This window comes from Pseudomonas azerbaijanoccidentalis, assembly GCF_019145495.1.
GTDB lineage: Bacteria > Pseudomonadota > Gammaproteobacteria > Pseudomonadales > Pseudomonadaceae > Aquipseudomonas > Aquipseudomonas azerbaijanoccidentalis.
Genome location: NZ_JAHSTU010000006.1, coordinates 56,009 through 113,346 on the forward strand (window position 1 = coordinate 56,009; position 57,338 = coordinate 113,346).

Genomic DNA, 57,338 nt, shown 5'->3' on the forward strand with positions numbered 1-57,338 from the left:
CTGCCACCGAAAAATACTGTAGGAGCCAGCCTGCTGGCGATGGCGGAGTGTCAGTCGACAACGATGGTGACTGATACACCGCTATCGCCAGCAGGCTGGCTGGCTGGCTCCTACAGGGTACACAGATGATTATTTGGGTGGGTAGTTGGCCAATATCCGCGTGACGGTTTCGCGAATCGCATTGCTGCGATCCGTTGGATTCGGCGTGCGGCTGAGCATCTGTTCGTCGCTGCCGCGCCACACCAGTTTGCCGTCCTTGCCGTCGAGCAGGTCGATCTGGATGGTCGCGACCTTGTAGTTGATCAGACGGGTTTCGTTGTACATCGGCGCGCCCCAGTAGCCGTTCCAGGGGTTACCCCAACCGCCGCCGTAATTGGTAGTCACCTGTTGCTGGCGCTCTTCGACAATCAGGTAGGTCTGAACACTCAAGTCACCCTTGGCGCCCGCAGCTGCCGGCCGCAAGCCTCGCTGATCCAACTGATCGGTCACCGATTGGCGGATACGTTGCTCAGTCAGATCACTCTTGATTCGAGGGTCATCGGGCCGATATTGCAGGACAGGTTCTTTCCAGCTCCAACTGCGGTAAGCGGCAAAATCGCGGCTGGCGTCGAAGTCATGATTGACCTGGTTAGCGGCGCAGGCACTGAGCAGCGCGGCCACTGCCAGTAAAGCGAAACGGCGGAACATGGTGATTCTCCGGTGGAAGACATGAACCTGCGAAATGCTTCTTATCTACAGAAGCTAACTGGGAGGATACGCCGACATGGCCTTTTCGACAGCCTCTCGTATGGCATCCACTTGTTGACTCTGCGTGCCCCGGTTGCTGGTTTCAGCGCTGGAACTCCACACCGGCTGGCCGCTTTGCGCATCGAACAGGTCGACCTGCACCACCACGACCTGTTCCTGATAGGTGCGGATGATCGGTACTGTGGCATAGGCGCCGCCGTAGCCATTGTTGTAGCGGTTGTAACCACCATAACCGCCATAATAGCCACCGTCGTAGTAATCATCGCGAACCTGACGCAAACGGGTTTCCATGCGCAGATCGGCGCTGACGTACAGGTCCGCCGCGCGATTGTCATGCAACGGGCGCAAGCCGCGTTGGTCAAGCGCACTGCTGACTGCCTCGGCGACCTGCGCCGAATCGGCCCACGCGGTGCCGGGCGGCATTTGTCCGTTGAGCCAGGCCCAACTGCGGTAGCGCCCGTAGTCACGCGGAGGCGCCGGATAGGCGCTGCGATCAAAGGTATTGGCCGCCTGCGGTGGCGCCGGCGGGATGGGTTTGGAGGACGCCACATACGGGTTGCTGCCTTGGCAGGCAGCCAGCCCCAGGCACAACAGCAGCAACCCTGAACGAGTTTTCATTTCGCGCTCCGATCAGACCGGCCGGCAGATCCAGTGCAAGTAACGCCCAAGCCCGGCAAAGCTTGGGTGGCGACGGTGGGCGAGTTCCATTTCCAGCAAGTCCACCAGTTCAGCGCGGGCCTGGAATTCCACCGGCATGTAGTCGTGAAAAACCCGCACTCCACTTTGGGTTTCGACCTGCCACAGGCCTTCAAGTTGCGCCGCCAATTCCCGTGGATCAAGGGGCTGCTGCGGCGTCAGGCTCTGCTTCTCGCCCGCCATGTCGTTCTTGCGCATCTTGCGGAAGTGGCCCTTGAGCAAATTGCGATAAATCAGCGCGTCACGGTTGTAGAACGCCAGGGACAACCAGCCATCGGCCTTGGTCAGTTGATGCAGCACCGGAAGGATCGCGTGGGGCTCGGCCAGCCACTCCAGCACGGCGTGGCACAGCACCAGGTCATAAGGTTCGGTGAGCTGACCGAGCAATTCCTGCCACGGTGCCTGAATGAACGTTGCGGTTTGCCCGGCTTCGGCAAAACGCTGTCGGGCGCCTTCGAGCATCGGCTCGGCAGGCTCGGCCAGCGTGACTTGATGCCCGCGCTCGGCCAGCCACAACGACATGTGGCCAAGCCCGGCACCAATATCCAGCACCCGCAGCGGCCGGTCCGGCAGGGTTTCGGCCAAGTCAGCCTGCAGCACCGCCAGGCGAATTGCGCCCTTGGCACCGCCGTAGATTTTTTCCGCGAAACGGGTCGCCAGTTGATCGAAATGACGGTCGCTCATCAGCTGAACCTCCGCTCGCTGTCGGCCAGTTTGCTGCGCACCACGTCATTCATGTCCAGCCCCAACTCCCCGCACAGCAATAGTAGATAGAGCACGATGTCACCGATTTCCTGGCCGGCATGGGCCAGTTTGTCCGCCGGCAGCTGCCGTGACTGGTCCTCGGTCAGCCACTGGAAAATCTCCACCAGTTCGGCCATTTCGACGCTCGCGGCCATGGCCAGGTTTTTCGGGCTGTGAAATTGCCGCCAGTCATTTCGATCACGGATGGCGTGCAGGCGTTCGGTCAGTTCAACAAGGTTCATCGGGCTCTCCTGAAGACGTATAGCTTCGGGGGGATCACAGGTGAAGGCAAGGTCTATGTAGCAGCTGCCGAAGGCTGCTACATGATTGTTTTGCGCCATACTTGCTCGGTCGGGAACTCGGCACCGCGATCAATGGCCCAAGACTCAACTCCGGCGACCACGCCTTTATTTCATCAGGACACTCATTCCATGCAGGTAGAAGGTTTTTTCGAATGGCTCGGTCAGGCCCTTGGCTCAGTCATCCGTTTCATCGTTGACGCCCTCAGTGGCCTGTTTCAGTTGGTGAGCCGGGCCAGCAGCAACTTTGTCGAAGGCTTGTCCCGCGCCCTGGGGATGGACACCTCGATTATCAGCATCGCCATCCTGATCCTGGGCCTGGTGCTGCTGTGGTCGGCGATCCGTGCGTTCATGAATGCGTCGATCATCATGGGGATCATCTGGTTGATGCTGGGGTTGTGGTTGCTCAGCTGGATCATGCACTGACACCCCCAATCCCCTGTGGGAGCGAGCCTGCTCGCGATAGCGTCCGAACAGTCGATATCCATTTCGTCTGACACACCATCGCGAGCAAGCTTGCTCCTGCAATCGAATGCGGCAGAGGGTGAATGTGTCGCTACAATGCCCGCTCCCCCAAGGAGCCTGCATGTCCAACCTGATTGCCGACTGGCGCGACCGTCCTACCCATCGTCGGGTCTGGGCGCTGGCAGCGCCGATGATTCTCTCGAACATTTCCGTACCGCTGGTGGCGCTGGTCGACAGCACCGTCATCGGTCACCTGCCCCATGCCCATCAACTCGGCGCCGTCGCGGTCGGGGCCAGCCTCTACACCTTTCTGGCCTGGGCCATGGGGTTTCTGCGCATGGGCTCCACCGGGTTTGCCGCCCAGGCAGCCGGGCGTGGGGACGGTGCGGCATTGCGGCAGATTTTGTTGCAGGGCCTGTTATTGGCAATGGGCCTGGCGGTAGTTTTAGGCGCAGTGGGCGTGCCGTTGAGTGGAGTCGCCCTGCATTTCATGCAGCCGTCGGCAGAACTGGATCAGATGACCCGCGAGTTTTTCCACACACGGTTGTTTGGCCTGCCCGCGGCGCTGGCCAGTTATGCGCTGGTCGGCTGGTTCCTCGGCACGCAAAACGCCCGCGCACCGTTGGTGATTCTGCTGAGCACCAACCTTGTGAATATCGCCCTGAACCTGTGGTTTGTCCTCGGCCTGGAATGGGGCGTGGTCGGTGCCGCCCGGGCCTCGGTGATTGCCGAATGGACCGGCGCGCTGATCGGCCTGTTGATGACCCGCCAAGCTCTGCGTGCCTACCCCGGCCATATCGCCTGGGCGGCCTTGGGCTGGTGGCGCAGCTGGCGGCCGCTGCTGGCGGTCAACCGCGACATTTTCATCCGCAGCCTGGCCCTGCAATCGGTGTTTTTCCTGATCACGGTACAAGGTGCGCGACTGGGTGATGCGACGGTCGCGGCCAACGCGCTGCTGCTCAACGGTTTGCTGCTGACCGCCCACGCCCTCGATGGCCTGGCCCACGCCGTGGAAGCCCTGTGCGGGCATGCCATCGGTGCCCGCGACCGCGACGCACTGCGTCGCTCATTGGTGGTAGCTTGCGGCTGGTCGTTGCTGGCGAGCCTGGGCTTCGCCGTGCTATTCCTGTTTGCCGGGCATCTGTTCATCGAGATGCAGACCGACATTGCCAGCGTGCGTGAGACCGCCTTCATTTACCTGCCTTACCTCGCCGCCCTGCCTTTGATCGCGGTCTGGAGCTACCTGCTCGATGGCCTGTTCATCGGCGCCACCCGCGCTCGTGAAATGCGCAACGGCATGCTGTTGACCGTGGCTTTGCTGGTGCCATTCGGTTGGGCGCTACAAGGGTTGGGCAACCATGGCTTGTGGATAACGTTCCTGGTGTTCATGTTGCTTCGCAGCCTGACGCTCGGGGCGATCGCCTGGCGCCTGCGCCGCAACGACGGCTGGTTTGCCGGCGCTCACTGAGCCCATTCGACGATCAAACGCCGGGGCCGTCGCTCTGCCAGCGGCTCCGTAGATTATCCAATCGCTCCTGTTGAGTATTTCCCTCCAACGACAGTGGGGGCACGGCACCTTGGTACTGCAAGCGCAGCCACAACCAGCCATCCAGCACCGCCCGCTCGCTGAAACCCAGCGCCAGCCCCTCCTGCAGCGACAACCATAAGCGGGAGTAATCCGATCCAGTGGCCTGGCTCCAGTGCCAGGCATGCTGTTCCAGCAGGCAAGTTTGCAGGTTTTCCCGCTGCCGGAAGCTGAGGTCTTCTTCTTGCGCCAAAGGACGCACGGCCAACCTCGGATTGAGCAACTGTTGCCAACCCTGGCTGCCAATCGCCCGGTCAGCCCAGGTCCCGCCGAACCAGCGCAACTGACTGATCGGCCCCAGCCAGCGACTCAGCTCGGCGGCATCGCAGGCATCGAAAAAGTAACTGGCGGTTTGCGGGTTGTAGAAGCTGAGCAACGCCCGATGATGCAAACCGAACGAGACCGTCAGCATGCGCCGCAAGTGGGCAAGCAATGTCGCGCATGAGGCCTCGCTGGTTAGCAACAAACCACGCCACTGCTGCGCATCGTGTTGGCAGGCATCGGCCAGCGCCGGACAGGTCCGCAGGTCGATCAACAGCGGGCCGTGCTCACGCAAAGCATGCCACTCGGTCCCATCGAACAATGAAACCTGATGGGCCTGAGCGAATGACTGCTGCAAAATCACCGCTGTCTGTGGCGCACCCGGTCTGTCCAGCAGCAACCATTGCGCCATCGCATCGTGCATGTGCGCATCGATCATGCGACACCGCTCCGGCCAGGTTGTGTCAGTGCCCGGCAGGTACAGAGCGCCTGCGCACAATGATTGAAACTGCCGCCACCGGGCAGCAGACACAGCAACAACAAGGGCTCACTGGAGCGCAGCCAACCCTGCACACCGGCGGGTGGGCGATCACCGGTAATCGTCGCCGCTGTCGCCTGCTCTTCTTCGACACACGCTGGCAGCTGAATCACCCCGGTGATCAACGGCTGATCCGGGTCGCCTTCGATAAAGCTCACCACCACCTCAGCGCCTTCGCTCAACGGCCCGACACCCGCAGCTTCAAGCTCTGGCGCCATTGGCAACCAGCAGTGGCTCGGCGCGGCGCCTTCACCTTGATAGACCCAGTCAAACTGCACCGCCACCGGTCGCGACGGATCGGGCCGGGGCTCATCGACATCCACCACCCATGCGCGTTGCAGGCTGTGCATTTGCGGTTTCACCTCGCAACGGGGTGATTCAAACGTCGCCTCCCAGTGCATCGCCCGCACATGGTTGCAGTAGGGCACCTGCGCATCCTGACTGCCCTGATGCTCAAGGTGAGTGAGCAGCCACAGATGGTTCCACTGACGGACCGGGTGACCAGACAACGGCATCAACTGGCCACTGCGCAACCTCGTCAGGTCCGAGTGCCCCTGCGCACTTAGCAGAGTGCTGTCCGCACAACGTTGAACCTCGAAACGCCGCACCGCCGGTTGATTGCCCTCGACCCGAAAATCAACCTCGGCCCCTTTGCGGAAATGCCCTTGGCCATCGGCAAACACCACGCAGTGCCCCCGCGCCCGGTGTTCGAAGTGGTAATGAAGCCGTTCCTGGGCGCACAAGCGCTGAACAAATTGCAGGTCCGATTCACGGTACTGCGTGCAGTAGTCGCGCAACGGGTAATCGCCATCCAGTTCGAAGCGCCGGTTGTGCCCGACAATCCCATGCTCCCTGAGCACCTGATCGAGGATCTGCGGCACGCTCCTTCCACTGAAAATGCGCTGGCTGAAGCGCTGGGCAAGACACCCCAGCCTCGGCCCAAGGCGCACATGACAGAGCCGGAGGGTCGACCCGTGGTCACGCTGGACAAGTTCCTGCAACTGACCGTGCACGCTGTTTCCCTGCGGTCCGAAATGCAGCGAAGCCGAACGGTAAAGCAGGCTGGCGAGGTCGAGCGTCGGGTCTTCGATCAGCAATTCCATATCGAACACGAACGGCTCGCTGATGGCTTCTCTACCGGTAAAGGCCAGGACTTCGAAGGTGTCGGACAGACCTGCTACGTCCAGGCGAAATTCCGGTTCGTTGGCTGGATCGAACATCGGCGATTCTCTACAGGAGGGGCGGCCGGGGATTCTCGCCGAGAGACATGGCCGAGTAGAGAGGCGAAGTACAACTTAGGAAATGACCTACGCGAAAAGAGGACCAAATGGCTTGGATAGCCGAGGACGTAGGTCGTTTCGCCTGGAAAAAGAGAGTCGCCGCACCAGGTCATCTGAAATTTCCGCAGCGAACGGGAAATTTTCAGACAACCTGATGAGCGTGGTGCTTACCTCAGGAAGACAGGTAAGACGAACGGGTCAGCCCCAGACGCAAGGCATCGAGGAACTGGGTGCGCTCGGAGGCACTGATGCGGGCACTGGCGCACTTGTCACGGTAGTGGGTCATCAGCTCTTCCGGCGACAAGTGCACGTAACGCAGCATGTCCTCGATGGTGTCGTGGGTTTCGATACCGGCGTGGTACACGCTACCGTCTGCGTTCTGGTAGATGTTCACCGAATCGGTGTCACCGAACAGGTTGTGCATGTCGCCGAGGATTTCCTGGTAAGCGCCCACCAGGAACACGCCCAGCAAGTAGTCTTCGCCCTCGTTCAGACCGTGCACCGGCAGGCTGGTCTCGATACTCTGCTCGTCGACGTACTGGTTGATCTTGCCGTCGGAGTCACAGGTCAGGTCTTGCAGCACCGCACGACGCAGCGGCTCTTCGTCGAGACGGTGCAGCGGGATGATCGGCAGGACCTGGTCGATGGCCCAGGTGTCCGGCAGGCTCTGGAATACCGAGAAGTTGCAGATGTACTTGTCGGCCAGCTTGTCGTTGAGTTCGTCCAGCACCTGACGGTGCGAACGCTGACGCGCTTTCAACGAGTTGTGCAGGCGACGGCAGACAGCGAAGTAGCACTGTTCGGCCAGGGCTTTTTCAGCCAGGGTCAGCTTGCCATCGGCGTACTGGGCAGCCACATCGCTCATGTAGTGCGTGGCGCGCCAGTAGGTTTCGGTGACCATCTCGATATCGGTCGGACCCAGCAGGTCCACCAGCCACTGCACGGTTTCCGGCAGCGCTTCCTTGTTTTCGATCTGCGGCACGTCGTCGTTGTGTTTCTCGACGTCGGTCACCTGGATCACCAGCATGGCGTGGTGCGCGGTCAGGGAACGACCGCTTTCGGAGAAGATGTTCGGGTGCGGCAGGTTCTGCGCATCGCAGAACTCCTTGAGCATCCCGACCACGACACCGGCGTAGTCGTCCATGTCGTAGTTGATCGAACTGGCGTTACGCGAGTGCGTACCATCGTAGTCCACGCCCAGGCCACCGCCGACGTCGATGTGGTCCACCGGCAGGCCGAGGTTGCGCAGTTCGCCGTAGTAACGGATCGCTTCCTTGAAGCCGTGCTGGTAGTCCGCCAGGTTGGCGATCTGCGAACCCATGTGGAAGTGCAGCAGGCGGATGCCCTGATCCAGACCCGCCGCGCGGAAACGCTCGACCACCGACAGCAGTTGAGCCGCCGACAGACCGAACTTGGATTTCTCGCCGCCGGTGTCCGCCCATTTGCTCGATGCCAGGGACGACAGACGCACGCGCAGACCGACCTGAGGCTTGACCTTGAGCGAGTTGGCTTCTTCGATCACCAGGCCGACTTCGGATTCTTTCTCGATCACGATGAACACGTTGTGGCCGAGCTTCTGACCCATCAACGCCAGGCGAATGAACTCACGGTCCTTGTAACCATTGCAGACGATGGTACCGCCCTTCGGCGCCAGCGCCAGCACCGCCAGCAGCTCAGGCTTGGAGCCGGCTTCCAGGCCAATGGACACGTTCTGGGTGGCGATGATGTTCTCGATCACCGCTTCTTGCTGGTTGACCTTGATCGGGTACAGCGCGGTGTACTTGCTCTGGTATTCCAGACGCTCGATGTTCGAATCAAACGCGCCGGTCAGCTGACGCACGCGGTCTTGCAAAATGTCGGGGAAGCGCACCAGCAACGGCAAGGACAGGCCGCTTTGGCGCAGCTGGTCGACTTGCTCGAACAGGTCGATGGGTGAGCTGCTCGGACCGTTCGGACGAACTTCGACGCGACCGGCGTCATTGATCGCGAAATACCCGGCCCCCCAATGGCGAATCCCGTAAACACTGCGGCTGTCCGCAACTGTCCATTGGCTGCCATCGTCTTTGCGTGTGCGTCGTACGGACATCGAAGTCCCCTATAAAGAAGTCATAGTGCGTCGCCTGGTTTCAGGCCGGCGCAGTCTAAAGAATGAAAATGACGGTTCGTCAACGAGGGGGTAGACCCCGCCGACCGCAGTGAGTTTAGAAACCGGTCATGAACAGGCTCTGTGAAAACCATAGTGACGACGCCGGACCTGAGATAATCAGGGCTGGATCAAGCCGCGGGTGGTTTTCACAGAGGCTGCTAGCCGCCGGACTTCTTCGCTTTGAAACCGTGTTTGATCAGCTCTGCCAAGAGTAGCTCGACATGATCACCCTGGATTTCAATGATCCCGTCTTTCAACGCCCCGCCGGTACCGCAGCGTTTCTTCAACGTCGTGGCCAGTTCCTTGAGCGCGTCTTCGGCCAAGGGCACGCCGGTGATGGTCGTCACCGTCTTGCCGCCACGGCCCTTGCTTTCGCGACGCACGCGCGCAATGCCGTCGCCGGCCGGGATAACGGTCTGTTTGCAGATACAGGCGTCCACCGGTTTACTGCAATCCGGGCAATGACGACCTGCGTCGGTGGAAAATACCAGGCCACCAAGGGCGGCGAAGGATGCGGCTTTTTTGGCCACCGGCAATCCTCTTGGGAGGACAAAGACTGGTCGCGGCACTCGGGAAGTGCCCTCGACCGCGAAGCCCCACTCAGGCAGGGGCAGCGCTACTGAAACGGTACAACTCTTTATATAGGAGCTGACGAGTGCAACGAGGCTGCGATCTTTTGATTTTGAATCAAAAAGCAAAGTCAAACGATCGCAGCCTGCGGCAGCTCCTACAGGAAGCAATACCGGTTCAGCTTGAAAAGGTCGCGCAGTGTAACGGCAAAAACGCCGATTGCTAAGAGCCAATCGGCGCCAATTTATGCCTCTTTTGCGACGTCTTCGCCCCGTGAGCGCAGATAGCGCTTCAACGCGGCCAAAGAGTCCGGGCAGTAAGGCTTTTGCTCAATTTCAAGCATGACCTGATCGATGGGGATAAAGCGCGCTTCCAGCACCTCTTCAGGTTGCAGGATCAAGGGGCCATCCCACACGGCCGAAAACGCCGAACACCACAGCCGATTGCCGGTGTCTTCAAAGAAAAAGTGGTCATGGGCGGTCAGTTCGACACCGCTCACCCCCAGCTCTTCCTCCAGCTCCCGGGCCGCCGACTCGGCGTAGGTTTCCGTGGCAAGCACCATGCCGCCTGCCGCCACGTCCCAATAACCGGGATAGATCGCCTTGCTGAGCGTGCGCCGATGCACGCAAAGCTCGCCGGCCGAGTTGAACAACATAATGTAGGTGCCGCGCCCGATCAGCCCGCGTTCGCGCAAATCGGAACGGACCAGGGCGCCGAGCAGGTTGTCCTGCTCGTCGACCCAGGCGATCTGTTCGGCATCGGAAGCCACGCGATGCGCAGCTTCCCTCGCGTTATCGACCATGACTCAGCCCTGATTGAGCAGTTGACGCAAATCGATCACTGCCGCGTTGGCCCGCGAAATGTAGTTGGCCATGACCAGCGAGTGGTTGGCCAACACGCCGAAGCCGCTGCCATTGAGGATCATTGGGCTCCATACCGGCTCCTGCGACGCTTCCAGTTCACGAATGATCTGGCGCACGCTGACCGTGGCGTTCTTCTTGGCCAATACGTCGGCGAAGTCGACTTCAATGGCGCGCAGCAAATGCGACAAGGCCCAGGCCTGGCCACGAGCTTCGTAGAACACGTTGTCGATCTGCAGCCATGGAGTCTCGACGATTTCTTCATCGACTTGCGGTGCCACACCCGGCGCCACGACCTCGGTCTTCAGCGCGGTATTGAGCTTGACCCGGCCAACGCTGGCCGACAGCCGTTGCGACAGCGAACCCAGACGGGTGCCGACGTCGCCCAGCCAGTTGTTCAGGTTGTCGGCGCGGGCATAGAACAGCGCGCTCTTCTGGTTCGGGTCGGACAGACGCGCCTGATAACGGCTCAGGGAATTGATGCCTTCCTGATACTCGGACTCACTGGATGGCAGCACCCAGCTTTTGTTGTCGAAGTTGAAACGCGGCTCGGCCTTGGCCAGGTCGGCGTCTTCGGCGGACTGCGACTGCGAGCGGGCGAAGTCTTTGCGCAGTGCGCGGCTCAGGTCGCGGACCTGCACCAGCACGCCATATTCCCAGCTCGGCATGTTGTCCATCCACAGACCCGGCGGAAAGCGGTCGTTGGAAATGTAGCCGCCCTGCTTGGTCAGCAACGTACCGGCAACGGTCTTGAGGGTTTCGACCGTGGTGTAGCCGACCACCATCTGCTTGCCTTCTTTTTCGGCAGCCATTTGCGCCGTCTGCTGCACGGGGAACAGCGCAGGTTCCTGGCTCCAGTACCATCCCAGAGCAATCGCCACCAGCAGGTAGAGACCGATCAGTGTGGCCAACGCGCGGCTGAACAACAGGCCGCCCAGATAACTGCGGGTGGCCGATTTCGGTTCGGCGGCACGTTCAGGCGCACTGCCTGCGCGGTTTTTCCAGTCCAGCATGGCGATATCCTTTCAATCACTTGAGTTCATCGGTTCGACCACAACCATACAACAACGTGCCTTTGCCCGGCACCCGCCGTTGCCTTGATGCCGAAAATTAAACCCGCGGTGCAATCAACAGGCTCATCACCAGCGGTTCGCTGAAGTTGCGCCTAGGGGAATCCCCTAGGGGATAAAACGGTACGCAGGCACATTCTGACCTGCTCAAAAAACAGTCGCATCCGCGACAGGCCGACGACTCAATAATGCCCATCCGAATCAAGCCACAAGCCCCGAAATCCCCGCCCTGCAAGCCCCTCATGAGAACCACTGGCCAATTACAGACTGATCAGTCAGAAACTGAATGCGTCCGCTTTGCAGATTATTGACGTACAGCACTCATGTCATCGCAAAGTGGTGCTAGCATAGAGCCACCACTCGACCTCAGCGTGCACCCTAACTAGTAGTCAGGATATGACCGAGCCAGAAGACCCCAGCCGCGAGCGCCTCAAGCACCACTTTGCCCAGCGGGTAATTCATCAAGCACGTCAGATTCTTGAGATTTGGCAGCGCCTGCAACGTAGCGAGTGGTCAATCACCGATTTGTCGGAACTGAGCGAGGCGAACCTGCGCCTGCTGCGGTTCGCCGAGCGTTTCGAGCAGCCGGAACACACGCTACTGGCTCGCCACATCAGTCAGTCACTGGAAGCTGTCGACGCCAACCGCGGACGCTTGAGCAGTGGCCTGATCACCGACCTCAATCGCCTGATGCAGCGCCTGTCTCGCACCGGCCTGCGCCATGGCGACCAACTCGACCAGACGTTCCTGCCGCCACTGCGCAAGCCGATCTACGTGATGCTGCAGGATCACGACCGTGGCGAGCGACTGGCCAAGCAACTGGAATTCTTCGGGCTCAGCGCCCAGTCACTGGACAGCGTAGCGGCGTTTCGCTCGTCGATGGTCGAGCGCCTGCCGGCGGCGATTGTCATGGACGTGGATTTCAGCGGCCCCGGCATCGGCCTGAAGCTGGCGTCCGAAGCCCAGGAAGGCCTCGACCATCAACTGCCGCTGCTGTTCTTCAGCCTGCACGAAACCGATACCCCGACCCGACTCGCCGCCGTGCGTGCCGGGGGCCAGGAATTCCTCACCGGCACCCTCGAAGCGTCGAGCCTGCTGGAGAAAATCGAAGTCCTGACCTGTGTGGCCCAGTACGAACCTTATAAAGTGCTGATCATCGATGATTCACGCGCCCAGGCTTTGCACACCGAGCGCCTGCTCAACAGCGCGGGGATCGTTACCCGGACCTTGATCGAACCGATCCAGGCCATGGCCGAACTGGCGGATTTCCAGCCGGACCTGATCATCCTCGACATGTACATGCCGGCCTGCACCGGTACCGAACTGGCCAAAGTGATCCGCCACAACGACCGCTATGTCAGCGTGCCGATCATTTACCTGTCCGCCGAAGACGACCTGGACAAACAGCTCGACGCCATGAGCGAAGGCGGCGATGACTTCCTGACCAAGCCGATCAAGCCACGGCACCTGATCACCACCGTGCGCAATCGCGCGGCGCGGGCGCGCAACCTCAAGGCGCGAATGGTCCGCGACAGCCTCACTGGGCTGTACAACCACACCCACATCCTGCAACTGCTCGAAGACTGCTCGTTCCGCTCTCGCCGCGAAAACAAGCCGCTGAGCTTTGCGATGCTCGACATCGATCACTTCAAGCGCGTCAACGACAGTCACGGCCACCCCATGGGCGACCGGGTGATCAAGAGTTTGGCGCTGTTCCTCAAGCAGCGTTTGCGCAAAACCGACTATATCGGGCGTTACGGCGGCGAAGAGTTCGCCATTGTCATGCCGGACACCGACCTTGAGGCGGCCTACAACGTCCTCGATGAAATCCGCCAGCGGTTTGCCGAAATCCACTACCCGGCGCAGCCCCAGGATTTGTGGTGCACCTTCAGCGCCGGGGTGGTGGAGTTGTGTGAAACCTCCGACAGCCTGTCGATGGCCAGCCAGGCGGACGAGGCGCTGTACCGCGCCAAAGGTGCCGGGCGCAATCGTGTCCAGGCGGCCGGGACGTCAAAGCAAAGTGCCACTTTTTCATCGCAATTGACCCCGCTGGTCATAACCCTGTAACAGAAACGCAATAACTTCAGGCGCTTACCATTTCTGCCGTTGGTAGTCCATGATGCGCCTGAAGCTGCTGACCAATCTCAACACCCTCCTTTTAGTCGCCGTGTGCGTGGCCCTTGGCGCCACGTTGTGGTGGTCGCAAAAAGCCCTCGAACGCCCCTATCTGTTAATGGAGCGTTACCTGGGGTTGTCTCAGCAGTTTCAGAATGAAGTGGCGCGCAACGTCGGGGATTACCTCGCCAGCGGCGACGCCCTGCGCCTGAGCAGCGCCAGCCAGGCCATTGACCACCTGCAAAAAGAACTCAGCGAGTTGCCACCAGCGCTGGCCGACACCCTGCGCCCAAGCCTGTCGAACCTGAACGACTTCAGCAAAACCGACTTGCTGGCTGCCGGCAAACTGGCGGGTGATCCGCAGGCGCTGCTGCTGCAAGCCGAACGCGAACTGGGGGCCAGCCTCGATCAGCTCAGCCAGTACGCCAGCGCTAACGCGGCTTACCTGACGCCATTGCTCGCGGCCTCGCAGCACTTGGGCAAACTGTCGCTGGCCCGGGACAAACTGGTCAGCAGCGGTCGCAGCGAGCTGGCCGCCGATGTCGAGCGAGAAGTCACCAACATTCGCGCTCAGGCCGCGCTGCTGGACGCCCTGCCATTGCTCGGCGTGGCCGCCAGCAGTGAATCGAACACCGATGATTTCGCCTCGATGATGGGCCTGGAAAACACCGAGAAAGCAGTCGTCGAAGATGCCGGTGTCGGCTTCAAGCGCGAACTCAACAGCCTGCTCGCACGCTACCCGGCAGAGCTGGCACGCACCCGCGACCAGATCCAGAAACGCGCCGACCTCAGCACTGCAACGCATCTGAAAATCGCCGATGTACAGCAAGCCATCGCCGGGCTGGAACCGGTTGTTCGCGCCCAGCACGGTCAAATCCAGGGCGAAGTTCGACTGATGCAAGGCGTGATGATCGGTTTGATTCTGCTGATCGCGCTGCTGATCGACACTCTGCAACGCAAGCTCGCCCGCACCCTGACCAACCTTGCCCCGGCGCTGTCGACCTGGGCCGAAGGCGATTTCAGCCAGGACATTCAGCTGGGCAAAACCAACCGCGAACTGCATGACATCGAAGCCTCGCTCAATCGCCTTCGCGCCTATCTGGTGGCGCTGGTGGGGACTATTCGCCTCAACGCCGAACAGGTCGCCGGCAGCAGCCGAACCCTCGCCGAGCTGAGTAATGACCTGCACAGCGGCGCCGAGCACCAGGCTGGCGACACCGCGCTGATCCGCGACTCCCTCGGCGAGCTGGAAGCGACCATCCAGCAAGTCGCCGGCGATGCCAGCCAGGCAGCCGACGCCAGCCGTCATGCCGGCCTGGCGGTGGAGCACGGGCAGAAAGTCATCGGCCTGAGCCTCACCGGCCTGCATGCGCTGGTGGACGAAGTACAAGGCAATGCGCAAATGATCGAGCACCTGGCCGAAGAGTCCGCGACCATCGGCGGCGTACTGACGGTGATCCGCTCGATTGCCGACCAGACCAACCTGCTGGCACTGAACGCGGCCATTGAAGCGGCGCGTGCCGGGGAAATGGGTCGCGGGTTTGCCGTGGTGGCCGAAGAAGTCCGTTCGCTGGCGCAACGCACCGCCGGGGCCACGGCCGAAATCCAGACCTTGATCGCCGGCCTGCAAACCGCTGCGCGCCAGTCGGTCGAAGGCATGCGCGCCCAGGTCGAACACGCCGAAGCCACCGCCAACCAGGCCCAGGCGGCCGACGGCGCGCTGGATAAAATCGTCGGGGCGATCCAGACCATTTCCGACACCGCCGTGCGTATTGCCGATGTCACCGCGCAGCAGAGCGGCGCAGTCAGCGAGATCCGCGATCACAGCGAGCGGATTCACCAGTTGGGTGGGGATAATCTACTGCGCATTGGCCAAGGGCGTGAGCAAGGCGAGAACCTGCTGGTGCTGGGTGGACGCCTGCATACAGCCGTTCAAGCCTTCCGCGTCTGACACACTACCCCCCTGTAGGAGCTGCCGCAGGCTGCGATCTTTTGACTTCGGTTTTTCAAGATCAAGATCAAAAGATCGCAGCCTGCGGCAGCTCCTACAGAGGGCGGCGACAGCGTGCGCTCTCAGCTATCATGCCGGCATCATTGATACGCGAGATTGTCATGCGCCGTTTGCTCTGCCTGCTGCTTTTAGTCTTCGCCCTGCCGGCCGCCGCCACTGGCTTGCTGGAAAATCGTCCCAGCTCCACCCTGGGCTCGATCAACAACAGCGCCGACTTTCTGCCGGTGCGCGAAGCCTTTCAGTTGAGCCTGGTAGACAGCACGCCGCAATCAATCAAACTGCGCTTTGTGGCAACCGAAGGCTATTACCTCTACCGCCACCGCTTTCAGTTCCGCACCGACCCGGCCGATATTGCCCTCGGGCCCGCGCAATTGCCCGACGGGCAAAAAAAGCACGATGAGTTCTTCGGCGATGTCGAGGTCTACCACGGCATTCTCGATGTAGAACTGCCGCGCACCGATCAGCGCGCCTTTACTCTGGCCGTGACCTATCAGGGCTGCGCCGACAAAGGCCTGTGCTATCCGCCGGAAACCGAGCTCCTGAGCATCGACGGCACTGACAACGCGGCTAAAACCTACAGCTGGAGTTGGCGTGAACTGGCGCTGTTCTTCCTCGCCGGCCTCGGCCTGACATTCACCCCTTGTGTGCTGCCAATGTTGCCGATTCTTTCCGGCGTGGTGTTGCGCGGTCAGGTCGGCGGTTGGCGCGGCTTCAATTTGTCGCTGGCCTACGTGCTGCCGATGGCGGCGTGTTTTGCCCTGCTCGGCGCCTTGATGGGCATGTTCGGCGCACAGCTCAATCTTCAGGCGCGCCTGCAATCCGCCTGGGTGCTGGTGCCCTTCGCGATGTTTTTTGCTGTGTTTGCGCTGGCGATGTTCGGCGTTTTCGAACTCAAGTTGCCTCACGCCATCAGCAGTCGGCTCGATCGTATTGCCGGGCGCACCGAAGGCGGCTCGCTGTGGGGTGCGGCGGTGCTGGGGGTGGTTTCCAGCCTGCTGGTTTCGCCCTGTGTTTCAGCGCCGCTGGCCGGCGCGTTGTTGTACATCAGCGCCAGCGGCGATGCCTTGGGCGGCGGTTTGAAACTGTTCATGCTCGGCCTCGGCATGGGCACCCCGCTGCTGCTGGTGGCCACTGGCGGCGCAGCGTGGCTGCCAAAAAGCGGCCCGTGGCTGATCTACGTGAAAAATGCGATTGGCGTGTTATTGCTGGGGCTGGCGATCGGCCTGCTCAGCCGGGTGTTGCCGGGCCAGATCACCTTGCTGCTGATTGGTCTGCTGGCCGGTGGCGTCGGTTTGTTTCTCGGGGCGCTGGAGTTCGTCTACAAACCGCCGCGAAAACGCCTCGGCCAGCTACTCGGGATGTTCCTGCTGTTTTACGCACTGGCGTGCTGGTTTGGCGCATTCAGCGGCCAGACCGATCCGTTCAACCCCATCGGTCAACCGCGCATCGCTGCCGGCAACGCTCCTGCGCAAGAAGCCAGTGCCTGGCAAACCGTCAACACCCCCGCTGACCTCGACCGCATGCTCGCTGAAGCACGCGCGGCCAACACCCCGCTGCTGCTCGACTGGTACGCTGACTGGTGCATCAGCTGCAAAGTCATCGAGCGCGAAGTGTTGAACGACCCCACCGTTGTCGAACGTCTCAAGGGCTACCGACTGGTTCGTTTCGATATCACCGAAAGCAACGCCCAACAACGCGCCCTGCTCGACCGCTACACATTGTTCGGCCCTCCGGCCCTGATGTTTTTCGGCAAGGACGGCGTCGAACGTGCCGATGTGCGAGTGATCGGTGAGATCAATGCACGGGACTTCGCCGAACGTATCGCCAAGGCGAATGACCGGATTTAATCAAGCAGTCATATATTTCGCGCAAACATCGGTCATCGTGCTGGCTATTGCAGAGAACTGGACAGTCACAAAGGCTTTGCGGCATAGTCGCCGGGTTCTGACAATTGCACACAGATAACAAAGGAACCGCCGATGGCGACGCTACTCGTACTGCACGGACCCAACCTGAACTTGCTCGGCACCCGTGAACCGGGCACCTATGGCGCCACGACACTGGCGCAGATCAACCAGGATCTGGAACGCCGTGCCCGCGAAGCCGGCCACCATTTGCTATATCTGCAGAGCAATGCCGAGTACGAATTGATCGATCGCATCCACGCCGCTCGCAGCGAAGGCGTGGACTTCATTTTGATCAACCCAGCAGCTTTTACACATACAAGTGTCGCATTACGTGACGCGCTGCTGGCGGTGAGCATCCCATTCATCGAAGTGCATTTGTCTAACGTGCACAAACGAGAACCTTTCCGCCATCACTCTTACTTCTCCGACGTAGCGGTGGGAGTGATCTGCGGCCTTGGCGCCAGCGGTTATCGACTGGCCCTGGAGGCCGCCCTGGAACAGCTTGAACAACAAGTTAACCGCCCCTGACCGACCCTTGGGAGTTGATGATTCATGGATATCCGTAAAGTTAAGAAACTGATCGAATTGCTGGAAGAGTCCGGCATCGACGAGCTCGAGATCAAGGAAGGCGAAGAGTCCGTACGCATCAGCCGTCACAGCAAGACCCCGGCTCAGCAGTACTACGCGCCCGCTCCAATGCCAGCTCCGGTTGCCGCACCTGCCGCCGCTCCGGCTGCCGCTGCCGCACCCGCCGCGCCTGCTGCACCAGCGTTGAACGGCACCGTTGCCCGTTCGCCAATGGTCGGCACGTTCTATCGCAAGTCTTCGCCAACCTCGCCGTCCTTCGTTGAAGTCGGCCAGACTGTGAAGAAAGGCGACACCCTGTGCATCGTTGAAGCCATGAAGATGATGAACCACATCGAAGCTGAAACCAGCGGTGTGATCGAATCCATCCTCGTTGAAGACGGCCAGCCGGTTGAGTACGACCAACCGCTGTTCACCATCGTTTGAACCGCGGAGAGCCTTTGATGACTGCGAAGTTGGAAAAAGTTCTGATCGCCAACCGCGGTGAGATCGCCCTGCGGATCCTGCGCGCCTGCAAAGAGATGGGCATCAAGACCGTCGCCGTTTACTCCAAGGCTGACAAGGAACTGATGCACCTGGGTCTGGCAGACGAGTCCGTCTGCATCGGCCCGGCATCGGCCGCCCACTCCTACCTGCACATTCCGGCAATCATCGCCGCGGCCGAAGTGACTGGCGCCACCGCCATTCACCCTGGCTACGGCTTCCTTGCGGAAAACGCCGACTTCGCCGAGCAGGTCGAGAACTCCGGCTTCGCGTTCATTGGCCCGAAAGCCGAAACCATTCGCCTGATGGGCGACAAGGTATCGGCCAAGCACGCCATGATCGCCGCTGGCGTACCGACCGTTCCAGGCTCTGACGGCCCGTTGCCGGAAGACGAAGAAACCGCTCTGCGCATTGGTCGCGAAGTCGGTTACCCGGTGATCATCAAAGCCGCTGGCGGCGGTGGTGGTCGCGGCATGCGCGTTGTGCATAAAGAAGAAGACCTGATCTCCTTCGCCAAACTGACCCGCACCGAAGCAGGCGCGGCGTTCGGCAATCCGATGGTCTATCTGGAAAAATTCCTGACCAACCCACGTCACGTGGAAGTCCAGGTACTTTCCGACGGCCAGGGCCATGCCATCCACCTGGGCGACCGCGATTGCTCGCTGCAACGCCGTCACCAGAAAGTTCTCGAAGAAGCGCCGGCACCGGGCATCGACGAGAAGGCTCGCCAGGAAGTTTTCGCTCGCTGCGTCAAGGCGTGCATCGACATCGGTTACCGTGGCGCGGGCACTTTCGAGTTCCTGTACGAAAACGGTCGTTTCTACTTCATCGAGATGAACACTCGTGTCCAGGTAGAGCACCCTGTTTCGGAAATGGTCACCGGTATCGACATCGTCAAGGAGATGCTCAGCATCGCCGCCGGCAACAAGCTGTCGTTCACCCAGGATGACGTGGTCATCCGCGGTCACGCGCTCGAATGCCGGATCAACGCCGAAGACCCGAAAACCTTCATGCCGAGCCCGGGCACGGTCAAGCATTTCCACGCCCCAGGCGGCAACGGCGTTCGCGTCGATTCTCACCTGTACAGTGGCTATGCCGTTCCGCCGAACTACGACTCGTTGATCGGCAAGCTGATCACTTACGGGGCAACCCGCGACGAAGCCATGGCGCGCATGCGCAATGCGCTGGACGAGATCGTGGTTGACGGGATCAAGACCAACATCCCGCTGCACCGCGACCTGACCCGCGATGAAGGCTTCTGCAAAGGGGGCGTGAACATTCACTACCTCGAGCACAAGCTGGCTGGCGAGAAGCACTAAGCTTCGAACCTGCACCTGACAAAGCCGCCTTCGGGCGGCTTTGTTGTTTAAGATCAAAAGATCGCAGCCTGCGGCAGCTCCTACATTTGAAATGCGCTTCCCCGTAGGAGCTGCCGCAGGCTGCGATCTTTTTGCTTCACCCCTATAGTCGTCTTCTGAGCCCCGCTCGCGTAAACTTGCGCGCTTCTCGCAGCCCGCTAGGCTGCAATCAATATTTTTCAAAGGTGCCCGCCATGCCTTGGCTGCAAGTCCGTCTCGCCATCAGCCCAGAACAAGCCGAAACCTACGAAGACGCTTTCCTTGAAGTGGGCGCCGTGTCGGTGACCTTCATGGACGCCGAAGACCAGCCGATCTTCGAGCCGGAACTCAACACCACGCCGCTGTGGTCCCACACCCACCTGCTGGCCCTGTTCGAAGGCGGCACCGAGCCTGGCCCCGTGCTCGCTCACCTTGAGTTGCTGACCGGCAGCCCGCTACCCGAACACCACAGTGAAGTGATCGAAGACCAGGACTGGGAACGCAGCTGGATGGACGGCTTCCAGCCGATGCGTTTCGGTCAGCGCCTGTGGATCGTGCCGAGCTGGCATGCCGCTCCCGAACCTGATGCCGTGAATCTACTCCTGGATCCGGGCCTGGCGTTCGGCACCGGCACTCACCCGACCACCGCGCTGTGCCTGGAATGGCTCGACGGTCAGGACCTCAAAGACTGCAACGTGCTGGACTTCGGCTGCGGCTCGGGGATTCTGGCCATCGCCGCCCTGCTGCTGGGCGCCAGGGAAGCCGTCGGCACCGACATCGACGTGCAGGCGCTGGAAGCCTCCCGCGATAACGCCGGGCGCAATAACATCGCCGATGAATTGTTCCCGCTGTATCTGCCGGAAGATCTGCCGCAGGTTCAGGCCGATGTACTGGTGGCCAATATCCTCGCCGGTCCGCTGGTTTCCCTGGCGCCACAGTTGTCCGGCCTGGTCAAATCCGGTGGTCGCCTGGCGCTCTCGGGCATTCTTGCCGAGCAAGGCGAGGACGTCGCTGCGGCCTACGCCAAAGACTTCGATCTGGATCCGATCGCCAATCGCGATGGCTGGGTGCGCATCACAGGCCGTCGGCGCTAGAATGAGCGCTTGCATAATCCGGATCGCCGCATGACCGATAGCTTCGTCACCCAGTGCCCGCATTGCCAAACCAGCTTCCGCGTCAGCCATGCTCAGTTGAGCGCGGCACGCGGTGTCGTTCGCTGTGGCTCATGCCTTCAGGTGTTCAATGCCGCCAAGCAATTGCTTGAGCAAGCCGGCAAAGAATCTGTCGCACCGGTTGCACCGTCCATCGTCCAGGCACCAGAACCGGCAGAACCGCGCGCCATCAGCCAAAAGCAATGGAGCGCTGCCGAACTGGATCTGGACAGCCTCGACCTTGACGAAGAACTCGCGCGGCTCGAACAACGGGAAATCCAGCCCACCACGGAATTCGGCCGCCCCCGCGAAGACAACCTCAGCGCGCGTCGCGACAGTGTCGAACCCGACGACGAGCCCTGGACCACGGACAGTCTGTTCAGCGAATCGGCTGCTGACCGCGCGCAGACGCTTGACGACCTTGATGACCTCGACAGGCTCGACACACCTGACCCGGTAGAACCGCTGATCGAAACGGGCCTACTCGCACGCACCGAACCTTCACTGTCACTGGAGCCGGTTGAGCTGGACGACGAACCGCAACCGCCGCAGCTCCGCCTGCACGACCCAATCGATCCGCCCACTCATCACGAACGATTGTCGGCCACGCCAGCCGAAGAAATCGACGACGATTTGCCTTTGATCGAACCGCTGCGCAAACGCCGCGAGCGCGGCGAGCCGGGTGTTCGAGTAGAGGTACTGCAAGACCTGACTGACGACCCATTGCAACTGGACTGGCAAAAACGCCGTTCGCCGTGGGGTCGCCGATTCTTCTGGTTCCTGCTGATCCTGCTGGGCGCCGGCGCACTGGTCGGCCAGTACGTCGCCTATCACTTCGACGAACTGGCTCGCCAGGACCAATATCGCCCGTGGTTCCAGCAACTGTGCCCGCAAATCGGTTGCACGGTGCCCTCCAAGGTCGACATCGCCAAAATCAAAAGCAGCAACCTGGTGGTCCGAAGTCACCCCGAGTTCAGTGGTGCACTGGTGGTTGATGCGATCATTTATAACCGCGCGCCCTTCTCCCAGCCCTTCCCGCTGCTGGAGCTGCGATTTGCCGACCTCAACGGCCACCTGATTGCCAGCCGTCGCTTCAAACCCGGCGAGTACCTCAATGGCGACCTCGAAGGCATGGCAGAAATGCCGCCGCAAACGCCGATCCACATCGCCCTGGACATCCTCGATCCAGGCGCCAAAGCGGTGAATTACAGCCTGAGTTTCCACTCACCCGAGTGAAACGGTTCACCGATCGTCAATTGACGACAGCTTTCTGACTGCGCCCGTGCAAACCAAACCGCTGGCGATAACAGAATAACTGTTCAGATTTTGTTCAATTCGACCTTTATCCAGTCATCGAGAGCGGGTATCATGCCAACCCTTTTTCGAACTCTCATGATCCGGCCCCACAACAGGGAAGTCCTATGTCGGCGGTACGCATCGGTCCATATACATTACACAACGGCTTGATTCTCGCCCCGATGGCGGGGGTCACCGACCAACCCTTTCGTCAGCTGTGCAAGCGATTGGGCGCGGGGCTAGTAGTCTCGGAAATGGTCACCAGCGACATGAGTTTGTGGAACACCCGCAAGTCGCGGATGCGCATGATCCACGAAGGTGATCCCGAGCCACGCTCGGTACAGATCGCCGGTGGCGATGCACAGATGCTGGCGGATGCGGCCCGGGCCAACGTCGAACTGGGCGCACAGATTATTGATATCAACATGGGCTGTCCGGCAAAGAAGGTCTGCAACAAGGCCGCCGGCTCCGCCCTGTTGAAAGATGAAGCACTGGTAACCGAGATCCTGCAGGCCGTCGTGGCTGCGGTTGATGTGCCGGTAACCCTGAAGATCCGTACCGGCTGGGACCGGGACAACAAGAATGGCCTGACGGTGGCGAAGATCGCCGAGCAGGCAGGCATTACGGCGCTGGCGGTCCATGGCCGCACCCGTGCCGACCTGTACACCGGTGAAGCCGAGTACGACACCATTGCTGCGATCAAGCAGGCCGTGTCGATGCCGGTTTTTGCCAACGGCGATATCGATTCGCCAGAGAAGGCCCGATACGTGCTCGACGCGACCGGTGCCGACGGCCTGTTGGTTGGCCGGGCTGCCCAGGGGCGGCCGTGGATTTTTCGCGAGATCGACCATTTCCTGCGTACCGGCGAGAAGCTCCCGGCGCTGGAACTGATCGAGGTGGAACGCATTCTGCTAGAGCATCTGGCTGCGCTGCACGTCTTCTACGGAGATGTGATGGGCGTGCGCATTGCTCGAAAGCATGTGGGCTGGTATCTCGCAACCTTGCCGGGCGCCAGGGAGTTTCGCGCCCACTTCAATCGTTTGGAAGATACGGAAGCACAATGCGCCAACGTTCAGGGCTTCTTCGCCGAACGTTACAAGAGCCTGACAGGGGACGGAGAGGGGGTGGCCGCATGACGATGATGACCGAGACTTTAGTGAGTGGAACAACACCCGTGAGCGACAACGTGAATTTGAAACAGCACCTCAATACCCCAAGCGAAGAAGGTCAGACCCTTCGCGGGAGTGTCGAGAAGGCGCTGCACAATTATTTCGCCCACCTTGAGGGCGCTGCCGTCACGGATGTGTACAACCTGGTGCTCTCCGAAGTCGAGGCTCCCCTGCTCGAATGCGTGATGAACTACGTCAAGGGCAACCAGACCAAGGCCAGCGAGATGCTCGGACTCAACCGGGGCACGCTGCGCAAGAAACTCAAGCAGTACGATTTGCTGTAAGCATTCAATCAAACCAGAAAGGCGCCCGCGTAAAACCGGTCGCCTTTTTTGCTGACTCCTTTGCTTTTGATGGAAATTGAAATGACCGACCAGACTACCCGCCTGCCGATCCGCCGCGCCTTGATCAGCGTTTCCGACAAGACCGGGATCCTTGAATTCGCCAAAGAGCTCGAAGCCCTGGGCGTCGAGATCCTCTCCACCGGCGGAACGTTCAAGCTGCTGCGCGACAACGGCGTTGCCGCAGTGGAAGTCGCGGATTACACCGGTTTTGCCGAAATGATGGACGGCCGGGTGAAAACCCTGCACCCGAAAATCCACGGCGGGATCCTCGGTCGTCGCGGTATCGATGACGCCATCATGAACGAGCACGGCATCAAGCCGATCGACCTGGTAGCGGTCAACCTGTACCCGTTCGAAGCCACCATCAACAAGCCAGGCTGCGACCTGCCGACCGCCATCGAGAACATCGACATCGGCGGCCCGACCATGGTCCGTTCGGCTGCCAAAAACCACAAAGACGTGGCCATCGTGGTTAATGCCAGCGATTACGCCAACGTGCTGGAAAACCTCAAGGCCGGTGGCCTCACCTACGCTCAGCGATTCGACCTGATGCTCAAGGCGTTCGAACACACCGCCGCCTACGACGGCATGATCGCCAACTACATGGGCACTGTTAACCAGGCTGCCGAGACACTGAGCACTGAAGGTCGCAGCGAATTCCCGCGCACCTTCAACAGCCAGTTCTTCAAGGCTCAGGAAATGCGCTACGGCGAGAACCCGCACCAGAGCGCGGCGTTCTACGTGGAAGCCAAGCCTGCCGAAGTCGGCATTGCCACCGCGACCCAACTGCAAGGCAAAGAGCTGTCGTACAACAACGTGGCCGACACCGACGCCGCGCTGGAATGCGTGAAGAGCTTCGTCAAGCCGGCCTGCGTGATCGTCAAGCACGCCAACCCGTGCGGCGTGGCAGTCAGCCCTGATGCCGAAGGCGGTATCCGCAAGGCCTACGACCTGGCCTACGCCACCGACACCGAATCCGCGTTCGGCGGCATCATCGCCTTCAACCGTGAACTGGATGCCGAGACCGCCAAGGCGATCGTCGAGCGTCAGTTCGTTGAAGTGATCATTGCCCCAAGCGTCAGCGAAGAAGCCCGCGCCATCGTCGCAGCCAAAGCCAACGTACGCCTGCTGGCTTGCGGTGAGTGGTCGGCTGACCGCGCCGCTGCCTGGGACTACAAGCGCGTCAACGGTGGCCTGCTGGTGCAGAGCCGCGATATCGGCATGATTGGTGCCGATGACCTGAAAGTCGTGACCAAACGTGCGCCGACCGAACAGGAAATCAACGATCTGATCTTCGCCTGGAAAGTTGCCAAGTACGTCAAGTCCAACGCCATCGTCTACGCCAAGAACCGCCAGACCATCGGTGTCGGCGCCGGCCAGATGAGCCGCGTGAACTCGGCACGTATTGCGGCCATCAAGGCTGAGCACGCGGGCCTGCAGGTCGCCGGTTCGGTGATGGCTTCCGACGCATTCTTCCCGTTCCGCGACGGTCTCGACAACGCGGCCAAGGTCGGCATCACTGCGGTGATCCAGCCAGGCGGCTCGATGCGTGATGCTGAAGTGATTGCCGCTGCCGACGAAGCCGGCATCGCCATGGTGTTCACCGGCATGCGCCACTTCCGTCACTAAGCACTCCGCTCCCCCTGTGCAGGAGCTCTGTAGGAGCTGTCGAGTGAAACGAGGCGGCGATCTTTTGATCTTGTTTTTAAGAGCAAGATCAAAAAATCGCAGCCTCCGGCAGCTCCTACAGCGTGTGTACAAAGGGGTTTGCAGCGACCCATAGAATTTGAGGTTTTTGAAATGAATGTTTTGATCATTGGCAGCGGTGGCCGTGAACACGCCCTGGCCTGGAAAGTGGCTCAGGATCCGCGCGTGCAGAAAGTTTTCGTGGCCCCGGGCAATGCCGGCACCGCCATCGAAGCCAAGTGCGAGAACGTCGCCATCGACGTGCTGGCCCTTGAGCAGCTTGCAGACTTCGCCGAGAAAAACGTTTCCCTGACCATCGTTGGCCCGGAAGTGCCACTGGTTGCCGGCGTCGTTGACCTGTTCCGCTCCCGCGGCCTGGATTGCTTCGGTCCGACCGCTGGCGCCGCTCAGCTGGAAGGCTCGAAAGCCTTCACCAAGGATTTCCTGGCGCGCCACAAGATCCCGACCGCCGACTACCAGAACTTCACCGAGATCGAGCCGGCTCTGGCTTACCTGCGTGAAAAAGGTGCGCCGATCGTGATCAAGGCCGATGGCCTGGCCGCCGGTAAAGGCGTGATCGTTGCCATGACTCTGGCCGAAGCCGAAGACGCCGTACGCGACATGCTCGCCGGCAATGCCTTCGGCGACGCCGGTTCACGCGTTGTCATCGAAGAGTTCCTGGACGGCGAAGAAGCCAGCTTCATCGTCATGGTCGACGGCAAGAACGTCCTGCCGATGGCTACCAGCCAGGATCACAAACGCGTCGGCGACGGCGACACCGGTCCGAACACCGGCGGCATGGGTGCCTACTCCCCTGCTCCGGTGGTCACTGCCGAAGTGCACAAGCGCGTCATGGACCTGGTGATCTGGCCGACCGTTCGCGGCATGGCCGAGGAAGGCAACGTCTACACTGGCTTCCTGTACGCCGGCCTGATGATCGACAAGGCTGGTAACCCAAAAGTTATCGAATTTAACTGCCGTTTCGGCGACCCTGAGACCCAACCTGTCATGCTGCGTTTGCAGTCGAGCCTGGTACTGCTGGTTGAAGCAGCTCTGGCGCAGGCGCTGGACAAGGTCGAAGCGCAATGGGATCCACGTCCGAGCGTCGGTATCGTGCTGGCGGCTGGCGGCTATCCTGGTGATTACGCCAAAGGCGTGGCCATCAATGGCCTGGACGCAGCGGCTGCGCTGGAAGGCAAAGTCTTCCACGCCGGTACTGCGCTCAAGGACGGTCAAGTGGTAACGGCCGGTGGTCGGGTGCTTTGTGCCACGGCCATGGGCGCCAGCGTTGATGCTGCCCAGCAGCAGGCTTATAAACTGGCGGCCAAGATTGATTGGGAAGGTTGTTTCTATCGCAAGGACATTGGCTACCGTGCCATTGCCCGCGAGCGTGGCGAAAATCAGGAATAAGCTATCCTTTGAGCCGGGCAAGGGTGTCGAGCCCTTGCCTGACTATTCCAGCGCCGCGCATAGTTATATTCTGGCATCAACCTACGAAGGGATTTCGCCGTGCGCTGGCTCAGGATTGCCATAGGATTCACCGTCACTCTGCTGACTCTGCTCTGCATGCTCCCGGCTCAGGCCGCGCAAGGCATTGGCTGGGCGGTATTGCTCGACGAACAGGGTGACCTGCAACTGAGCGACATCCGTTCCGCCCGCTACACCAATCAATTCAGCCCCATCGAACTCGACCGCCTCACCGCAGCCGAGCCCGATGGCGCACTCTGGATCCGCTTCCGTCTCGCGCCCGGCAAACACGAACAGTTGCTGCGGGTGTTCGCACCCGACCTGTCGCACCTTAACCTCTATGTGCTCGATGGCGACAACCTGATCGAGCAATCGAGTACCGGCAACAAGCAGCACCAGACTGACCGGCCATTGCCCAGCAGCGACTTCATGTTGCCGTTGCCGCAAAGCGACAAATCCCTTGATGTGTACCTGCGACTGGTTTCCGATAACCAACTGCGGCCCTACATCACCCTGCAATCGGCGGTCCTGACCGCGGCCAATCAGAACCAGACGCTGGTCTACGGGCTGCTGCTGGGTTGTATCGGCATGCTGATCCTGCACAACCTCATCCGCTACGCCTACACCCGTTCGCGTAGCAGTGTCTGGCTGGCGGCCTGCGAAGGTCTGCTGATGCTCAGCCTGGTGCTGTTGTTGAACCTCGCAGGCCCCTGGTTGCCGAGCTGGCAAGCCGTGCAAGCACCGGGCGCTTACCTCGCGTTGTTGCTGACGGCCCCTTGCGGCCTGATGCTCGCCTATCGCTTTTTTGCCCCGCTCGGCCCACACCCACTGAACCGGTTGCTGCTGGGCGAGATCCTGATCATCACCACCTGCGGCCTGTTGCTGCTATTCGTCAACACATTGCCCCTGAACATCATTACCTATGGCCTGGTCGCCCTCGCAGGCCTGACCATGCTGTTCGTCAGTGCTTTCCACTGGCAGAAAGGCTATCGCCCGGCGCGTCTGTTCGTTGCAGCCATGGTGGCGTTCAACCTCGGTACGCTGATTATCCTGCCGGCGCTGCTGGGGCTGACACTGGTCGAGCCCCACGGCCTGATCACCACCCTGCTGGTTTTCATCTGCATCAGCGGCCTGCTGATGAGCATCGCCCTGAGCGAGCGTCAACGCAGCATTACCGAAGACCGTTTCAGCATCAGTCGCGATCTGGCCGCCAGCAATGCCGAGATCAACGCCAAGGCCGAGTTCCTGGCAAAGATCAGCCATGAAATCCGCACCCCCATGAACGGCGTGCTGGGCATGACCGAGCTGCTGCTGGGCACGCCGCTGTCGGTCAAGCAGCGCGACTACGTACAAACCATTCACAGCGCCGGCAACGAACTGCTGACGCTGATCAACGAAATCCTCGACATCTCCAAGCTCGAATCCGGGCAGATCGAACTGGATGATGTGCAGTTCGATCTCAACGCCTTGATCGAGGATTGCCTGAGTATCTTCCGCGCCAAGGCCGAACAGCAGAATGTCGAGCTGATCAGTTTCATCCAGCCACAAGTGCCGCGAGTCATCAGCGGCGACCCGACGCGTCTGCGCCAGACCTTGTTGAGCCTGCTGGAAAACGCCCTGAAGAAAACCGACGAAGGCGAAATCCTGATTGTCGTCGCCCTCGATGAACGCAACGCCAAGCCGCGCCTGCGCATCGCCGTGCAGGACAGCGGTGAACCGATGGATGCCGAAGAGCGCGATGCGCTGATGCACGCCGAACTGCACAGCAAGCACTTCCTTTCAGCCAATCGCCTGGGCGGAAACCTGGGGCTGGTGATCGCCCGTCAACTGATCCGCCTGATGCAAGGCGAGTTCGGCATCAAGAGTGGCACCAGCCAGGGCAGCACCCTGTGGCTGACATTGCCTCTGGACCCGGACCGTCTCGAACACCCGACATCCGATCTCGATGGCCCGCTACAAGGTGCGCGAGTGCTGGTGGTGGACGACAACGACACCTGCCGCAAGGTCTTGGTGCAGCAATGCAGCGCCTGGGGCCTGAACGTCAGCGCCGTTCCTTCCGGCAAGGAAGCGCTGGCCCTGTTGCGCACCAAGGCGCACCTTCGCGACTACTTCGACGTGGTCCTGCTGGACCAGAACATGCCAGGCATGACCGGCATGCAACTGGCGGCCAAGATCAAGGAAGACCCGAGCCTCAATCACGACATCCTGCTGATAATGCTCACTGGCATCAGCAACGCGCCCAGCAAGATCATCGCGCGCAACTCGGGGATCAAGCGCATCCTCGCCAAACCGGTGGCCGGCTATACCCTCAAGACCACTCTTGCCGATGAGCTGACCCAGCGTAACAAGGGCCTCGCCGTCATGCCGCATTTACCCTCCACCCCTACGCTGCCGGTCAAGGTGCCAAGCGATTTCCGCATTCTCGTCGCCGAGGACAACAGCATTTCGACCAAAGTCATCCGCGGCATGCTGGGCAAGCTCAATTTGCAACCGGACACCGCCAGCAATGGCGAAGAAGCGCTACAGGCAATGAAAGCCCAGCGCTATGACCTGGTGTTGATGGACTGCGAAATGCCGATCCTCGATGGCTTCTCGGCGACGCAGCAACTGCGCGCCTGGGAAGTCGGCAACCAGCGGACCCGCACCCCGGTGGTGGCCTTGACGGCGCACATCCTCGCCGAACACAAAGAGCGCGCGCGTCAGGCCGGCATGGACGGCCACATGGCCAAGCCTGTTGAGCTTTCGCAGTTACGCGAACTGATCGAACACTGGGTTGCCCAGCGTGATCAGCAAAATCGAACGGCTTCCACCTTTTGAGTCACTCGTCGCCCGGGCCTTCAAACCTCCAGACCTTTCAAATATTTCATTGATTGGGACAACACCGACCTTTTGACCTTTTCCCGAAATTGGGCGTAGTAGAGCGTATTGAAGGTAATCACCGACATCTGTTCGGTACTGCTGTGCACAAGGTCTTCATGCTTGATGAACAGGAATCGGGATACTCTTCTGCGAATCTGAAACTGCCGATGATAGATTCCCATCTCGACACGGTTAGGATCTTTCAGCACACAGGGAATTATCTGAAAGCAACCGGCATCCTGCGAAAGACTCGTCGACTCGAATAGATCGAGTGCCAGCGAGTCGCTTTCCAGCGCTGCCAATGCATGCCTGACAGGGCTGGAGAAGCGGTCTCCGAGACGCGTTGAAATGCTCTGCGCTGCTTCCTCAGCCATTGAATCATCCCGCCTGAAAGGCAGCCCCTCGGGAACTGGCACATCCCAACCAATGTACTTGAGCACGTTGCGATAGTAGGTAAACCAGTCCCCCGACAAACCCACATTGAACGCTTCGCGGGTTGCTCGTTGCGCGTACATCGTACTCAGGTAAATGTCTTCTCTGTGCGACTCGGGCAAATCACCCGCAAATGTCACGACACTACCGCCCACCACTGCCGCTACCTGCGCACCGGACTCATTCATGTTCCGACCTCTGTATGAAGCACAAAGGTGAGATGCCGACGGGTTTGGTGATGCTCACCACATTGCCGCTGATTTTATCTCTGACTTTCTGCGCTATCGCATCGCGGTAAAGCGCATACAGCGTCGAAGAAAGGGTTGCCCGGAAATATCGCGCCGAAACGACACCTTCCATTTTCTCGACAGACAAGCGTTGCGCCCAAGGGTTGCCCTCAAGTGCCTGCCGCGTCTTGAACTCAAGACATAGACACATCATCGAAGCTGGGCTCTCAGCCAGGATCAGCAGCAAGCGGGTTGCTGTCGCCCGGACTGGGGACGCCGCTAAATTACATTCTGAAGCTTGTTGTACGTTGCTGCGCAGCCTATCCATCTCGGGCGAGTGGCAAGGTAGTCGCACAACCCAGTCCAATGCCTGCGAAATGACTCGGGCATCTACGTTGCCGCCATTGGCCAACGCCTTGACGGCCCACTCATATGGGGTCGAACTACCACTCTTTTCCAGTTGTATCTCTTGCTTTTCCCGGACGCTACGCACCCAAAAATCGTCAAGTACGTTCACATACTCCGCCAACCAGTTTTTTTCGGGAGTTATGACAAGCCGTTTATTCGCGACCAACTGTGCAAATAGAATCGAATGCATCAAATCATTCATTGCGCATTCATCATGGTCACCCGATATAAAAACAATCGAACTCCCATTCACAACCGCAGAACATTCCATGTTTACTGCCTCTCAATAAAGAAGGCGACCACAACGTGGCCGCCCCTAATAGACAACACTCAGATTTCATAACCTTCAATTTTGCGCCTTGCGTTGTCACCCAGCCTTTCTCGAATGTACTCCCTATTATTGTCGACGAGATAAGGCACTTTACGAAAAACAGACTCACCGCGATAGAATTTCACGCTTCGAGTATCCCAATCTACAAACAGTACTTTGGTAGAAGAGTTATCACGGATAAAACGGACCATGCCCAGCGCCAGGGTCACTTCACCCTTTTCCTCAGTACACGTTCCTGCTGCCATCCCGCCCACACCATGATCCAGCATGTTTCGCTCATACAATGTCAACGCCGTTTCGCGCTTTTTCAAAGCATTGATGGCGTCACCCGCCACCTTCAACATCAGCGCTGTAGCCGTCCCGGGCATTGCCACGCCGGCGATGACCGAGCCCAGAATTTCCAATACCAACTTGTCCATGCGAACGGTGTTTCCGCCGATATTCAAGTCGTTATAGTACTTTTGAGTCGGAAGCCAGCCGACGCTATACATCACTTCAGTAAACAGCGCGTACCACTCTTTGCCTTGCGACTCGAGAGGGTACTTTTTATTCGCCACCAGGCTCGCAAACAGAAAGGCATGCAAGACGTCCTCCTGATTCTGCGTACTCAAACCCGCCGTAAAAGCAATAATACCTTCGCCAACGATAGAACCTTTATTCGGCTCATCAATAGAAACAGCATCGCCCACGCGAGCACCATCCAACTCATATGTACGTAACCGCTGAATACTGGCAGCAACATCAATCTGTTCCATATCCTTATCAAACATCACTTTCTCCATTTTTAAAACAAGCTCTCCATGAACTTGGTGAAACCGACGTTAACCAATCCAGAATCAAGCAACAAACAAAAACTTGTAACTTTAACTACACAGCACCACCGTAAACACAACAAAATACAAACAGGAATGTTTTCAAACGAGCACGCACACAAACAATTGGCTGACTGATAGACTCTTGGCCAATAACTTCCTGCGGCGAGCCAAAATCATGCTCCACGTGTTGTTCAGCGTTTACCTGAAGATGTTGGTGCTCTACAGCCCATTTTTCGTGTTGTCCTGCTTTATCAGCCTGACCCGTGGCTATTCGCGCAAGGAGCAACGCCGACTGGCCTGGAAAGTGGCGATTGCCACACTTGTCTCCAGTGTGTTGCTGTATTTGTTCGGGCGGGTGATTTTCAGCGTCTTCGGCATCACCGTGGACGCGTTCCGCATCGGCGCAGGCAGCGTCCTGTTCATCTCGGCGCTGGGCATGGCGCAAGGTAAATCGGCGGTGCAAACCGACAACGTGCAGCAGGATGTGACGATCGTGCCGTTGACCATACCGTTGACGGTCGGCCCCGGCACCATTGGTGCCTTGCTGGTAATGGGCGTGAGCCAGCCGCATTGGGACGACAAACTCACGGCCATCGTCAGCATTGCCCTGGCCAGCTTCACCGTCGGCGTGGTGCTGTACATGTCCAGTCGCATCGAGCGAATACTTGGCGACCAGGGATTACAGATTGTGAGCCGCTTGATGGGGTTGTTTGTTTGCGCACTGGCGGCGCAGATCATCTTTACCGGTGTGAAAGGCTATCTGGTGCCCTGATGCTTGAACGTAGCCCGGCGCGGGTTGGAAGATTCGCGCTGGGCTACGTGTTTCAGGACTACGGTTTTGCGCCGTACCAGCGCGGTGTGTACACCCACTCGCCCCCCTCGGCACGGGCAAACACACTGGTGGTAGAAGAACCGACCAGTACCATGGTGCGCATATCCACCTGATCCGGTGTCAACGCCGCTAAAGTAGTCACCCGCAAGGTTTGACCCGGACGACCGATATCGCGCCCAAGTACAACGGGCGTTTGTCCGGCGCGATGGCGCGCGACGATTTCCAGTGCTTGTCCCAGTTGCCACGGTCGGGAGCGCGAGATCGGGTTGTAGAACGCCAGCGCCAGATCTGCCTGAGCGGCAAGGTCCAACCGTTTCTCGATGATTGACCAGGGCTTGAGGTTGTCCGACAGCGACAGCACACAAAAGTCATGCCCCAGCGGTGCACCGGCCTGAGCTGCAGTTGCCAAGGAGGCGGACACACCCGGCAGGATCTCGAGTTCGACGTTGTGCCAGTGCACATCCGTGGACTCATGCAGCGCTTCGAGCACCGCGGCGGCCATGGCAAAAACACCCGGATCACCCGACGACACGACCACCACCGATCGCCCTTGGGCTGCCAGTTCGAATGCATGCCTTGCTCGCTGCATTTCCTCACGGTTGTCAGTGCAATGCAGCACCTGATCCGCCCGGAATGGCCCGGCCATGCGCACATAGGTTTCGTAACCCAGCACATCGTTGGCACGAGCCAGTTCAGCTTTCACCGCAGGCACCATCAGCTCGGCTGCCCCCGGGCCAAGGCCAATCACCGCCAGACGCCCGCGTGGACGGCCGATCTGCAACGGATCCAAAGGCTCTTGAGCGACAACAATGGCCAGGGAATCGTCTCCCTCAATGGACACAGGCTGCTCGACAGCGTTGCGGGCCAGCTCACCAGCGCCCGCATCAGCATGGGCAAAACGCAACGGCACGCCCAACTCAAGTGCTGCATCACGCAAGGCCGGGTTGGCCATTGCGGTGTCAGGCGCCAACAGGCACGCCAGCGATTGCACAGCAATGCCCGCCCGATGCAAAGCCTCGCGAATCGTGCTCGACAGCTCTGCGATATCAGCACTGACCGCCACCAACACACTGCGCGGATAGATCAACAGTTCGTTGGGCGCTGGTAGCCGTTCGGCATGACCGACATGCACCGCCAACCGCGCCTGAGCATCCTCAGGCAATTGCGCCTGCGCCAGCCAAGGCGCCTCGCCTTCGATGCGCACGGTTTCGCCAGCCAGCAGATCGGAAACGAAACGCTTGCCCAGTTCCAGATCGCCCAAGGTATAGCCGCTGGGCGGCTTGAGCAGGCACGTGCCGAAACGCAATTCGCCACTGGTGGTGATGGCCGGTGCAACGTGCAGATGGGTGGCAATCTCCCGCGCCATCACGTTCACGCCGCCCAGACCACCGAGCAACGGCACCACAGCGCTACCGTCTTCAGCCACGACCAGCACCGGTGGTTCTGCGCCCTTTTCCAGCAGCAACGGCGCCAGCGTGCGGATCACGATGCCCGCCGCGCACAACGCGATGATCGGCGAACCCTGTTGATACAGCTCGCGAAGCGTCGCACCGAACTCGTGATAGACACGGTCTGCGCCATCGACCCGCTCGGCCAGACCATGGATCAGGGCGCCGGGATACACCTGCTGAATAGTGCGCGCGGTTGCGAGACTGCCGTTGCCAAGAATGACAATCGCCGGAACTGGAGAAGTCATCAGCCTTGCCACCTTTCGCCCGGAACGATGATCAACGAGAAATACGGCGAAGACATCGGTTCGACCTGATCCAGCGGCACGATCTTCTGATTGGCCATGGTCGCACGCTCAACGTACAACGCGCGCTCCGCCAGCCCGAGTTCTTCCAGCACCTGGCGAACCTTGGGGAAGTTGCGCCCCAGTTTCATGATCACCGCCGCATCGGCATCGGCCAGGCGTCGCTTGAGCTCATCGTGCGGCAGCACGCCGGACAACACCGACAGGCTCTGGTTGCGATACACCAGTGGTGCACCGAGGACCGAGGCACCGCCGAGCATCGAGCACACACCCGGCACCACTTCGGCCTGATAGCGCTCGGCGAGACGATCGTGCAGGTACATGTAGGAGCCGTAGAAGAACGGATCGCCCTCACAAATCACCGCGACATCGCGACCGGCATCCAGATGCGCGGCCACCGCCTGGGCGGCCTCATCGTAGAAATCACTGATGACTTGCTCGTAGGACAGCGGCGCCGGCAGCACTTCGGTGGTCACCGGGTAAACCAGCGGCAGCAGATTCTGTGCTTCTTGCAGATGCGCCTCGATGATGCCGAACGCATTTCCCTTTTTGCCCTTGGCGACGAAGTACGCCACTACAGGTGATTCGCGCAGCAGGCGCAGGGCTTTGACAGTGATCAGTTCCGGATCACCAGGGCCGACGCCAAGGCCGATCAAACGTCCAGGTTGCTGCATCATTCGATCTCCGTGGCGAGGGCATTGACGGCGGCGGCGGCCATGGCGCTACCGCCCAGGCGACCCTGCATGATGACAAAAGGCACGCCACGGCTGTCTGCCGCCAGCGCTGCCTTGGATTCGGCCGCACCGACGAAGCCCACCGGGAAGCCGAGAATCAACGCCGGTTTCGGTGCGCCTGCGTCGAGCATTTCCAGCAGGTAGAACAGCGCGGTGGGCGCGTTGCCGATCACCACAACGCTGCCTTCCAGATGCGGGCGCCACAGTTCCAGCGCGGCGGCGGAGCGGGTGTTGCCCAACTCACGGGCCAGCTCAGGAACGCTGTCATCGCGCAGCGTGCAGATCACCTCGTTGTTCGCCGGCAACCGCGCGCGCGTCACGCCTTCGGAGACCATCCGCGCATCGCAGAGGATCGGCGCACCAGCGGCCAGCGCATCGCGCCCGGCCTTGCCCGCGCCTTCGGAAAACTGCAAACCGTCGATGGCTTCAACCATCCCGCAGGCGTGGATCACACGGACCGCGAGTTTCTCCAGATCGGCCGGAATCCGGTCGAGGTTGGCCTCGGCGCGAATAATCGCGAAGGAGTTGCGATAGATCTCCTGACCGTCGCGGATGTAATCAAGCATCAAGGGGGCTCCGTGAGCGGGCGTCGAGCAGGGTCGCGACCGCTTCAATAGTAAGGTTGCGTGCGTGCAGTGCACCGAAACCCGGCTGCGCTGCATCGCGAAAATAGAGATCGTATCGGCCGGGGGCGACGGCCAGCAGTGTGACGGGGGCGGTATGCGCGGCGGCACACGAACGCGAACAACCGCTCAAATGCACATTCAGCGCATGCCCCTGACGTTGCAGCAGTGCGGCCAGTTGCAGGGCATCACCCTTGGTGTCGGCCAGGCCTTTGCCACAACCGTTGGACCCGGTGCAGGCGATCATCCTGGACAATGACTGCCCGGACTCGCACACCAGGTCCAGCTGTTCCAGGCGCTGTATAACGCGTGCGGAATGTTCATGGCGGATATTGGGCAACAGCAGGCTCTGCCACGGCGTGAACCGCAGGTGGCCGTCGCCGAACTGCCCGGCCAGTTGTGCCGCGCCGCGCAGCATGGCCGGATCAAGTCGCCCCAGCGGCGGCACGGCGCCCACATAATCAAAATCGGCCTGAGCCTGGGAGTGGGCGCCGATGTGCAAGACCGTCGAGTCCGGGGTGCGTTGCCAATCACTGACGGCCTGGATGGCAACACGCTCAGCCAGTCGACTCAGAACGCTTTCGATTGAGTGCTCAGCCAGCAAATGACGCATCCGCGTTTGTTCGGGGCGTGCCAGCTCAAGGAACAACTCAAGCAGCGCAACCACCAGACAATGACCCTCGTCCAGTGCAACCGAGCCGATGGGCCGGTCAGTGGGGCATCCGGCCAGACCAAACGCCAAGCGCGTCACGCCGTCTCGTTCAAGGGCCGAGAGCCACACATCATGGGGATGTTCAAGCATCGACAAACGTTCGCCGCCGTCGAGTTGCACGGCAAACTTGGCACTCAAGTCGTGGAAGCACTGACGGGTTTGCAGTGTGTCGAGAATCCGCTCAGCCAATGGGCGCGTATCGAGCAACATTTGCCGATCGATGCCGGCACTTGGGCTGAGCATCAGGTTACGCACGTCGTCGCCCGCCGCTGTGCGCGGGCCCAGGCCTGCAATCAGCAGACTGTCGATCAATGCACTTTGCTCACTGCCGATCCCGCGGATCTGCAGGTTGGCGCGGTTCGTTGCCTCAATCGCCCCGCTGGCATATTGCTCTGCCGCATCGGCCACCGCGACCGCCTGAGCGCTGGTGAGCGAGCCACCGTTCAACTTGATCCGACAGATACCACCGTCCAGCGCCGGGACAATACGCAGCAACCCCGGACAGGCCGAGGGGCGTAGGGCGGTGGACAGTGGGCGTTGGTTCAAGAGGGACCCGTTCAGGTAGCGAGGCGATTCGCGGGAAAAGTGCGCCGTATTATGCCTGCTTTGCTCCACCGCATGAAAAGACTCCGGTCGGATATCCAGCGCGTCCTGGACTGGGCCTCGTGGAAGAGATCGCAGCCAGCCCGGGAAAGCCGCGTTATCATGCCGCCCAACATCGATGAACGCGTGATTGAGGAACGGCATGACACCCTGGCTGACGGTAGTAGGCATCGGTGAAGACGGTTTCAAAGGCCTGGGCAAAAACGCCCGGCATGCACTGCTGCGTGCCTCACGGATCTTCGGCGGTCAACGGCACCTGGATTTATTGCCACCGTGCATTCGCGGTGAACGCCAATGCTGGCCGAGTCCGTTTTCCGTCCAACCAGTGCTGGCCCTGCGTGGCGAACCTGTCTGTGTGTTGGCGAGCGGTGATCCAATGTTCTTCGGTGTCGGCGCCAGTCTCACCCGGCAACTGCCCAACGATGAAATGCTGATCCTGCCAGCGCCTTCGTCCTGCTCTCTGGCCGCTGCACGAATGGGCTGGCCCCTGCAGGACGTGGTCGCGTTGTCAGTCGTTGCCCGCCCCGTCACCGCGATCAGTGCGCAATTGTTCAGCGGCCAGCGCTTGCTGGTGTTGAGCAACGATGGAAATAGCCCCGCCGCCATCGCCGCACTGTTGCGAGAACGAGGCTTCGGCCCGAGCCGAATGACAGTGCTCGAACATTTGGGTGGCACCGCCGAGCGGCGTATCGACGGCACCGCCAATGACTGGGCCGATCCGCTGATCGCCGACCTGAACCTGATCGCCATCGATTGCCTGGTTGAGCCCACCGCGCTGCACCTGTCACGACTGGCCGGGCTGCCGGACAACGCATTCAAGCACGATGGCCAGATCACCAAGCGCGACATCCGCGCAATCACCCTCGCGCGCCTGGCTCCCACCCCCGGCGAACTGCTGTGGGATGTCGGCGCAGGCAGCGGTTCGATCGGCATCGAATGGATGCGTGCCCACCCAAGCTGCCGGGCCCTGGCCATTGAGGCCGATGACGGGCGACAGCAATTGATCGAGCACAACCGCGACGCACTCGGCGTACCCGGCCTGCAATTGATTCGCGGCCGTGCACCGCAAGCGCTCGAAGGTCTCGAACGGCCGAACGCGATTTTCATCGGCGGTGGCGTCACCCGCGAAGGAGTGCTGGATGCCTGCTGGGCCGCCCTCAAACCCGGTGGCCGGCTGATCGCCAATGCGGTCACGCTGCAAAGTGAAATGGCCCTGATGGCCTGGCGCGAGCAGCACGGCGGTGAGCTGACGCGTATTCATATCGCGCAAGCGCAACCGCTGGGAGATTTCGATACCTGGCGCCAAGCTTTGCCGATCACTTTGCTGGACACGACGAAAGCCCTCGATGCGTGACGAAACCGCCGAACAACCTGCCCCCCTGCGCAGTGGCCTGACCACGGGCAGCTGCGCCACGGCGACCAGCCTCGCGGCGGCTCGCCTGTTGCTCACCGGCACACCGGCAGACGCGGTGGAAATTACCCTGCCCAAGGGCAAACAGGTGCAGATGCGCCTGGAGTTCTGTCGGCGGGTGGACGACGGCGCCGAGGCCGGCACGATCAAGGATGCCGGGGATGATCCCGACGTCACCCACGGCGCGCTGCTCTATTCACAGGTGCGACTGCGCGCCGAACCAGGCATCGGTTTTGTGGCCGGGAGCGGCGTCGGCACCGTCACGCGTCCCGGGCTGGTGCTGGGCGTTGGCGAGCCGGCGATCAATCCGGTGCCACGCAAAATGATCAGCGATCACTTGACCCAACTGGCTGCGGAGCACAACTACGGCGGCGGCTTCGAGGTCACGGTGAATGTCGAAAACGGCGAAGCCCTGGCCTTGAAAACCATGAACCCGCGCCTGGGGATTCTGGGTGGCCTGTCGATCCTCGGTACCAGTGGCATCGTTCGGCCGTTTTCCTGCGCGGCCTACATTGCCTCGATACACCAAGGCATCGATGTCGCCAAAACCAACGGTTACCTGCACATCGCCGCCTGCACCGGCAACGCCAGCGAAGACACCATGCGCAGGGTTTATAACCTGCCGGAGATCGCCCTGATCGAAATGGGCGATTTCGTCGGCGCGGTACTCAAGCATCTGCGCAAGGTGCCGGTGGATAAACTCAGCATTTGTGGCGGCTTCGGCAAAATCAGCAAACTCGCGGCCGGGCACATGGACTTGCACAGCCGACACTCAAGCATCGACCTGCCGCAACTGGCCGAATGGGCCGCGGCGGTGGGTGCCGATGCAACATTGCAGCATGCCATCCGCGACGCCAATACCAGTCAGCAGGCATTGGCCATGGCCAGCGCCGCCGGTGTCGCCCTCGGTGATGCCGTGTGCGGGCATGCTCTGGCGTTCGCCCGCAGCGTGGTACCGGCACAAGTGCAGGTTGAAGTGTTTGCCATCGACCGCCAAGGCGGGATTGTCGGCCACGCGGGAGCTTTCCAATGAAACGCATTCTGTTGCTCGGTGGCGTGACCGAGGCGCTGGCCATTGCCCGAACGCTGGGACCGCAGCACATCTACAGCCTGGCCGGAGTCGGCCGCGTGCCGACGGATCTGAAGTGTCAGGTTCGTGTCGGCGGTTATGGCGGAGCCGAAGGCCTGGCGCAGTTCATTCGCGATGAACGCGTCGACCTGCTCCTCGATGCCACCCACCCTTACGCCGCCCAGATCAGCCAGAACGCTGCAAGCGCCGCGCAACTGAGCGGCATTCCCTGTTGGGCGTTGCGCCGCCCCGCGTGGCAACCACAACCTGGTGATGACTGGCGAGAAGTCAGCGACTGGGCCGAGCTGATCGAAGCCCTGAAACCTTTTCGCAAACCATTGTTCACCCTTGGGCGCGAGCCGTTGCAACATCTGGACGAAATCCCCGCAGACCAATTCTGGACCCTGCGCGCCCTCGACGTTTATCCGGGCAATGAGCGTTGCGAAGTGATCGGCGCCCGGGGTCCGTTCCTGATCGACGATGAACGTGAATTGTTCGAACGTCGACAAATCGACGTACTGATCAGCAAGAACAGCGGTAGCACGGCGACAGAACCGAAGCTGGAAGTGGCGCGGGAACGTGGGGTGCCGGTGATTGTTTTGAAGCGCCCGGTGTTGCCGGGGGTTGAGCGGGAGTTTGGGTCGGTTCCACAGCTACTGGACACCCTATCCCTGTCATATCTTTCCTAAGCACTGCAGAAACCTGCGAATTTTCTGGCAGTTTTCAAGGAAAGTACTGGCTGTTCCTTTGAATATCTCAACCCTATATTCGAATTCCTTTAACCATCCAAGTACAAGCTCGCCACTACAGGAGACGAATAGCCTCATCCCTGGAAAAGCGTTGCTTGCCAGCTTGTATCCCAAGGAATACGATTCAGGCATGATCGACTTCGAACGATCCCGAGTGTTTGCCGATTGGCTCGACTCATTGAGGGACACCATCGGTAAGGCTCGCATCATCGCCAGGCTACGGGCTGCTGAACATGGAAGCTTTGGTGATTGTGTATCCGTTGGAGCGAGCGTTTATGAAATGCGCGTTCATCATGGTCCCGGCTACCGGGTGTACTTCACACGCAGAGACGAGGTTGTTTATTTACTGCTGATAGGTGGAGACAAGTCGACTCAAAAACGAGATATCAAACGTGCCATTCAAATGGCACAAAACATCGGTAATGGGGAGTAAATCATGGCCGAACAATTTAGCCGTTTCGATGCCGCCGAATTTCTCAAAACGCCGGAAGAAATGGCGGCCTACCTGGATGCCTGTTTTGAAGAGGATGCCGGTGACGGAGTTCTAATACGCGCAGCTCTCAACGATATCGCCAGAGCAAAGGGTATGACTCACATTGCCCGTGATGCAGGCTTAGGACGTGAGAGTCTCTATAAAGCGCTGAGCAGTACTGGCAATCCCGAATTCGCGACTATCATGAAGGTTATGAAGGCGCTCGGCCTACGTTTGCATGCCATTGCGGTCTGATGTGCTGCGACACCAAACCGCACGCACCTTTTTTACTTATCGGCCCTGATCAGGCTAAATAGCCCGCGCCTGATCGCCCACCCACCGGATTTTGTCCCATGTCCCGACAACGGCTCGCAATTGCCTGGATCGCCTGCTTCGCAGTGCTGTTCAACATGCTCGCCATGCCGATGACCGGTGCAATGGCACAGACGGCTAAATCTCCGGCCGAACAATTGTTGTGGGGAAGTTTCTGCTCGTCCAGCGGCACCAAAATGGTGGCGATCTCCCTGGGCGATATCGAACAGAAAGCCCCGCAAAACGATGACCATTCCAACATGCAGCACTGTTGGTGCTGCTCCGGCTCGGCGCCATTGGTCGCGTTGCCCGGTCATGAGCCACAGCTGTATTTTGCGCAGTTCGAGTCCAATCGAAGCCTGCCACCGTCGTCGCTCAACACGCCGACACCGCGCCAGCAATGGCCAAGCCTCAATCCGCGTGCCTCCCCTCTGGTGTGATTCCTTCTCGCAATTGATCTGCGTTTTGAATCGCTCTGGAGAACTGCCATGTTGAACAAACTCATCGTTCTGGCCGCGTTGCTGCTGCCTGCCTGCTTTGCCAATGCCCACGAATACAAGGTCGGCGCACTGGAAATCGCTCACCCGTGGTCGCAGGAACTGCCGCCCAATGCCCCTACCGTGGCCGCCTATTTCATCATTCACAACGCCGGTAAAACTGCCGACCGCTTGCTCAGCGTCGACTCTCCGATCGCCGGCGAGGCGCAACTGCACGAGCACGTGATGAAAAACGATCTGATGAAAATGCAGCAGGTCCCTCAGGTGGATATCCCGGCGGGCGGTAATGTCACATTTGCACCGATGGCTTACCACGTGATGCTGGTGAACTTGAAGGACCGCAGCCTGCTCGTCGACGGCAAGCGCTTCCCGATGACACTGCATTTCGAAAAGTCCGGTGACGTCACGGTCGAAGTGGCCGTGCAGAAGCAGCCGCCCGAGGGCTCGCAACAGCACGTACACACTCAGTAACCCACTGAGCCGAATCCGCCCATGCGCCCGCTCAGCGCCAGGTCATCCGTACACCGTCGTCAGTCATTGAGCCTGACGCGCGGCAGCTGGATCAGCCTGTTCGCCATGCTGATGATCTTTATCGGTCCACTGATTTCTCAGTCGATGCCGATGGATCAGAACGCCCCGATGTCAATGAACATGTCGATGGACATGAGCATGGACATGTCGGCGATGGAGCACGCCGACCACGCGACACAACCGACAGCCGAACATTGTCCACCCGCGGCCGGGCACCATGCGATCTGGGAAAAATGCGGCTATTGCAGCCTGCTGTTCAATTGCCCGGCCCTGACCGGTTGCGGCTCGTTCGTCGCATTCAACATCCCCCCCGTCAACACCTTCACGATACCCTCCCCGCGCCTGGGCCATGCCCGGCAAAGCTTCTTCCCCGGCGCCCGCACCCGCGCCCCGCCCATCGCCGCGTAAACACACACTGCTGATTTCACACGGTCCGTAAGGCAACCAAAGCAACTTGTGGGAGCGAGCCTGCTCGCGATGGCGTCGAGTCATACACATTGATGTTGGCTGATCCTCCTTCATCGCGAGCAGGCTCGCTCCCACAGGGATTACGCAGGTTGTCCGCCGTGTCGTTTACGACTGTTCGATGGAAATTGTCATGTCCAGGTTTTCTGCTGACACAGGCTTGAGCCCTGCCCAAGCCATTTTTACCCAGAACGAATCCAGCATTCGTTTCAGGCACGCCACTGCGATTTTGTGCAGTGCGTTGCTGGCGCCCTCCGCGCTGGCCGATGAACACGCTGGCCACAGTGAGGAACTGAGCCCGACGGTCATCACAGCCATTGCTCCGAGTTCACCGCTGACGATCGTCACCAACCCGAAAGACCCACGCCAACCGGTACCGGCCAGCGACGGCTCGGACTATCTGAAAACCATCCCCGGCTTCGCCCAGGTGCGCAATGGCGGCACCAACGGCGATCCGGTGTTGCGCGGCATGTTCGGCTCGCGCCTGAACATCCTTACCAACGGCGGCATGATGCTCGGCGCCTGCCCCGGGCGGATGGATGCGCCGACCTCGTACATTTCCCCGGAAACCTACGACAAGCTGACCGTCATTAAAGGCCCGCAAACCGTGCTCTGGGGACCCGGCGCGTCGGCGGGCACGATACTTTTCGATCGCGAACCGGAAAGCTTCGGCGAACTCGGTACGCGAGTGAATGCCAGCGTACTGGCCGGCTCCAACGGTCGTTTCGACAAAGTGGTCGACGCAGCGGCCGGTGGGCCACTGGGCTATGTGCGTGTCATCGGCAACACCGCCCAGGCGGACGATTACAAAGACGGCAACAACGACACCGTTGCCTCGCGCTATGACAAATGGAACGGTGATGTTGCACTCGGCTGGACCCCGGACGCCGATACCTTGTTGGAGCTGACCGCTGGCAAGGGTGACGGCGAAGCCCGTTACGCCGGTCGCGGCATGGACGGTTCGCAATTCAAACGCGAAAGCCTGGGCCTGCGTTTCGAGAAGTCCAACATCAGCGATGTGCTGGAAAAACTTGAGGCGCAGGTCTATTACAACTACGCCGACCACGTGATGGACAACTACACGCTGCGCACGCCATCCGGCACCGGGATGATGGCGGGCCCGATGGCCTCCAACGTCGACCGCCGCACCCTCGGTGCGCGAATCAAGGGCACCTGGCGCTGGGCGGACGTGCAGCTGATCAGCGGCATCGACGCGCAAACCAACGAACACCGCCAGCGCAGCGCCATGGGTGTCGACACCTACAAAGACCTGCCGTACACCAAGGATGCCGACTTCCATAACTACGGGGTGTTCGGCGAACTGACCTGGTACGCCGCCGAGCGTGACCGGTTGATCAGCGGTGCGCGTCTGGACCGCGCTTCGGCCAAGGATTTTCGGCAGACCACCGGCTCGGGCATGATGACTCGCCCGAACCCGACCGCCGATGACACCCGCGCCGACACACTGCCCAGTGGGTTCATGCGCTACGAGCATGACCTGGCCGACAGCCCGACCACGCTCTATGCCGGCCTTGGGCACACCCAGCGATTCCCGGATTATTGGGAGCTGTTTTCGCCGAACGCAGGTCCCGTCGGATCGGTGAATGCCTTCGATTCGATCAAGCCGGAAAAAACCACCCAGCTCGATTTCGGCCTGCAATACAAGACCGAAGATCTCGAAGCCTGGGCCTCGGGTTACGTCGGCCAGGTACGCGATTACATCCTGTTCAACTACTCGCCCGGCATGATGGGCATGACCTCGCAAGCCGAGAACATCGACGCACGCATCATGGGTGGCGAACTGGGCGCCGCCTACAACTTCACCCAAAACTGGAAAGCCGACGCGACCCTGGCCTATGCCTGGGGCAAGAACAGCAGCGATGGTAGTGCCTTGCCGCAAATGCCGCCGCTGGATGCACGTTTCGGCCTCACCTACAGCGAAGACAACTGGAGCGCTGGCGCACTGTGGAGAGTGGTCGCCGCGCAAAACCGTATCGACCAGAACAAGGGCAACGTGGTTGGCAAGGACTTCGACAAGACGCCCGGGTTCGGCGTGTTCTCCCTCAACGGCGCCTATCGGATCAACAAGCACTGGAAGGTCAGCAGCGGCGTCGACAACCTGTTCGGCAAGGCTTATGCCGAACACTTGAACCTGGCCGGCAACGCCGGTTTCGGCTACCCGGCCAATGACCCGCAAGCCATCAAGGAACCGGGACGCACGCTCTGGACCAAGGTGGACATGAGTTTCTAACAAAAAAACAAAAGATCGCAGCCTACGGCAGCTCCAACATCCGAGCGCGTAAATACTGTAGGCGCTGTCGAGTGAAACGAGGCTGCGATCTTTGAAAAAACAATTGATTCGCCAATGCGGAGCACACGTGATGAAACAGCCCAAAGTGAATTTCTACAACCTGGCCTGGCGCTGGCATTTCTATGCCGGATTATTCGTTGCGCCATTCATGGTGATGCTGGCTCTGACCGGCACTATTTACCTGTTCAAGCCGCAGCTCGACTCGCTGATGTACAGCAGCCTGCTCAATGTCCCGGCGGGGCATCACACGGTACCGGCCGATGACCTGCTCAACCGGGTGAAAGCGGCGTATCCACAAGCCACGATCAAACAGTACCTGCCACCGGTCAACGCCGAGCGCAGCGCACAGTTTGTCGTGATCAATAGCGGCACCGAGCTCAATGTGTTCGTCGACCCGTACCACGGCGACATCCTTGGCGAACAAGATGCCAAGAAAAACCTGCAAGCCATTGCCCGGGCGATCCACGGCGAGCTGATGATCGGCACCGTGGGCGATCGGCTGGTGGAACTCGCCGCCGGTTGGGGCGTGGTGCTGGTGGTCTCAGGGGTGTTCCTGTGGTGGCCACGCGGTCAGGCAGCGGGCATTTTGTGGCCACGCCTGAGCAGCCGCGGGCGTATTTTGTGGCGCGACTTGCACGCCGTCACCGGGTTCTGGGGCGCGTCCCTGTTGTTGGTGATGCTGCTCAGCGGCATGACCTGGACCGGTTTCTGGGGCCAGCAGTATGCGGCGGTGTGGAACGTCTTTCCGGCCGCGATGTGGAATGACGTACCGAAGTCCGACGTCGAAGCGCGCAGCCTCAACAGCGCCACCCGCCAGACCGTGCCTTGGGCGATGGAAAACACGCCGATGCCAATGTCCGGTGATCACGCCGAACACATGGCCCACGGTGGCGCACAAGCCGGCCCGGCCGCGCCGACCATCAGCCTGCAAGACGTGCAAAACATCGCCACCCAGCGCAAGGTCGAACCGGGTTACAGCATCACGTTGCCAACCACCGCCACTGGCGTGTTCACCATTGCCGTGTTCGCCGATGACCCGCGCAACGACGCCACGCTGCACGTCGATCAGTACACCGGAAAGGTTCTCGCCGATGTGCGCTACGAGCAGTACGGCACCGTCGCCCGCGCTACCGAAATCGGCGTGATGCTGCACGAAGGCAAGATGTTTGGTGTGCTCAATCAGATCATCGTGTTGCTGATTTGCCTGATGATCCTGCTCAGCGCCGTCAGTGGCGTGGTGATCTGGTGGAAGCGTCGCCCGCAAGGAAAGTTTGGCGTGCCGCCGCTGCGCCATGACCTGCCAAAATGGAAAACCGCAATGGTTATCATGTTCGCATTGGCCGTGGCATTCCCGCTGGTGGGCGCTTCGCTGGTGGTGGTCTGGCTGCTCGATCGACTGGTGCTGTCGCGCTTCACCCGGCAAGCTGAGTCGGCTACACCTTCATCTTGAAACAGCCGAGATGCGCGGTTTAGAGATCTCTGTAGAATCTCCGCGCATGTCACCCCAGCCCCATCGCGAGCAAGCTCGCTCCCACAAGCCTTGCGCAAAACCTGTGGGAGCTGGCTTGCCAGCGATGGGGCCATCAGCATCACCTCAAGAGCCACTGCATGACCTCGCTGAACCTCACAAACCTCGCCTGGACACCCCTCGGTCACGGCCATTGTCATCACCAGTTCCAGCTGCGTGATGCCTCGTTGCATGTGGCCGCCAGGGAGTTTGTCGGGTTGATCGGCCCCAACGGCAGCGGCAAGACCAGCCTGTTGCGTTGTGCCTGGCGCTTCAGTAAACCGGAAAGCGGCGACGTCCGGCTCGACCACCAAAACGTCTGGCAGCAAACCTCACGCTGGTGTGCGCAACGTATCGCCGTGGTGCTACAGGAGTTTCCCGATGCCTTCGGCCTGACGGTCGAAGAAGTGGTCGCCATGGGCCGCACACCGCATAAAGGCCTGTTCGACGGCGATACCCTCGAAGACACCCGACTGATTGACCAAGCGTTGCAATCCGTTGGCCTCAAGGGCTTCGACGACCATGCCTTCGCCACCCTGTCCGGTGGCGAAAAACAGCGGGTGATACTGGCCCGCGCGCTGGCCCAGCAACCGCAACTGCTGATCCTGGACGAGCCGACCAATCACCTCGACCCGCGCTATCAACTGGAGTTGTTGCAACTGGTCAAGCGCTTGAAGATCGGTACCCTCGCGAGCATCCATGACCTGAATCTGGCCGCCGCATTCTGTGATCGGCTGTACGTGATCAATCACGGCCGCATCGTGGCAAGCGGCACTCCCAAAGAAGTCCTCAATGCGTCGTTGCTGCGCGACGTCTTCGGCGTCGAAGCGCTGATCGATGAACACCCCTTGCACGGCTACCCGAGAATTACCTGGATAACCCAACCATGAATCTGCTGCGTTTCAGTCTCTCCCTCATTCTGTTGTTGGGCAGCGCCCAGGCATTTGCCGAGGCCACGCACTACCCGCTGACGATCCACAGCTGCAACCGTGAAGTGACCTTCCAGCAGGCGCCAAAACACGCGGTCAGCCACGACATCAACATGACCCAGATGATGCTCGCCCTCGGCCTGAAGCCGCAGATGGCCGGCTACAGCGGTGTCAGTGGCTGGAAAGCGGTGACGCCCGACATGCAGAGCATCCTCGATGGTTTGCCGGAGCTGGCGGCCAAATACCCGACAGTGGAAACCCTGCTCAATGCCAACGTCGACTTCTTCTTCGCCGGTTGGGATTACGGCATGCGCGTGGGTGGCGACCTCACGCCACAAACACTGCAACCGCTGGGCATCAATGTTTACGAGTTGACCGAGTCTTGCGCCTTTGTGATGAAGCGACCGCCAGCCAGCCTCGAAGACACTTACAACGACCTGCGCAACCTCGGAAGAATCTTCGACGTGCAGGATCGCGCCAACGCAGTCATCGCAAACATGCAGATGCAAGTGGCCGAGATTCGCAAAGGCCTGCCTGCCGAAAAACCTCGGGTGTTCCTGTACGACAGCGGCGAGGACCGGGCGATGACGTCCGGCCGTTTGGGCATGCCGCAAGCGCTGATCGATGCTGCGGGCGGGCGCAACATTCTCGACGACGTCGACGCGAGCTGGACCCGGGTCAACTGGGAGAACGTGGTGGAGCGAAACCCGCAGGTGATCGTGATTGTCGACTATGGCGAAGTCACCGCTGAACAGAAGATCGAATTTCTGCGCCGCAACAAGGCGCTGCAATCGGTGGACGCGATCAAGCACCAGCGCTTCATTGTCATCCCCTATGTGCAGGCCACGCCGGGGATCGATAACGTGCTGGCTGTCGAAACACTGGCCAAGGGTTTCCACGGCGCATGATCAATCGTCGCTACGCCCTGTTGCTGATTGCCCTCGGCGCACTATTGCTGGTTTCGTGCGTGGTGTCGCTGGGCTTCGGCCCGGCGCGGGTGCCGGTGGACGTGGTGTGGCGGATTCTGTTGCACAAGCTGTTGGGTTTCGGTGTGCCGGACTGGAGCGCCGGGCAGCAACATATCGTCTGGCTGATCCGCGTGCCGCGCATGTTGCTCGGGGCGCTGGTCGGCGCAGGACTGGCATTGATCGGCGCGGTGTTGCAGGCGGTGACGCGCAACCCGCTGGCCGATCCGCATTTGCTCGGCGTCACGTCTGGTGCAACGCTCGGCGCGGTGATCGTGATGCTGCACGTCGGTGAAATCGTCGGGCTGCTGACCTTGCCCATCGCAGCCTTCATCGGTGCATTGCTGAGCATGCTGGTGGTGCTGATGATCGCCAGCCGCCACGGTCGCCTGGACAGTGATCGGCTATTGCTGTGCGGCGTGGCGGTGTCGTTCGTGATGATGGCGATTGCCAACTTGCTGCTGTTCATGGGCGACCATCGCGCCAGTTCGGCGGTGATGTTCTGGATGCTTGGTGGGCTTGGGCTGGCGCGTTGGGAGCTGCTCGCGGTGCCTGCCGCCAGTGTGTTGCTCGGTTTAATTTTGCTGCTGGGCATGGCGCGCCCGTTGAACGCGCTGATGGCTGGCGAACAAACGGCAGTGACCCTGGGATTGAATGCCCGCACCGTGCGCTTGCGGGTGTTTTTGATTGCCTCATTGATGACCGGGGTGCTGGTGTCGATCAGCGGCTCGATCGGTTTCGTCGGGCTGATGGTGCCGCACATTGCGCGGCGTCTGGTTGGGGCAGAGCACCGACGATTGCTGCCGGTGTGCGTATTGCTCGGCAGTGTTTTTCTGGTGTGGGTCGACGTCGCCGCCCGGACGCTGATCGCCCCCGAAGACCTGCCCATCGGCGTGGCTACCGCGGCCATTGGCGGCCTGTTCTTCATCGGCCTGATGCGCCGCCGCTGACCGATCTCCTTCCTCCACACCTGTAGGAGCTGTCGAGCGAAACGAGGCTGCGATCTTTTTTACCGCTGAAGATCAAGATCAAGATCAAAAGATCGCAGCCTCGTTTCACTCGACAGCTCCTACAGGAATCAGTGCGCCAATCTGGCGCATTGCAGCGCACCAGTGCACGCAAGCCGTCCCTCCATGGTGCGCCGTCAAACTGTGCAACCGCTCTAAAACGACATTTAACTGCCTTTGCCCGACCGGGCACAGCCCTTGCAAAACACTGCTTCAGTAGTCCGCATCTGCCACCAAGAAAATTCATAAGTTCATGGAGATCGCACAATGAAGCGTCGCAGTTTGATCAAGGCTTTCACACTCTCGGCATCGATTGCCGCGATGGGCATGACCTGGACCGTCCAGGCCGCTGAGACCATCAAGGTGGGTATTCTGCATTCGTTGTCCGGCACCATGGCGATCTCCGAAACATCGCTCAAAGACATGGCGCTGATGACCATCGACGAGATCAACGCCAAGGGCGGCGTGAACGGCAAGATGCTCGAACCGGTGGTCGTCGACCCGGCATCGAACTGGCCGCTGTTCGCCGAAAAGGGTCGTCAATTGCTGACCCAGGACAAGGTCGCTGTGGTGTTCGGTTGCTGGACGTCCGTGTCGCGTAAATCGGTACTGCCGGTGTTCGAAGAACTCAATGGCCTGCTGTTCTACCCGGTGCAGTACGAAGGCGAAGAAATGTCGCCAAACGTGTTCTACACCGGCGCAGCGCCGAACCAGCAAGCGATCCCTGCCGTTGAATACCTGATGAGCGAAGAAGGCGGCAGCGCCAAGCGCTACTTCCTGCTCGGCACCGACTACGTCTACCCGCGCACCACCAACAAAATCCTGCGCTCGTTCCTGCATTCCAAAGGCGTTGCCGACAAGGATATCGAAGAGGTCTACACCCCGTTCGGTCACAGCGACTACCAAACCATCGTGGCCAACATCAAGAAGTTCTCGGCCGGTGGCAAGACCGCGGTTATCTCCACCGTCAACGGCGACTCCAACGTGCCGTTCTACAAAGAACTGGCCAACCAGGGCCTGAAGGCCACCGACGTTCCAGTCGTGGCGTTCTCGGTAGGCGAAGAAGAACTGCGCGGCATCGACACCAAGCCGCTGGTGGGTAACCTCGCGGCGTGGAACTACTTTGAGTCCGTGGAGAACCCGGCGAACAAGAAATTCGTCGCCGACTGGAAAGCCTATGCCAAGAAACACAACCTGCCGGGCGCTGACAAAGCTGTAACCAACGACCCAATGGAAGCCACGTACGTCGGCATCCACATGTGGGCGCAGGCCGCTGAAAAAGCCAAGTCCACTGACGTCGACAAAGTCCGCGAAGCCCTCGGCGGCCAGACCTTTGCCGCACCGTCGGGCTACACCCTGACCATGGACAAGACCAACCACCACCTGCACAAGCCGGTGATGATCGGCGAGATCCAGGCCGACGGTCAGTTCAACGTTGTGTGGCAGACCGAAGGGCCGATCCGCGCCCAGCCGTGGAGCCCGTTCATTCCGGGTAACGACAAAAAACCGGACTATGCGATGAAGAGCAACTAAAGCCACTGGATGTCGGACTTGAAGACACTTTTCGAGTCCGACAAAAATCCCTGTGGGAGCTGGCTTGCCAGCGATGCAGACGACTCGATGTACCTGATGCACCGAGGTGATGCCATCGCTGGCAAGCCAGCTCCCACATTGTCCGCGTCAAGGCGACTCTCTATGCCCACTGCCCTTTACCGACTTTTTCTGGCTATCGCACTCTTACTGCCAATGGCCACTCACGCCGGCGACGCCGAAGACTTCGTCGCCGCCAATCCCGTGCAGCAAGCCAAGTTGCTCGAAGCCTGGGCCGCGCAGCCCGATCCGGCCCGTGTCGAACTGATCAACGCCCTGCAACAAGGCCAGTTGACCGTCGACGGCCAGCCAAAAACCTTGCGCCTGAACAACCGCTTGCGGGGGCTGATCGACACCGCCCTGGCCAGCCATCAATTGCTCGCCGCCGACGCCAAACTCCGTCTGGCCGCCGCGCAGCAACTGCAAAAAAGCGCCAAACCGGCGCAGCTGAAATTCCTCGACCAACAGCTCGCTGGCGAGCAAGACGAAAGCGTTCACGCCGCCCTCAGCCTCGCGCTGGCCAACCTGCAACTGGTGGATGCCGACCCGGCTGTGCGGCTGGCCGCTGTGCGTTTGCTCGGCGAAACCGGTGATCCGCTGGCCCGCACCCGCCTCGAAGGCTTGCTCGATCCAGGCGTTGAAGCCGATGCCAGTGTACGCACGGCAGCCGAAACCAGCCTGGCTCAAGTCAAACGCAAACTGCTGGTCGGCGAGCTCTTGGGGCAGGCCTTCAGTGGCATGTCTTTGGGCTCGATTTTGCTGCTCGCGGCATTGGGGCTGGCGATTACCTTCGGCCTGCTCGGCGTGATCAACATGGCCCACGGCGAGATGCTGATGCTCGGCGCCTACTCGACCTATGTCGTGCAGTTGATGTTCCAGCGCTACGCACCGCATGCCATCGAGTTCTATCCGTTGATTGCGTTGCCGGTGGCGTTTTTCGTGACCGCGGCCATCGGCATGGCGCTGGAGCGTACGGTGATTCGCCATCTCTACGGTCGCCCGCTGGAAACCCTGCTCGCCACTTGGGGCATCAGCCTGATGCTGATTCAACTGGTGCGCCTGGTGTTCGGCGCGCAGAACGTTGAAGTGGCCAACCCTGCATGGTTGTCGGGCGGGATTCAGGTGTTGCCGAATCTGGTGCTGCCGTACAACCGCATCGTGATCATTGCCTTCGCCCTGTTTGTGGTGGTGCTGACCTGGTTGCTGCTGAACAAAACGCGCCTGGGCCTGAACGTGCGCGCCGTCACCCAGAATCGCAACATGGCCGCCTGCTGCGGCGTGCCCACCGGCCGTGTGGACATGCTCGCCTTCGGCCTCGGCTCGGGCATTGCCGGCCTCGGTGGCGTCGCCCTTAGCCAGATCGGCAACGTCGGCCCTGACTTGGGCCAGAGCTACATCATCGATTCGTTCCTGGTGGTGGTGCTCGGCGGTGTCGGGCAACTGGCCGGTAGCGTGTTCGCCGCGTTCGGTCTCGGCATCGCCAACAAAATTCTCGAACCGCAAATCGGTGCCGTGCTCGGCAAGATCCTCATCCTCGCGCTGATCATTCTGTTCATCCAGAAACGTCCGCAAGGCCTCTTCGCACTCAAAGGAAGGGTGATCGACTGATGAACCAGCCCCTGCTCGTTACCGCAACCCAAAAGGCCGGCCCCAAAGTCTCGATGGCTGTTGGCGCAGTGATCCTCGTTCTGTTGTTGGCGTTGCCGCTGCTGTCGTTGCTACCGGCGGACAGCACGCTGCATGTGTCCGCTTACACACTGACGCTGGTAGGCAAGATTCTTTGCTACGCCATCGTCGCCCTCGCACTGGACCTGGTCTGGGGCTACGCCGGTTTGCTCTCCCTCGGCCACGGCCTGTTCTTCGCCCTTGGCGGTTATGCGATGGGCATGTACCTGATGCGCCAGGCTTCGGGCGACGGCTTGCCGGCGTTCATGACGTTCCTGTCGTGGACCGAACTGCCATGGTTCTGGACCGGCACCAGCAGCTTTCTCTGGACCTTGTGTCTGGTGGTATTGGCGCCTGGGTTGCTGGCGTTGGTGTTCGGTTTCTTCGCCTTCCGTTCGCGGATCAAGGGCGTGTATTTCTCGATCATGACCCAGGCCCTGACCTTCGCCGGCATGCTGCTGTTTTTCCGCAACGAAACCGGGTTTGGCGGCAACAACGGCTTCACCAACTTCCGCACGATTCTGGGCTTTGGCATCACCGAGCCGGGCACCCGCGCGGTGCTGTTTCTGGCCACGGTGCTGTTGCTGGTGGCGAGCCTGTTCATTGGCTGGCGCCTGGCGCAAAGCAAGTTCGGACGGGTACTGACGGCGCTACGCGATGCGGAAAACCGCTTGATGTTCTGTGGCTACGATCCGCGTGGTTTCAAGTTGTTCGTGTGGGTATTGAGCGCGGTGTTGTGCGGCCTCGCCGGTGCGTTGTACGTGCCGCAGGTCGGCATCATCAACCCGAGTGAAATGTCGCCGACCAACTCGATTGAAGCGGCGGTGTGGGTCGCCCTCGGCGGTCGCGGGACCTTGATCGGGCCATTGCTCGGCGCTGGTGTGGTCAACGGCATGAAGAGCTGGTTCACCGTGGCATTCCCCGAGTACTGGCTGTTTTTCCTCGGCGCGCTGTTCATCGTCGTGACGTTGTACCTGCCAAAAGGCGTGATCGGTTTGCTGAAGAAAAGAGGTGAACAATGAGAACCACTGCGACGGCTGAATTCATGCTCGAACCGGCGTTCTTTCCGCCACTGGAACCCAACCGTGACGCCGGCACCAGCCGCGACGCCCTCGGTCTCGGGCAACGTGCCGGCAAAGGCCTCAACACCCGCCACGGCACGATCCTGACCCTGGAAGACATCAGCGTCAGCTTCGACGGTTTCCGTGCCCTGAACAATCTGAACCTGTACATCGGCGTCGGTGAATTGCGTTGCATCATCGGCCCCAACGGCGCCGGCAAAACCACGCTGATGGACGTGATAACCGGCAAGACCCGGCCCAGTCACGGCAAGGCCTGGTTCGGCGAAACCCTGGACCTGACACAGATGAGCGAAGTGCAGATTGCCCAGGCCGGCATCGGTCGCAAGTTCCAGAAGCCGACGGTGTTCGAAGCCTTGAGCGTGTTCGAGAACCTGGAGCTGGCGCAGAAAACCGACAAGTCGGTGTGGGCCAGTCTGCGTGCACGGCTCAATGGCGAGCAAAAGGATCGTATCGCCGAAGTGCTGGACACCATCCGCCTGACCGCCTCGGTCAACCGTCCGGCCGGTTTGCTGTCCCACGGACAAAAGCAGTTTCTGGAAATCGGCATGTTGCTGATGCAGGACCCGCAACTGCTGCTGCTCGACGAGCCGGTGGCGGGCATGACCGACGCCGAAACCGAATTCACCGCCGAGCTGTTCAAAAGCCTGGCCGGCAAACATTCGCTGATGGTGGTGGAACACGACATGGGCTTCGTTGGCTCGATTGCCGACCACGTCACCGTGTTGCACCAGGGCAGCGTGCTCGCCGAAGGATCGCTGGAGCAGGTGCAGGATAATGAGCGGGTGATCGAGGTCTACCTCGGTCGCTGAAGTTTCATCCCAGGTAGGAGCTGACGAGTGAAACGAGGCTGCGATCTTTTGATTTTGAAGATCAAGATCAAAAGATCGCAGCCTTCGGCGGCTCCTACAGGGGATTTGAGGAGTATTCGAGAATGCTGCAAGTCGAAAAACTGCATCAGTACTACGGTGGAAGCCACATCCTGCGCGGCCTGACGTTTGACGTGAAGGTCGGCGAAGTCACTTGCCTGCTCGGACGCAACGGCGTGGGCAAGACCACCCTGCTCAAGTGCCTGATGGGCCTGTTGCCGGCCAAGGAAGGTGCGGTCAATTGGGAGGGCAAACCGATCACGGCCTTCAAGCCGCACCAACGCGTGCACGCTGGCATCGCCTACGTGCCGCAGGGTCGGGAAATTTTCGGCCGCCTCACCGTCGAGGAAAACCTGCTGATGGGCCTGTCGCGCTTCCCGGGCAGCGAAGCCAAGGAAGTGCCGGCGTTCATTTACGAGTTGTTTCCGGTGTTGCTGCAAATGAAGCAGCGTCGTGGCGGCGACCTGTCTGGTGGTCAGCAACAACAACTGGCCATCGGCCGCGCACTGGCCAGCCGCCCTCGCCTGTTGATCCTCGACGAACCCACCGAAGGCATTCAGCCCTCGGTGATCAAGGAGATCGGTGCCGTGATCAAAAAACTCGCGGCCCGGGGCGACATGGCCATCCTGTTGGTCGAGCAGTTCTACGATTTCGCCGCCGAACTGGCCGACCAATACCTGGTGATGTCCCGGGGCGAAATCGTGCAGCAGGGCCGCGGCGTGAACATGGAGGCTGAAGGCGTACGCGGGCTGGTTACAATCTGAGTCGTTTACTGCCCAGCAGAACCGGGGAGGACCCAATCAGCCGTGATCGGGCCGGTAAATCCCCCCCAGACTGTGCCTGAATCAAGCACACGCAACTGGCCAATGGTCACGATCCTCCTGATTTTACTTTCGGGCGTGGAGCCCAATCCGAATCCAGCGTAGCCGGATGCGTATTGTGGTTTGATGGAGTAGCCCACCAGTGAACCGTCGTCGCTTGAAATGTAATTGTTTTTGAAGACGTCGACATGCTTGAAAGCGATATCCAGATCGCCTGTTGAAGGCAGCGCCAGATGCAACTTGACCTGTTCTGCGCTGTAGCGGGGGTGAGCGCGGGCAGTCTGCTCTGCATACTCCGGATGGCTGTGATAGCGGCCTACGCAACGGTACCCTTGCGGGTGACTGATCGTCCGGGTCTCGCGGTTGTATGCCAGCAACCGTTCCAGATCAAATGAAGTCGCCTCACCTTCGATGGGTGTTGTGGCGACATATTTCCCGTCAGGGCATAGCAACACGAGCGCACCGTATTCTCTGTCACCCTCGCGTTCATGTTGGTGCACCCATAACGCGGCATCATCCGCCGAGCTGAAGGGTTGGCTCAAAGGTGGTAACACCGGTGCCGCCGAGGCGGTAGAAGGCGGTTGTTCCAGTGGTATGTTTGCAAGTTCTTCAAGCAGCTTGCGTGCGTTGTCACGATCCGTGTGGTTAGTCATCAAGAAACTCCTAAGTATTCAGTCGCCCCGCCGAATGCGGTAGCGCACGCTTGAATACTGGATGCCTTGAACGCATGGATGGCGGTACATATATATGGCGTTGAAGCGACACCAAGCACCAATTTGTTGCGTCGCATTTCGCAAGTCGCCCCCTATTGGTGCGATCAACCCAACAGTTTCCCCCTCCTGCTGCGATATCTGGCGGCACAGCCTTTGCAACCCTCGTGATGTCCTCACAGCAAGCACTGACTATGACCCTTCCCGCATCCGGCGCTTTATTCACACCCAGTTGGCACGCCGAACTGGCGCTGGGCTACGCCCGATTCGGCGACAGCACACGCCCGGTTCTGCGCCGACACCAAGGCCCGCTGCGGGTACAGAAACACCTGTATGCCGAAGGGCCGCAAGTCTGCCAGCACATTATCGTCCACCCGCCGGGCGGGATTGCCGGCGGTGATCGACTGGATATTTCAGCCAGCGTCGGCAGCGGTGCCTGGGCGCAGATCACCAGCCCCGGTGCGGCGAAGTGGTACCGCGCGGCCGGTCCCGCTTATCAGCGGCTGGACTTGCGCGTGGCGGCGGGTGCCTCACTGGAGTGGCTGCCCCAGGAAACGATCATTTTCAGTGCGGCGCAGGCTGAACTCAGCACCTCAATTGACCTTGAAGGCGATGCCCGTTTGTTCTACTGGGACGTGGTCGCGTTGGGGCGCCCTGCCAGTGGCGAGCGCTTCGACCTCGGTCATTTTCAGGCACAACTGGACATCCGCCGCGATGGTCAGTTGCTCTGGCACGAACGCCAGCGCATTGTCGGAAATGACGGCCTGCTTGATTCGCCGATCGGGCTCGACGGGCAACCGGTGCTTGCCACCTTGCTGGTGACGGGCGAAATCGATAGCGACTTGCTGGAACAGTGCCGCTCGTTGTCCAACCCTGTGCGCGGGGACCTGACGCAATTGCCTGGGCTTTTGGTGGCTCGGTGCCTGGCCAGTGAAGCGCTGTTGGCGCGGGCGTGGCTGATCGAACTGTGGAAGTTGCTGCGCCCCGCCCTGCTGGGGCGTGAGGCCGTACCGCCAAGAATATGGAACACCTGAGCACACGCAAGATTTTCATTCTGCCAAAAATGGATTCCAACGATGGACCTGACCCCACGTGAAAAAGACAAGCTGCTGATCTTCACCGCCGGCCTCGTCGCCGAGCGGCGTTTGGCTCGCGGTGTGAAACTCAATTACCCGGAGGCCATGGCCTACATTTCCGCCGCGCTGCTCGAAGGCGCCCGTGATGGTCAGACCGTGGCC

At 60.3% G+C, this 57,338-nt stretch carries 54 protein-coding genes (1 of these 54 cut by a window edge); 36 read left to right on the forward strand and 18 right to left on the reverse strand.

What is annotated here, in order from left to right; translation table 11 throughout:
* Positions 1-129: 129 nt before the first annotated feature.
* From KVG88_RS19820 to KVG88_RS19835, 4 genes are read right to left on the reverse strand one after another with little or no spacing between them, the layout of a single operon-like run.
* The gene (locus KVG88_RS19820) at positions 130-687 is read right to left on the reverse strand and encodes a DUF4136 domain-containing protein (RefSeq protein ID WP_217872529.1); all 558 of its coding nucleotides are present in this window, start codon (positions 685-687) and stop codon (positions 130-132) included.
* A 54-nt stretch (positions 688-741) separates the two neighbouring features.
* Positions 742-1,365, reverse strand: a complete 624-nt coding sequence (locus KVG88_RS19825; protein WP_217872530.1) for a DUF4136 domain-containing protein — start codon at positions 1,363-1,365, stop codon at positions 742-744.
* Positions 1,366-1,377: 12 nt separating this feature from the next.
* Entirely contained in the window at positions 1,378-2,127 is a 750-nt protein-coding gene (locus KVG88_RS19830) for a methyltransferase domain-containing protein (protein WP_217872531.1), read from the reverse strand.
* Positions 2,127-2,429, reverse strand: coding sequence for a MazG-like family protein (locus tag KVG88_RS19835; protein WP_150704093.1), 303 nt, complete (start codon positions 2,427-2,429; stop codon positions 2,127-2,129). Before KVG88_RS19835 ends, KVG88_RS19830 begins: the two co-directional genes overlap by 1 nt.
* Before the next feature lie 189 nt (positions 2,430-2,618).
* Between KVG88_RS19835 and KVG88_RS19840 the strand changes: the two genes are divergently transcribed.
* Together KVG88_RS19840 and KVG88_RS19845 are read left to right on the forward strand one after the other, a co-directional pair.
* A complete protein-coding gene (locus KVG88_RS19840; protein WP_034149729.1) occupies positions 2,619-2,912 on the forward strand; it encodes a hypothetical protein in 294 nt (97 codons plus the stop codon).
* Positions 2,913-3,072: 160 nt separating this feature from the next.
* Entirely contained in the window at positions 3,073-4,419 is a 1,347-nt protein-coding gene (locus KVG88_RS19845) for an MATE family efflux transporter (protein ID WP_217872532.1), read from the forward strand.
* A gap of 13 nt (positions 4,420-4,432) precedes the next feature.
* On the opposite strand, the gene KVG88_RS19850 is transcribed toward KVG88_RS19845, so the two are convergent.
* The 6 genes from KVG88_RS19850 to KVG88_RS19875 form a co-directional block, all read right to left on the reverse strand.
* Positions 4,433-5,236 carry a DUF4123 domain-containing protein gene (locus KVG88_RS19850; RefSeq protein ID WP_150704095.1) on the reverse strand — a complete coding sequence of 268 codons (804 nt, stop codon included), beginning with the start codon at positions 5,234-5,236 and terminating at the stop codon, positions 4,433-4,435.
* The gene (locus KVG88_RS19855; protein ID WP_217872533.1) at positions 5,233-6,555 is read right to left on the reverse strand and encodes a contractile injection system protein, VgrG/Pvc8 family; all 1,323 of its coding nucleotides are present in this window, start codon (positions 6,553-6,555) and stop codon (positions 5,233-5,235) included. Before KVG88_RS19855 ends, KVG88_RS19850 begins: the two co-directional genes overlap by 4 nt.
* 232 nt (positions 6,556-6,787) lie before the next feature.
* Positions 6,788-8,701, reverse strand: coding sequence for an arginine decarboxylase (gene speA, locus KVG88_RS19860; RefSeq protein ID WP_150704097.1), 1,914 nt, complete (start codon positions 8,699-8,701; stop codon positions 6,788-6,790).
* A 218-nt stretch (positions 8,702-8,919) separates the two neighbouring features.
* On the reverse strand, positions 8,920-9,291 hold the full coding sequence (locus tag KVG88_RS19865; RefSeq protein ID WP_063341676.1) for a translation initiation factor Sui1: 372 nt from the start codon (positions 9,289-9,291) through the stop codon (positions 8,920-8,922).
* 284 nt (positions 9,292-9,575) lie between these two features.
* Positions 9,576-10,133, reverse strand: coding sequence for an NUDIX hydrolase (locus KVG88_RS19870; protein ID WP_150704098.1), 558 nt, complete (start codon positions 10,131-10,133; stop codon positions 9,576-9,578).
* 3 nt (positions 10,134-10,136) lie between these two features.
* The gene (locus KVG88_RS19875) at positions 10,137-11,204 is read right to left on the reverse strand and encodes a DUF2333 family protein (protein WP_150704099.1); all 1,068 of its coding nucleotides are present in this window, start codon (positions 11,202-11,204) and stop codon (positions 10,137-10,139) included.
* A gap of 453 nt (positions 11,205-11,657) precedes the next feature.
* On the opposite strand from KVG88_RS19875, the gene gcbA reads away from it, so the two are divergent.
* From gcbA to KVG88_RS19940, 13 genes are all read left to right on the forward strand, one after another.
* The gene (gene gcbA, locus KVG88_RS19880; RefSeq protein WP_150704100.1) at positions 11,658-13,328 is read left to right on the forward strand and encodes a diguanylate cyclase GcbA; all 1,671 of its coding nucleotides are present in this window, start codon (positions 11,658-11,660) and stop codon (positions 13,326-13,328) included.
* 955 nt (positions 13,329-14,283) lie between these two features.
* Positions 14,284-15,327 (forward strand): methyl-accepting chemotaxis protein, encoded by a 1,044-nt coding sequence (locus tag KVG88_RS31385; RefSeq protein ID WP_412071300.1) that lies wholly within the window; start codon positions 14,284-14,286, stop codon positions 15,325-15,327.
* Positions 15,328-15,488: 161 nt separating this feature from the next.
* Positions 15,489-17,234: a protein-disulfide reductase DsbD gene (locus KVG88_RS19890; protein ID WP_217872535.1), complete on the forward strand. Its 1,746-nt coding sequence runs from the start codon at positions 15,489-15,491 to the stop codon at positions 17,232-17,234.
* A 132-nt stretch (positions 17,235-17,366) separates the two neighbouring features.
* A complete protein-coding gene (gene aroQ, locus KVG88_RS19895; protein ID WP_053153929.1) occupies positions 17,367-17,822 on the forward strand; it encodes a type II 3-dehydroquinate dehydratase in 456 nt (151 codons plus the stop codon).
* 24 nt (positions 17,823-17,846) lie between these two features.
* The gene (accB, locus tag KVG88_RS19900; protein WP_217872536.1) at positions 17,847-18,305 is read left to right on the forward strand and encodes an acetyl-CoA carboxylase biotin carboxyl carrier protein; all 459 of its coding nucleotides are present in this window, start codon (positions 17,847-17,849) and stop codon (positions 18,303-18,305) included.
* Between the two features lie 17 nt (positions 18,306-18,322).
* Complete coding sequence (gene accC, locus KVG88_RS19905) at positions 18,323-19,681, forward strand: acetyl-CoA carboxylase biotin carboxylase subunit (RefSeq protein WP_217872537.1); 1,359 nt, start codon at positions 18,323-18,325, stop codon at positions 19,679-19,681.
* Between the two features lie 233 nt (positions 19,682-19,914).
* On the forward strand, positions 19,915-20,793 hold the full coding sequence (gene prmA, locus KVG88_RS19910) for a 50S ribosomal protein L11 methyltransferase (RefSeq protein WP_060542818.1): 879 nt from the start codon (positions 19,915-19,917) through the stop codon (positions 20,791-20,793).
* Between the two features lie 30 nt (positions 20,794-20,823).
* Positions 20,824-22,086 carry a DUF3426 domain-containing protein gene (locus tag KVG88_RS19915; RefSeq protein ID WP_217872538.1) on the forward strand — a complete coding sequence of 421 codons (1,263 nt, stop codon included), beginning with the start codon at positions 20,824-20,826 and terminating at the stop codon, positions 22,084-22,086.
* 185 nt (positions 22,087-22,271) lie between these two features.
* Positions 22,272-23,282 carry a tRNA dihydrouridine synthase DusB gene (dusB, locus tag KVG88_RS19920; RefSeq protein WP_010463890.1) on the forward strand — a complete coding sequence of 337 codons (1,011 nt, stop codon included), beginning with the start codon at positions 22,272-22,274 and terminating at the stop codon, positions 23,280-23,282.
* Positions 23,279-23,599 carry a DNA-binding transcriptional regulator Fis gene (gene fis / locus KVG88_RS19925; RefSeq protein ID WP_015093301.1) on the forward strand — a complete coding sequence of 107 codons (321 nt, stop codon included), beginning with the start codon at positions 23,279-23,281 and terminating at the stop codon, positions 23,597-23,599. The genes dusB and fis overlap by 4 nt, the downstream gene beginning before the upstream one ends.
* A gap of 81 nt (positions 23,600-23,680) precedes the next feature.
* Positions 23,681-25,288, forward strand: coding sequence for a bifunctional phosphoribosylaminoimidazolecarboxamide formyltransferase/IMP cyclohydrolase (purH, locus tag KVG88_RS19930; RefSeq protein WP_217872539.1), 1,608 nt, complete (start codon positions 23,681-23,683; stop codon positions 25,286-25,288).
* 171 nt (positions 25,289-25,459) lie between these two features.
* Positions 25,460-26,755 (forward strand): phosphoribosylamine--glycine ligase, encoded by a 1,296-nt coding sequence (purD, locus tag KVG88_RS19935; protein ID WP_150704108.1) that lies wholly within the window; start codon positions 25,460-25,462, stop codon positions 26,753-26,755.
* A gap of 99 nt (positions 26,756-26,854) precedes the next feature.
* On the forward strand, positions 26,855-29,629 hold the full coding sequence (locus tag KVG88_RS19940; protein ID WP_217872540.1) for a hybrid sensor histidine kinase/response regulator: 2,775 nt from the start codon (positions 26,855-26,857) through the stop codon (positions 29,627-29,629).
* A gap of 20 nt (positions 29,630-29,649) precedes the next feature.
* Here KVG88_RS19940 and KVG88_RS19945 read toward each other — a convergent pair whose 3' ends face one another.
* The 3 genes from KVG88_RS19945 to KVG88_RS19955 form a co-directional block, all read right to left on the reverse strand.
* Positions 29,650-30,291: a hypothetical protein gene (locus KVG88_RS19945; RefSeq protein WP_150704110.1), complete on the reverse strand. Its 642-nt coding sequence runs from the start codon at positions 30,289-30,291 to the stop codon at positions 29,650-29,652.
* Positions 30,284-30,940 (reverse strand): hypothetical protein, encoded by a 657-nt coding sequence (locus KVG88_RS19950; RefSeq protein WP_217872541.1) that lies wholly within the window; start codon positions 30,938-30,940, stop codon positions 30,284-30,286. Before KVG88_RS19950 ends, KVG88_RS19945 begins: the two co-directional genes overlap by 8 nt.
* A gap of 128 nt (positions 30,941-31,068) precedes the next feature.
* Positions 31,069-31,839: a hypothetical protein gene (locus KVG88_RS19955; protein WP_150704112.1), complete on the reverse strand. Its 771-nt coding sequence runs from the start codon at positions 31,837-31,839 to the stop codon at positions 31,069-31,071.
* Positions 31,840-32,059: 220 nt separating this feature from the next.
* Here KVG88_RS19955 and KVG88_RS19960 point away from each other — a divergent pair, with 220 nt between their 5' ends.
* Complete coding sequence (locus tag KVG88_RS19960) at positions 32,060-32,656, forward strand: MarC family protein (protein ID WP_150704113.1); 597 nt, start codon at positions 32,060-32,062, stop codon at positions 32,654-32,656.
* A 58-nt stretch (positions 32,657-32,714) separates the two neighbouring features.
* Here KVG88_RS19960 and cobJ read toward each other — a convergent pair whose 3' ends face one another.
* From cobJ to cobG, 4 genes are read right to left on the reverse strand one after another with little or no spacing between them, the layout of a single operon-like run.
* Complete coding sequence (cobJ, locus tag KVG88_RS19965; protein WP_217872542.1) at positions 32,715-34,412, reverse strand: precorrin-3B C(17)-methyltransferase; 1,698 nt, start codon at positions 34,410-34,412, stop codon at positions 32,715-32,717.
* Positions 34,412-35,143 (reverse strand): precorrin-2 C(20)-methyltransferase, encoded by a 732-nt coding sequence (locus KVG88_RS19970; protein WP_150704149.1) that lies wholly within the window; start codon positions 35,141-35,143, stop codon positions 34,412-34,414. The genes cobJ and KVG88_RS19970 overlap by 1 nt, the downstream gene beginning before the upstream one ends.
* Positions 35,143-35,769, reverse strand: coding sequence for a precorrin-8X methylmutase (locus KVG88_RS19975; protein WP_217872543.1), 627 nt, complete (start codon positions 35,767-35,769; stop codon positions 35,143-35,145). Before KVG88_RS19975 ends, KVG88_RS19970 begins: the two co-directional genes overlap by 1 nt.
* Complete coding sequence (gene cobG, locus KVG88_RS19980; protein WP_437179957.1) at positions 35,762-37,069, reverse strand: precorrin-3B synthase; 1,308 nt, start codon at positions 37,067-37,069, stop codon at positions 35,762-35,764. The genes KVG88_RS19975 and cobG overlap by 8 nt, the downstream gene beginning before the upstream one ends.
* Before the next feature lie 214 nt (positions 37,070-37,283).
* Between cobG and cbiE the strand changes: the two genes are divergently transcribed.
* The 18 genes from cbiE (at position 37,284) to urtE (ending at position 55,333) form a co-directional block, all read left to right on the forward strand.
* Positions 37,284-38,495, forward strand: coding sequence for a precorrin-6y C5,15-methyltransferase (decarboxylating) subunit CbiE (cbiE, locus tag KVG88_RS19985; RefSeq protein WP_217872545.1), 1,212 nt, complete (start codon positions 37,284-37,286; stop codon positions 38,493-38,495).
* Positions 38,488-39,585 carry a cobalt-precorrin-5B (C(1))-methyltransferase gene (locus KVG88_RS19990; protein WP_217872546.1) on the forward strand — a complete coding sequence of 366 codons (1,098 nt, stop codon included), beginning with the start codon at positions 38,488-38,490 and terminating at the stop codon, positions 39,583-39,585. The genes cbiE and KVG88_RS19990 overlap by 8 nt, the downstream gene beginning before the upstream one ends.
* Positions 39,582-40,310 carry a cobalt-precorrin-6A reductase gene (locus KVG88_RS19995; RefSeq protein WP_217872547.1) on the forward strand — a complete coding sequence of 243 codons (729 nt, stop codon included), beginning with the start codon at positions 39,582-39,584 and terminating at the stop codon, positions 40,308-40,310. Before KVG88_RS19990 ends, KVG88_RS19995 begins: the two co-directional genes overlap by 4 nt.
* A 190-nt stretch (positions 40,311-40,500) precedes the next feature.
* Entirely contained in the window at positions 40,501-40,803 is a 303-nt protein-coding gene (locus tag KVG88_RS20000) for a type II toxin-antitoxin system RelE/ParE family toxin (RefSeq protein ID WP_217872548.1), read from the forward strand.
* A 3-nt stretch (positions 40,804-40,806) separates the two neighbouring features.
* On the forward strand, positions 40,807-41,097 hold the full coding sequence (locus tag KVG88_RS20005; RefSeq protein ID WP_217872549.1) for an addiction module antidote protein: 291 nt from the start codon (positions 40,807-40,809) through the stop codon (positions 41,095-41,097).
* Positions 41,098-41,195: 98 nt separating this feature from the next.
* Complete coding sequence (locus tag KVG88_RS20010) at positions 41,196-41,594, forward strand: DUF2946 domain-containing protein (RefSeq protein WP_150704122.1); 399 nt, start codon at positions 41,196-41,198, stop codon at positions 41,592-41,594.
* Positions 41,595-41,642: 48 nt separating this feature from the next.
* The gene (locus KVG88_RS20015) at positions 41,643-42,122 is read left to right on the forward strand and encodes a copper chaperone PCu(A)C (RefSeq protein WP_150704123.1); all 480 of its coding nucleotides are present in this window, start codon (positions 41,643-41,645) and stop codon (positions 42,120-42,122) included.
* A 21-nt stretch (positions 42,123-42,143) separates the two neighbouring features.
* Complete coding sequence (locus tag KVG88_RS20020; protein ID WP_217872550.1) at positions 42,144-42,590, forward strand: DUF2946 domain-containing protein; 447 nt, start codon at positions 42,144-42,146, stop codon at positions 42,588-42,590.
* A 190-nt stretch (positions 42,591-42,780) separates the two neighbouring features.
* Positions 42,781-44,898 (forward strand): TonB-dependent copper receptor, encoded by a 2,118-nt coding sequence (locus KVG88_RS20025; protein WP_217872551.1) that lies wholly within the window; start codon positions 42,781-42,783, stop codon positions 44,896-44,898.
* Positions 44,899-45,028: 130 nt separating this feature from the next.
* Positions 45,029-46,408: a PepSY-associated TM helix domain-containing protein gene (locus KVG88_RS20030; RefSeq protein ID WP_217872552.1), complete on the forward strand. Its 1,380-nt coding sequence runs from the start codon at positions 45,029-45,031 to the stop codon at positions 46,406-46,408.
* Positions 46,409-46,566: 158 nt separating this feature from the next.
* Positions 46,567-47,355, forward strand: a complete 789-nt coding sequence (locus KVG88_RS20035) for an ABC transporter ATP-binding protein (protein ID WP_217872553.1) — start codon at positions 46,567-46,569, stop codon at positions 47,353-47,355.
* Complete coding sequence (locus KVG88_RS20040) at positions 47,352-48,302, forward strand: ABC transporter substrate-binding protein (protein ID WP_217872554.1); 951 nt, start codon at positions 47,352-47,354, stop codon at positions 48,300-48,302. The genes KVG88_RS20035 and KVG88_RS20040 overlap by 4 nt, the downstream gene beginning before the upstream one ends.
* Positions 48,299-49,309 (forward strand): FecCD family ABC transporter permease, encoded by a 1,011-nt coding sequence (locus KVG88_RS20045; protein WP_217872555.1) that lies wholly within the window; start codon positions 48,299-48,301, stop codon positions 49,307-49,309. The genes KVG88_RS20040 and KVG88_RS20045 overlap by 4 nt, the downstream gene beginning before the upstream one ends.
* Before the next feature lie 324 nt (positions 49,310-49,633).
* Entirely contained in the window at positions 49,634-50,899 is a 1,266-nt protein-coding gene (gene urtA, locus KVG88_RS20050) for an urea ABC transporter substrate-binding protein (protein WP_057712186.1), read from the forward strand.
* A 162-nt stretch (positions 50,900-51,061) separates the two neighbouring features.
* Positions 51,062-52,564: an urea ABC transporter permease subunit UrtB gene (urtB, locus tag KVG88_RS20055; RefSeq protein ID WP_217872556.1), complete on the forward strand. Its 1,503-nt coding sequence runs from the start codon at positions 51,062-51,064 to the stop codon at positions 52,562-52,564.
* Positions 52,564-53,643, forward strand: coding sequence for an urea ABC transporter permease subunit UrtC (urtC, locus tag KVG88_RS20060; protein ID WP_150704131.1), 1,080 nt, complete (start codon positions 52,564-52,566; stop codon positions 53,641-53,643). Before urtB ends, urtC begins: the two co-directional genes overlap by 1 nt.
* Positions 53,640-54,512, forward strand: a complete 873-nt coding sequence (gene urtD, locus KVG88_RS20065) for an urea ABC transporter ATP-binding protein UrtD (protein ID WP_150704132.1) — start codon at positions 53,640-53,642, stop codon at positions 54,510-54,512. The genes urtC and urtD overlap by 4 nt, the downstream gene beginning before the upstream one ends.
* Before the next feature lie 122 nt (positions 54,513-54,634).
* Positions 54,635-55,333 carry an urea ABC transporter ATP-binding subunit UrtE gene (gene urtE / locus KVG88_RS20070; RefSeq protein WP_150704133.1) on the forward strand — a complete coding sequence of 233 codons (699 nt, stop codon included), beginning with the start codon at positions 54,635-54,637 and terminating at the stop codon, positions 55,331-55,333.
* A 5-nt stretch (positions 55,334-55,338) separates the two neighbouring features.
* Here urtE and KVG88_RS20075 read toward each other — a convergent pair whose 3' ends face one another.
* Positions 55,339-56,043 (reverse strand): DUF4329 domain-containing protein, encoded by a 705-nt coding sequence (locus KVG88_RS20075; RefSeq protein ID WP_217872557.1) that lies wholly within the window; start codon positions 56,041-56,043, stop codon positions 55,339-55,341.
* A gap of 251 nt (positions 56,044-56,294) precedes the next feature.
* On the opposite strand from KVG88_RS20075, the gene KVG88_RS20080 reads away from it, so the two are divergent.
* Together KVG88_RS20080 and ureA are read left to right on the forward strand one after the other, a co-directional pair.
* On the forward strand, positions 56,295-57,134 hold the full coding sequence (locus KVG88_RS20080) for an urease accessory protein UreD (protein WP_217872558.1): 840 nt from the start codon (positions 56,295-56,297) through the stop codon (positions 57,132-57,134).
* Positions 57,135-57,176: 42 nt separating this feature from the next.
* Positions 57,177-57,338, forward strand: the 5' portion of a protein-coding gene (ureA, locus tag KVG88_RS20085; protein WP_034149685.1) for an urease subunit gamma. Its footprint extends 141 nt past the window's final position; the window shows 162 of its 303 coding nt (coding positions 1-162); the start codon lies at positions 57,177-57,179; its stop codon lies off the right edge, out of view.

Coding starts and splice junctions, on each gene's coding strand:
- KVG88_RS19975 (WP_217872543.1), bottom strand. CDS start 35,769: ATGCTTGATTACATCCGCGACGGTCAGGAGATCTATCGCAACTCCTTC.
- KVG88_RS19960 (WP_150704113.1), top strand. CDS start 32,060: ATGCTCCACGTGTTGTTCAGCGTTTACCTGAAGATGTTGGTGCTCTAC.
- KVG88_RS19990 (WP_217872546.1), top strand. CDS start 38,488: ATGCGTGACGAAACCGCCGAACAACCTGCCCCCCTGCGCAGTGGCCTG.
- speA (WP_150704097.1), bottom strand. CDS start 8,701: ATGTCCGTACGACGCACACGCAAAGACGATGGCAGCCAATGGACAGTT.
- KVG88_RS19955 (WP_150704112.1), bottom strand. CDS start 31,839: ATGTTTGATAAGGATATGGAACAGATTGATGTTGCTGCCAGTATTCAG.
- KVG88_RS20020 (WP_217872550.1), top strand. CDS start 42,144: ATGCGCCCGCTCAGCGCCAGGTCATCCGTACACCGTCGTCAGTCATTG.
- cbiE (WP_217872545.1), top strand. CDS start 37,284: ATGACACCCTGGCTGACGGTAGTAGGCATCGGTGAAGACGGTTTCAAA.
- dusB (WP_010463890.1), top strand. CDS start 22,272: ATGTCGGCGGTACGCATCGGTCCATATACATTACACAACGGCTTGATT.
- KVG88_RS19855 (WP_217872533.1), bottom strand. CDS start 6,555: ATGTTCGATCCAGCCAACGAACCGGAATTTCGCCTGGACGTAGCAGGT.
- KVG88_RS19995 (WP_217872547.1), top strand. CDS start 39,582: ATGAAACGCATTCTGTTGCTCGGTGGCGTGACCGAGGCGCTGGCCATT.
- accB (WP_217872536.1), top strand. CDS start 17,847: ATGGATATCCGTAAAGTTAAGAAACTGATCGAATTGCTGGAAGAGTCC.
- KVG88_RS19890 (WP_217872535.1), top strand. CDS start 15,489: ATGCGCCGTTTGCTCTGCCTGCTGCTTTTAGTCTTCGCCCTGCCGGCC.
- KVG88_RS20075 (WP_217872557.1), bottom strand. CDS start 56,043: ATGACTAACCACACGGATCGTGACAACGCACGCAAGCTGCTTGAAGAA.
- KVG88_RS20010 (WP_150704122.1), top strand. CDS start 41,196: ATGTCCCGACAACGGCTCGCAATTGCCTGGATCGCCTGCTTCGCAGTG.
- accC (WP_217872537.1), top strand. CDS start 18,323: ATGACTGCGAAGTTGGAAAAAGTTCTGATCGCCAACCGCGGTGAGATC.
- KVG88_RS20045 (WP_217872555.1), top strand. CDS start 48,299: ATGATCAATCGTCGCTACGCCCTGTTGCTGATTGCCCTCGGCGCACTA.
- KVG88_RS19845 (WP_217872532.1), top strand. CDS start 3,073: ATGTCCAACCTGATTGCCGACTGGCGCGACCGTCCTACCCATCGTCGG.
- urtC (WP_150704131.1), top strand. CDS start 52,564: ATGAACCAGCCCCTGCTCGTTACCGCAACCCAAAAGGCCGGCCCCAAA.
- KVG88_RS19915 (WP_217872538.1), top strand. CDS start 20,824: ATGACCGATAGCTTCGTCACCCAGTGCCCGCATTGCCAAACCAGCTTC.
- KVG88_RS19825 (WP_217872530.1), bottom strand. CDS start 1,365: ATGAAAACTCGTTCAGGGTTGCTGCTGTTGTGCCTGGGGCTGGCTGCC.
- aroQ (WP_053153929.1), top strand. CDS start 17,367: ATGGCGACGCTACTCGTACTGCACGGACCCAACCTGAACTTGCTCGGC.
- gcbA (WP_150704100.1), top strand. CDS start 11,658: ATGACCGAGCCAGAAGACCCCAGCCGCGAGCGCCTCAAGCACCACTTT.
- KVG88_RS19820 (WP_217872529.1), bottom strand. CDS start 687: ATGTTCCGCCGTTTCGCTTTACTGGCAGTGGCCGCGCTGCTCAGTGCC.
- cobJ (WP_217872542.1), bottom strand. CDS start 34,412: ATGACTTCTCCAGTTCCGGCGATTGTCATTCTTGGCAACGGCAGTCTC.
- KVG88_RS31385 (WP_412071300.1), top strand. CDS start 14,284: ATGATCGGTTTGATTCTGCTGATCGCGCTGCTGATCGACACTCTGCAA.
- KVG88_RS19840 (WP_034149729.1), top strand. CDS start 2,619: ATGCAGGTAGAAGGTTTTTTCGAATGGCTCGGTCAGGCCCTTGGCTCA.
- KVG88_RS20015 (WP_150704123.1), top strand. CDS start 41,643: ATGTTGAACAAACTCATCGTTCTGGCCGCGTTGCTGCTGCCTGCCTGC.
- KVG88_RS19850 (WP_150704095.1), bottom strand. CDS start 5,236: ATGATCGATGCGCACATGCACGATGCGATGGCGCAATGGTTGCTGCTG.
- KVG88_RS19875 (WP_150704099.1), bottom strand. CDS start 11,204: ATGCTGGACTGGAAAAACCGCGCAGGCAGTGCGCCTGAACGTGCCGCC.
- KVG88_RS20030 (WP_217872552.1), top strand. CDS start 45,029: ATGAAACAGCCCAAAGTGAATTTCTACAACCTGGCCTGGCGCTGGCAT.
- purD (WP_150704108.1), top strand. CDS start 25,460: ATGAATGTTTTGATCATTGGCAGCGGTGGCCGTGAACACGCCCTGGCC.
- urtE (WP_150704133.1), top strand. CDS start 54,635: ATGCTGCAAGTCGAAAAACTGCATCAGTACTACGGTGGAAGCCACATC.
- KVG88_RS19835 (WP_150704093.1), bottom strand. CDS start 2,429: ATGAACCTTGTTGAACTGACCGAACGCCTGCACGCCATCCGTGATCGA.
- KVG88_RS20005 (WP_217872549.1), top strand. CDS start 40,807: ATGGCCGAACAATTTAGCCGTTTCGATGCCGCCGAATTTCTCAAAACG.
- KVG88_RS20025 (WP_217872551.1), top strand. CDS start 42,781: ATGTCCAGGTTTTCTGCTGACACAGGCTTGAGCCCTGCCCAAGCCATT.
- KVG88_RS20000 (WP_217872548.1), top strand. CDS start 40,501: ATGATCGACTTCGAACGATCCCGAGTGTTTGCCGATTGGCTCGACTCA.
- KVG88_RS20080 (WP_217872558.1), top strand. CDS start 56,295: ATGACCCTTCCCGCATCCGGCGCTTTATTCACACCCAGTTGGCACGCC.
- KVG88_RS19830 (WP_217872531.1), bottom strand. CDS start 2,127: ATGAGCGACCGTCATTTCGATCAACTGGCGACCCGTTTCGCGGAAAAA.
- urtB (WP_217872556.1), top strand. CDS start 51,062: ATGCCCACTGCCCTTTACCGACTTTTTCTGGCTATCGCACTCTTACTG.
- KVG88_RS19945 (WP_150704110.1), bottom strand. CDS start 30,291: ATGAATGAGTCCGGTGCGCAGGTAGCGGCAGTGGTGGGCGGTAGTGTC.
- fis (WP_015093301.1), top strand. CDS start 23,279: ATGACGATGATGACCGAGACTTTAGTGAGTGGAACAACACCCGTGAGC.
- prmA (WP_060542818.1), top strand. CDS start 19,915: ATGCCTTGGCTGCAAGTCCGTCTCGCCATCAGCCCAGAACAAGCCGAA.
- urtD (WP_150704132.1), top strand. CDS start 53,640: ATGAGAACCACTGCGACGGCTGAATTCATGCTCGAACCGGCGTTCTTT.
- KVG88_RS19970 (WP_150704149.1), bottom strand. CDS start 35,143: ATGCAGCAACCTGGACGTTTGATCGGCCTTGGCGTCGGCCCTGGTGAT.
- purH (WP_217872539.1), top strand. CDS start 23,681: ATGACCGACCAGACTACCCGCCTGCCGATCCGCCGCGCCTTGATCAGC.
- KVG88_RS20040 (WP_217872554.1), top strand. CDS start 47,352: ATGAATCTGCTGCGTTTCAGTCTCTCCCTCATTCTGTTGTTGGGCAGC.
- KVG88_RS19950 (WP_217872541.1), bottom strand. CDS start 30,940: ATGAATGATTTGATGCATTCGATTCTATTTGCACAGTTGGTCGCGAAT.
- KVG88_RS19870 (WP_150704098.1), bottom strand. CDS start 10,133: ATGGTCGATAACGCGAGGGAAGCTGCGCATCGCGTGGCTTCCGATGCC.
- urtA (WP_057712186.1), top strand. CDS start 49,634: ATGAAGCGTCGCAGTTTGATCAAGGCTTTCACACTCTCGGCATCGATT.
- KVG88_RS20035 (WP_217872553.1), top strand. CDS start 46,567: ATGACCTCGCTGAACCTCACAAACCTCGCCTGGACACCCCTCGGTCAC.